29 protein-coding genes and 1 pseudogene are annotated in these 45746 nt (G+C 68.5%); 10 read left to right on the top strand and 20 right to left on the bottom strand.

The annotated features are described in order from the left end of the window. Window positions 1–650 (top strand): annotated as a pseudogene (locus tag QHF89_RS43275) (hypothetical protein); the annotation flags it as partial. Between the two features lie 463 nt (window positions 651–1113). On the opposite strand, the gene QHF89_RS43270 reads toward QHF89_RS43275, so the two are convergent. Continuing rightward, window positions 1114–1596 carry a hypothetical protein gene (locus QHF89_RS43270; protein WP_284721697.1) on the bottom strand — a complete coding sequence of 161 codons (483 nt, stop codon included), beginning with the start codon at window positions 1594–1596 and terminating at the stop codon, window positions 1114–1116. A 47-nt stretch (window positions 1597–1643) separates the two neighbouring features. Between QHF89_RS43270 and QHF89_RS43265 the strand changes: the two genes are divergently transcribed. Beyond that, complete coding sequence (locus tag QHF89_RS43265) at window positions 1644–2846, top strand: PAS domain S-box protein (RefSeq protein ID WP_284721696.1); 1203 nt, start codon at window positions 1644–1646, stop codon at window positions 2844–2846. Then, window positions 2843–4033 (top strand): hypothetical protein, encoded by a 1191-nt coding sequence (locus QHF89_RS43260; protein WP_136967943.1) that lies wholly within the window; start codon window positions 2843–2845, stop codon window positions 4031–4033. Before QHF89_RS43265 ends, QHF89_RS43260 begins: the two co-directional genes overlap by 4 nt. Before the next feature lie 69 nt (window positions 4034–4102). Here QHF89_RS43260 and QHF89_RS43255 read toward each other — a convergent pair whose 3' ends face one another. The 4 genes from QHF89_RS43255 to QHF89_RS43240 all read right to left on the bottom strand — a co-directional run bounded on the left by QHF89_RS43255 (window position 4103) and on the right by QHF89_RS43240 (window position 11417). After that, on the bottom strand, window positions 4103–7252 hold the full coding sequence (locus QHF89_RS43255) for a multidrug efflux RND transporter permease subunit (protein ID WP_136967942.1): 3150 nt from the start codon (window positions 7250–7252) through the stop codon (window positions 4103–4105). 15 nt (window positions 7253–7267) lie between these two features. Beyond that, complete coding sequence (locus tag QHF89_RS43250; protein ID WP_136967941.1) at window positions 7268–8464, bottom strand: efflux RND transporter periplasmic adaptor subunit; 1197 nt, start codon at window positions 8462–8464, stop codon at window positions 7268–7270. Between the two features lie 939 nt (window positions 8465–9403). After that, the gene (locus tag QHF89_RS43245) at window positions 9404–10093 is read right to left on the bottom strand and encodes a hypothetical protein (RefSeq protein WP_136967940.1); all 690 of its coding nucleotides are present in this window, start codon (window positions 10091–10093) and stop codon (window positions 9404–9406) included. A 637-nt stretch (window positions 10094–10730) separates the two neighbouring features. Continuing rightward, complete coding sequence (locus tag QHF89_RS43240) at window positions 10731–11417, bottom strand: hypothetical protein (RefSeq protein ID WP_136967939.1); 687 nt, start codon at window positions 11415–11417, stop codon at window positions 10731–10733. Window positions 11418–11800: 383 nt separating this feature from the next. Between QHF89_RS43240 and QHF89_RS43235 the strand changes: the two genes are divergently transcribed. Further along, on the top strand, window positions 11801–12589 hold the full coding sequence (locus QHF89_RS43235; RefSeq protein WP_136967938.1) for an OmpA/MotB family protein: 789 nt from the start codon (window positions 11801–11803) through the stop codon (window positions 12587–12589). A gap of 142 nt (window positions 12590–12731) precedes the next feature. Here QHF89_RS43235 and QHF89_RS43230 read toward each other — a convergent pair whose 3' ends face one another. Further along, window positions 12732–13370, bottom strand: a complete 639-nt coding sequence (locus tag QHF89_RS43230) for a hypothetical protein (RefSeq protein ID WP_136967937.1) — start codon at window positions 13368–13370, stop codon at window positions 12732–12734. A gap of 202 nt (window positions 13371–13572) precedes the next feature. Here QHF89_RS43230 and QHF89_RS43225 point away from each other — a divergent pair, with 202 nt between their 5' ends. Beyond that, on the top strand, window positions 13573–14586 hold the full coding sequence (locus QHF89_RS43225) for a hypothetical protein (protein WP_136967936.1): 1014 nt from the start codon (window positions 13573–13575) through the stop codon (window positions 14584–14586). 76 nt (window positions 14587–14662) lie between these two features. On the opposite strand, the gene QHF89_RS43220 is transcribed toward QHF89_RS43225, so the two are convergent. After that, window positions 14663–15958: a hypothetical protein gene (locus QHF89_RS43220; protein WP_136967935.1), complete on the bottom strand. Its 1296-nt coding sequence runs from the start codon at window positions 15956–15958 to the stop codon at window positions 14663–14665. 503 nt (window positions 15959–16461) lie between these two features. Here QHF89_RS43220 and QHF89_RS43215 point away from each other — a divergent pair. Together QHF89_RS43215 and QHF89_RS43210 are read left to right on the top strand one after the other, a co-directional pair. Then, the gene (locus QHF89_RS43215) at window positions 16462–17703 is read left to right on the top strand and encodes an RCC1 domain-containing protein (RefSeq protein ID WP_284721695.1); all 1242 of its coding nucleotides are present in this window, start codon (window positions 16462–16464) and stop codon (window positions 17701–17703) included. Further along, window positions 17700–18356 (top strand): hypothetical protein, encoded by a 657-nt coding sequence (locus tag QHF89_RS43210; RefSeq protein ID WP_136967933.1) that lies wholly within the window; start codon window positions 17700–17702, stop codon window positions 18354–18356. The genes QHF89_RS43215 and QHF89_RS43210 overlap by 4 nt, the downstream gene beginning before the upstream one ends. 33 nt (window positions 18357–18389) lie before the next feature. Here QHF89_RS43210 and QHF89_RS43205 read toward each other — a convergent pair whose 3' ends face one another. The 7 genes from QHF89_RS43205 to QHF89_RS43180 all read right to left on the bottom strand — a co-directional run bounded on the left by QHF89_RS43205 (window position 18390) and on the right by QHF89_RS43180 (window position 28374). Further along, the gene (locus QHF89_RS43205) at window positions 18390–20084 is read right to left on the bottom strand and encodes an AMP-binding protein (protein ID WP_136967932.1); all 1695 of its coding nucleotides are present in this window, start codon (window positions 20082–20084) and stop codon (window positions 18390–18392) included. Between the two features lie 142 nt (window positions 20085–20226). Continuing rightward, window positions 20227–20448, bottom strand: a complete 222-nt coding sequence (locus QHF89_RS50075) for a CPCC family cysteine-rich protein (RefSeq protein ID WP_136934718.1) — start codon at window positions 20446–20448, stop codon at window positions 20227–20229. A gap of 62 nt (window positions 20449–20510) precedes the next feature. Beyond that, a complete protein-coding gene (locus QHF89_RS43200) occupies window positions 20511–21497 on the bottom strand; it encodes an RCC1 domain-containing protein (protein ID WP_284721694.1) in 987 nt (328 codons plus the stop codon). 996 nt (window positions 21498–22493) lie between these two features. Continuing rightward, the gene (locus tag QHF89_RS43195; protein WP_136967930.1) at window positions 22494–26096 is read right to left on the bottom strand and encodes a peptidoglycan-binding protein; all 3603 of its coding nucleotides are present in this window, start codon (window positions 26094–26096) and stop codon (window positions 22494–22496) included. 31 nt (window positions 26097–26127) lie between these two features. Continuing rightward, a complete protein-coding gene (locus QHF89_RS43190) occupies window positions 26128–26757 on the bottom strand; it encodes a M15 family metallopeptidase (protein ID WP_284721693.1) in 630 nt (209 codons plus the stop codon). 148 nt (window positions 26758–26905) lie between these two features. Next, a complete protein-coding gene (locus QHF89_RS43185) occupies window positions 26906–27697 on the bottom strand; it encodes a S1 family peptidase (protein ID WP_136967928.1) in 792 nt (263 codons plus the stop codon). Between the two features lie 11 nt (window positions 27698–27708). Further along, the gene (locus tag QHF89_RS43180) at window positions 27709–28374 is read right to left on the bottom strand and encodes a hypothetical protein (RefSeq protein ID WP_136967927.1); all 666 of its coding nucleotides are present in this window, start codon (window positions 28372–28374) and stop codon (window positions 27709–27711) included. A gap of 144 nt (window positions 28375–28518) precedes the next feature. Between QHF89_RS43180 and QHF89_RS43175 the strand changes: the two genes are divergently transcribed. Both QHF89_RS43175 and QHF89_RS43170 read left to right on the top strand, forming a co-directional pair. After that, window positions 28519–29211 carry a zinc metalloprotease gene (locus tag QHF89_RS43175; RefSeq protein WP_136967926.1) on the top strand — a complete coding sequence of 231 codons (693 nt, stop codon included), beginning with the start codon at window positions 28519–28521 and terminating at the stop codon, window positions 29209–29211. A 28-nt stretch (window positions 29212–29239) separates the two neighbouring features. After that, window positions 29240–31585 (top strand): caspase family protein, encoded by a 2346-nt coding sequence (locus tag QHF89_RS43170; RefSeq protein ID WP_284721692.1) that lies wholly within the window; start codon window positions 29240–29242, stop codon window positions 31583–31585. A 23-nt stretch (window positions 31586–31608) separates the two neighbouring features. On the opposite strand, the gene QHF89_RS43165 is transcribed toward QHF89_RS43170, so the two are convergent. The 6 genes from QHF89_RS43165 to QHF89_RS43140 all read right to left on the bottom strand — a co-directional run bounded on the left by QHF89_RS43165 (window position 31609) and on the right by QHF89_RS43140 (window position 43154). After that, window positions 31609–33855 carry a S9 family peptidase gene (locus QHF89_RS43165; protein WP_136967924.1) on the bottom strand — a complete coding sequence of 749 codons (2247 nt, stop codon included), beginning with the start codon at window positions 33853–33855 and terminating at the stop codon, window positions 31609–31611. Further along, window positions 33852–35246 (bottom strand): aminotransferase-like domain-containing protein, encoded by a 1395-nt coding sequence (locus QHF89_RS43160; protein ID WP_136967923.1) that lies wholly within the window; start codon window positions 35244–35246, stop codon window positions 33852–33854. Before QHF89_RS43160 ends, QHF89_RS43165 begins: the two co-directional genes overlap by 4 nt. A gap of 88 nt (window positions 35247–35334) precedes the next feature. Then, the gene (locus QHF89_RS43155; protein ID WP_136967922.1) at window positions 35335–36039 is read right to left on the bottom strand and encodes a class I SAM-dependent methyltransferase; all 705 of its coding nucleotides are present in this window, start codon (window positions 36037–36039) and stop codon (window positions 35335–35337) included. A 10-nt stretch (window positions 36040–36049) separates the two neighbouring features. Continuing rightward, window positions 36050–36763, bottom strand: coding sequence for a lysoplasmalogenase (locus tag QHF89_RS43150; protein WP_136967921.1), 714 nt, complete (start codon window positions 36761–36763; stop codon window positions 36050–36052). Between the two features lie 63 nt (window positions 36764–36826). Continuing rightward, window positions 36827–39127 (bottom strand): 1,4-alpha-glucan branching protein GlgB, encoded by a 2301-nt coding sequence (glgB, locus tag QHF89_RS43145; RefSeq protein ID WP_284721691.1) that lies wholly within the window; start codon window positions 39125–39127, stop codon window positions 36827–36829. A gap of 10 nt (window positions 39128–39137) precedes the next feature. Then, window positions 39138–43154 carry a CheR family methyltransferase gene (locus QHF89_RS43140; protein WP_284721690.1) on the bottom strand — a complete coding sequence of 1339 codons (4017 nt, stop codon included), beginning with the start codon at window positions 43152–43154 and terminating at the stop codon, window positions 39138–39140. A gap of 283 nt (window positions 43155–43437) precedes the next feature. On the opposite strand from QHF89_RS43140, the gene QHF89_RS43135 reads away from it, so the two are divergent. Further along, window positions 43438–45468: a response regulator gene (locus QHF89_RS43135; RefSeq protein ID WP_284721689.1), complete on the top strand. Its 2031-nt coding sequence runs from the start codon at window positions 43438–43440 to the stop codon at window positions 45466–45468. Window positions 45469–45746: the final 278 nt, after the last annotated feature.

Here is a 45746-nt window from a genome sequence, read left to right as displayed (position 1 = left end):
CGCCGCTCGCCTTCGAGCCGCCGCCCGCGTCACGCCCCGCGCCGCCCGACCGGGTCGCGCCGGGCCTGCCCCAGGCGCCGCCGATGATCGGCCCCCTCGCGACGCTCCGCGACCCCGGGCCGCCCGAGATCGTCCCGCCGCCTGCGCCCGCGCCTGCGCCCGCGCCCCCTGCGCCCATCGAGGTCACGCCTGCACCTGCGCCCGCGCCGGAGATCGATCCGGCGACCGTCTCGATCGAGCAGTTCGCGGCGATCTCAGCCGAAATCGCGGAGGAACGCGAGGCCCGCGCCGACGTCCTCCGGCGGCACGAGCTGACAGCACGGACCTTCGCCGAGGTCGAGCGCCGGTGTTCACGTGTGCTCGCCGAGGAGGCGTCCCGCGGGGAGCATGACGAACGAACCAAGTACGACCGCTCGTACGTCGCCGTGGTGGAGGGGTTTCGGGGGCCGATCAAGCCCGACGAACATGCGCGGATCCTGGCGTCCCTCGTGCGGGGACAAGCCCATGCCGTGCTCGACGAGCTCGAGATTCAGCGGCCGGCGCTGATGCCCATCCTGCGCGCATGGGCGAAGAGCGCAGCCGGTGCCACGGGCGCCGGTGCAGGCGCGCTCGACGCGCTGAACGCCTTCCGCGGAACGAAGCGCACCTGAGCACGAACGTCCGTGGCCACGCGTCTCCCGCGGGTGCAGCGACGCAAAACGAACCCGAGCACCTGCGCAGTCGTCCTTGCATCGACGCGAAGGCGCCCGGGACACGTGCACGGCGTGGGATGGACGGACGCAAAGGGGGCCGTGACGCCGTGATCCGCGTGCTTGCGTCGACGCAAGAGGCGCCAGGACCCCGTCACGACGATGCTTGCGTCGACGCAAGGGCGCCCGCGCCGCGGGCACGTCGTCCCTCGCGCGCGTGCAAGGCACGCTGTGCAGGTTGTTTGGAGCGCCTTGCGCGCACGCACCCCCCACCGAGCGACCGCCCTCGGGCTTGTTGCGCGCGTGCAAGGCGCGTCGCGCACGCGCGCTGGAGGCTGCTGCGTCCGCGCACGCGTCCGCGCCCGAACCCGTTACGGGTTCCTGCGCCGCCGCTCCGGCGGGGAGCGCGGGGGCGCAGGCGCCGTCAGAGCACCCAGCCGCAGGCCTTCAACGCGTCACAGTCGCCGGCGCACACCGCGTCGACGAGGCATTTCACGTCGGCTTCCTTGTAACACTTGATGGTGGTGCCCATCACGCAGTTGATGTTGCACTGCCCGACATCGGTCGAGGCCATGCAGCTCACGGAGAGCTCGCAGGTGTCCCCATCGGACGCGCTCCCGCAGACCGCGCCCGCGCCCTGGTACGTGAGGCACCCCTCGGCGTTGTATTCGATGCCGGCCGGCAGGGCGCAGCCGCCGCCGCTGCCCCCGGCGGCCGACCCGCCGCCCGTCGACGCCCCGCCGCCCTGGCCCCCTGCGCCGCCGCCACCGTCACTGCCGCCCCCCGAGCCGCCGCCCCCCGGCCCCGACGCACCCGGGCCCGCACCACCGTCGCCACCCGTCCCCTCGCTGCTGCAAGCAACCAACGAGACGACCGACACCATGAAGATCAAGAGGAATGTACGCATTCCGCCCCCATCGCATGAAGGGCGGACACGTCCAAGTTCCTCGCAGCGTGCAAGCGCTCGTGTCGTCAGGGCGCGCACGGCGAGCGCCTTCGGCCGGGGACGCGGGACGCGGCGAGGCCGCTCCTGGAACCGAGTACGCCGGGTCCTTCCGTCGCCGTGACGTTCATGGTGGACCTTTCCACCCTCACGCGCGACAGTCGTGCCATCGCGTGTTCGCTACGATCGAATGGCGCCAAACGCTTGACGTGCACTTCCGTCTCGGGCGACATTTCCTCCTGGCATCAAGCTCCGCGCTCCATCCTCCTGGTCGTCGCGAGAAGGAAGGCAGAGTCGTAAGCATGGACAGGCCCTTCACTCACCAACCGGTTTCCGTCGAAACGAACGTCGATTCGCTCCGCCAACGCCTTGCCGATCTGAAGAAACAAGTCGACGTGCAAGCCGAGGAGATCACACGGGTCCGCGCGGACGCCCTGCGATATCGTCGGTATTTCAACCTCGCGCAGGTAGGGATGGCCATCACGTCCCCCGACACCGGTTGGATCGAGTTCAATGGCCGGCTCTGCGAGCAGCTCGGCTATGCACCGGAGGAGCTGAGGACGACGACGTGGGTCTCCCTCACGCATCCCGAAGACGTCTCGCTCGACATGGACCTGTTCGCCAGCCTCGTCAAAGGCGAGATTCAGCGATACAGCCTCGACAAACGTTTCGTGCGCAAAAACGGGAGCATCATGTATGGGAACATTCTCCTGCAAGGTGTCTACCGCGACGACGGGTCCTTCGACCACCTCTTTGGCTTTCTGCACGACATCACCGAACGCTGGGAGGGCGAACGGGAGAGGTTGGCGCTCAAGCAGGAGATCATCGACGCACAAAAGAGGGCGCTGCGCGAGCTGTCGACCCCATTGATCCCCGTCGCAGAGCACGTCCTCGTGATGCCGCTCGTGGGCACGATCGACAACGTCCGCGCCCAGGCGGTGCTCGAGGTGCTGCTCGACGGCGTCATGCGGCACAATGCAAGAATGACCATCCTCGACGTCACCGGCGTGGAGGTCGTGGACATGGAGGTCATGAACGCGCTCGTTCAAGCCGCCCGCGCCGTCAATCTGCTGGGCGCGCAAGCCATCCTGACGGGGATCCAGCCGCGCATCGCCAAGACGCTCGTGGACCTTCAAGCCGATCTGAGCACCATCATGACCCTCAGCACCGTCCGAGAGGGCATTTCCTACGCCCTGGGGAGGCAAAAAACATGACGCACCTCTTCCATGGACTCGAGGAATGGTTCGACTACTCCACCACGAGCTTCCAAGCCGCCGGCGCGAACGCCGAGCTCGACCCGCGCCACATCCCCACGACCCCGACCGCATACAACAGCGAGACCTATCGATGGCTCGCGACGCGGTACCGTGACATCTACCTCGATCTCTATCAGGCCATCCAGGCCGACGGGACGCTGATCCGAAAGCAGCCCCCTCACTTCACGCAGGAGTGGGCCAAGCACTTCGAACCCATCACGATCTGGAAGCAGGTCTGCCCGCTCTTCGTGTTCGGTCAAGCGCTCGGCGGTCTCGACACACGTCATCGAGACCTCGCCCGTGCCTACGCACTCGGATACGGCGTCCCGGTGATGGCCATCGATCGAATGATGGACGCGCTGCCAGGAGCACAAGCCACGAAGCACACCTGGCTCTTCGTGCTGGCCTCCTACGCGCTCGGGCTCGAGCAGCTCCAGAAGGTCGACGCGCCGCCCGCCGCCGAGCGCTGCTTCCTGCGCCACACCCAGGAAATGTATCACTTCTTCTGGGGCGAAGAGCGAGCGCGGTATCAACTGCCGGAGGTCGTCTCGGAGGCCACGCTCACGAAGTACCTGGAGGGCGACAGCCGTCTCCTGTCGTCCATCTTCTTCCCCGTGACAATCGAGTGGGCCTTCCTGCTCGCCCAAGGGTCCTTGCCGCCCGCCTTCGCGCCGGCCCTCGTAGCCTTGCGAAGAATGCGCCAGCTCAACGACGAGGTGGTGGACGCCGACGAGGACATTCGTTTCGGAATCGTGACGTTCCCCTATCTGCACGGCCTGGCGTCCCCTCAGGGCGCAGCGCTCGCCGAGAATGTCCACGCAACCTGGAAGCTCGATCGCGAGGAGCCCGGCTCGCCAAAGATGGCCGAGCTGACCGCGCAGCGTCGTCTCCTCTTGCAAAAAGCTGGGAGCTTCGAAGCCGCCGCGCATTTCTCGATGGGCTGCCTACGCACGGTCATGCAAGCCGTGATGGGTCACCTCCCCGCGAAGAACGCATTCGACGTGACCCTGCTGGTCAACCAGCGGGTGTCGCACCTGTACCGGCTGGCCCAGCACGATTGGAACGAAATCCCCGGCGTCTACCAGCCGGAGCCCTTCGCGCCGTCGAGCCACGCGGCCCTTCCCTTGTCCATTCCCTGGACGTGAACGGGCTGCCCGCCCTCCGCGGGTCGTCCGTGCTCCCCCCTCGGCATGACGCCGCCCGACGATGGGCGTTCACTCGGACGGCTGCATGGACGGCGCGGCCTCCGCGTGGTCCGCGCGGCCAGCGGGCGCGGGCGAGAGCCGCTTCACGACGCTCCGCACGACCACGTAAAACCCGGGGACGAGCAGGAGCGCGAGTACGGTCGCGCTGATCATCCCGCCGAGGACGCCGGTGCCGATCGCGCGCTGGGTTTCTGCGCTCGCGCCGCTCGCGATGGCGAGGGGGACGACGCCGAGGGTGAATGCGAGGGACGTCATCAGGATGGGACGTAGGCGCAATCGTGCGGCCTCGATGGCTGCGCTTGCCGTCGAGCGCCCTTCGTCTTCGAGCTGCTTGGCGAACTCCACGATGAGAATGGCGTTCTTCGCGGACAGACCGATCAGCGTGATCAGACCGACCTTGAAGAAAACATCGTTTGGCATCCCGCGCAGCTTCACGGCCAAGAGCGCACCGAGCAGACCGAGGGGAACCACGAGCAGGACGGACACGGGGATCGACCAGCTCTCGTAGAGCGCGGCGAGCACGAGGAACACGACGAGCAGGGAGAGCGCCAGGAGCGCGGGGGCTTCGTTGCCCGAGAGACGCTCTTGGTATGAGAGCCCCGTCCATTCGACGCCGTAGCCTGGGGGGAGTTGCGCGACGAGACGCTCCATCTCGGCCATCGCTTCTCCGCTGCTGAAGCCGCTCGCGGCCGTGCCGGAGAGACGCACGGCGGGATATCCATTGTAACGAACGAGCTGGAGCGGGCTCCGCTCCCACCGCGGCGTGGCCACGGCCGAGAGCGGCACCATGCGACCTTCTTGGTTGCGCACCGGCAACGCGAACACGTCGTCGAGCTGCATGCGCACGTCCGGCTCTGCTTGCAGGATCACCTGCTGCAGACGCCCCGCGTTGGGAAAGTCGTTGACGTACATCGAGCCGAGCGCCGCCGAGAGCGTCGCGTTGATCGACGCGAACGACACGCCGAAGGCCTCTGCGCTCTGCCGATCGATCTCCACGCGCACCGACGCACCGTCGGGCAAGCCCTCCGGATACACCCCCTGCACCACGTGGCTTTTGGCCGCGGCGGCGAGGAGCTGGTTCTGGGCGGCGAGCAGACGCGTTTGCCCCTGGTTGCGTCGATCGACGAGGCGCATCGCGAACCCCGAGCTCGTGCCGAGCGAATCGATCGAAGGCGGCAGGACGTGGAACATCCTTCCGTCGCGAATGCTCGCAAAACGCTCGTTCGCGGCTTGCACCTCTCCCTGGGCCGTCGCGCCTTTGCGCGCGTCCCAGTCTTTCAGCGTCGTGAACATCAGCGCTGCGTTCGGGCCCGAGCCCGAGAAGCCGAAGCCTTGAATCGCCACCACCGCCTGCACGCCCGGCCGCTCGCGGGCGTAGGCCTCGTACGAGCGGATCACCTGATCGGTACGCTCCGCCGTCGCATCCGAAGGCAACGCCACGCTCGAGATCCAGTAGCCCTGATCCTCTTGCGGCAGGAACGAGCCTGGCAATGCGCGGAACAGCCATGCCGCTCCGACGCCGATGGCGGCGAGCGAGACGAGCGCGGTCCAGCTCCGCTTCACCACGCGCCCGACGCCGTTGCCATACCGATCGGTGAGCCACGCGAAGCCACGATTGAAGGGCCCGAACACGCCGCGGTTCGCGTCGTGGTGCGCGGGCACCGGCTTCAACAGAGTCGCGCAAAGCGCGGGCGTCAGCGAGAGCGCGAGGAACGCCGAGAGCAGGATCGACACCGCCATCGACAGGCTGAATTGCCGGTAGATCGTCCCGACCGAGCCCGACGCGAACGCCATGGGAATGAACACGGCCGAGAGCACCAGCGTGATTCCGACGACCGCGCCGGTGATCTCCTTCATCGCCTTCTTCGTCGCTTCTTTCGGCGACAGGCGCTCGGTCGCCATGATGCGCTCGACGTTCTCGACCACGACGATCGCGTCGTCGACGATGATGCCGATCGCGAGCACCATCCCGAACATCGTCAGGACGTTGATCGAATACCCCGTCGCATACATCACGGCGAACGTGCCGAGCAGCGCGATCGGCGCGACGATCGCGGGCACAAGCGTGTAACGCAGGTTCTGCAGGAACACGAACATCACCACGAACACGAGCGCCATCGCCTCGAAGAACGTCTTGAAGACCTTCTCGATCGAAATGCGAACGAAGGGCGCCGTGTCGTAAGGAACGCCGACCTCGATTCCCTCCGGGAACCCCTCGGCGAGCTCGGCCACGCGCGCGCGGACGAGCGCGGCCGTCTCCACCGCGTTTGCCCCGGGCGAGAGCATCACGCCCGCGCCGGCCGAGGGGGAGCCGTCCGTTCGTGTCGAGGTGCGGTAGCTCTGCGCGCCGAGCTCGATGCGGGCCACGTCCGAGAGCAGGACACGCGAGCCGTCTGCGCGTGCGCGCAGCACGATCGCGCCGAACGCCTCGGGCGTCTCCAGCTCGCCTTGCACCACGAGGGGGATCGTCACGCGTTGCCCCGGCACCGTCGGCGCGTCGCCCACCCGGCCCGGCGAGACCTGCGCGTTCTGCGCGCGGATGGCGTTCGCCACCTCCTCGACCGACACTTCGAGCGCCGTGAGCTGCGCGGGGTCGAGCCACACGCGCAAGGCGCGCGGGGCGGCGAAGACCTGCACGCTGCCCACGCCGCGGATGCGCTTCAGCTCTTCGACGAGGCCCCGCGAGAGGAAGTCGCCGAGCGTCTGTTCGTCGTAGCGCCCGCTCGGCGAGCGTAGATCGACGATGCAGAGGAAGTTCGAGGTCGAGGACTCGACGGCGAGGCCGATCTGCCGGACCATCTGCGGCAGCCGCGGCTCCACCGTGCGCAGGCGGTTCTGGACCGCGACCTGGGCCAGCTCGGGATCGGTCCCCGGCTCGAACGTGACGGAAATCTGCGCGACGCCTGACGTGTCCGAGGACGACTCGAAGTAGAGCAGGTGCGGCACGCCCGAGATTTCACGCTCGATGGGCGCGAGCACGCTCTCGCTCATCGTGGAGGGCGTCGCGCCGGGGTACACGGCCGTCACGTTCACGCTCGGGGGCGCGACGGTTGGGTAACGCTCGACGGGCAGGCGCTGGAGCGCGAGCGCGCCGAACAGGACGATGAAGAGGGAGACGACCCACGCGAAGACCGGGCGCTCGATGAAGAAACGCGGCATGATCTCGTTATTCGCTCAGGGGTTGGGGGCCGATGCGCTTGGCGCGGCCGTCGCCGCCGGCGCTGCGGAGGGCGCGCTCGACGGGGTCGGCGGCGGTTTCCAGGGGGAGGGACGCACCGCCATCGCGGGCTGGAGCTGATCCTGCCCTTCGACGACGACGCGGTCGCCTGCTGCGAGCCCGGTGCGCACGATCTGCTGCCCCTCGACGATGCGACCCGTCGTGACGGAGCGCACCACGACGCGGTCGCCGGGGTCGACCACGAGCACGCTCTCGCCGAGGGCGGGGTCGTGGAGCACCGCCTGCTGCGGCACCGTGATCGCTTGGGGCTCGCGGCCGACGGGGATCCGCGCGCGGACGAACATCCCCGGCAGGAGGTGGAGATCCTTGTTCTCGACGAGCACGCGGAGCGTCAGCTCGCTCGTCGACGGGTCGACGTTCACGTCGGTCGAGAGCAGCCGACCTTGCTCGGCGTAGGGCTCGCCGCGCATCGAGAGCAGCGTGACCGGCAGGCCCTGGCTCGTCTCGAGCTCTCCCCGCGCGAGGCGCTTGCGTAGCTCCTCGTAGCGCATCACTGGCTGCCGGATGTCCACGTACACGGCGTCGAGCTGCTGGATCGTGACCATCGGCGTCGGATCGGCGGTCCCCACGAGCGCGCCTTCGGTGACGCGGGACAGGCCGATCCGCCCGCTGATGGGGGCCGTCACGGTGGCGTAACGCAGGCTGACCCGGCTCCGCGCGAGCGAGGCTTCGGCGATGGCGAGGTCGGCCCGCGCGATGTCCATCGTGCTGCGCGCGTTGTCGGCGGCCTGGCCCGCGATGGCGCCGCCCGATTCGAGGCGCTCGGCGCGCTCGGCTTCCCGTGTCGCGACCGCGAGGGCCGCGCGTTGCCGCGCTGTCGTCGCGGAGGCGCTCGCGACCTCGGCCCGGAAGATCGTGGGGTCGATACGATAGAGGGCCTGCCCTGCCTTCACGGTGTCGCCCTCGTTGAAGAGCCGCTCGAGCACGATGCCGGACACGAGCGGCCGGACGTCGGCGACCCGCACCGGCGCGACGCGCCCAGGGAGCACGTCCTCGATCACCAGGGCGTGTGGCGCCACGGACACGACCGAGACCTCGGGGGGCGGCGGCGGGGCTGGCGGCGCGCTCGTCTCGGCGGACGCGCAGGCCGGGAGGAGCGTCGCGCAGACGAGGAGGAGGCGAAGGTGTCGCATGTCGTTTTCTATCGATCTTTCGCGGAGTTTGTCCGAAATGGCCCGCTCGACGGACGCCCTGGACGCGCCGTGGTGGCTCCTCGACCGATCGCGGAGCCTCTCTTTGGTGTTCGCGCGTGGAGGAGGCAATGGCGAAATGCCCGTGAGCGCCCCGACGCCTCTCGCCTACGTCGGTCGCGTCAGGAGGGGGATTCGCCCATCTGCACGTCAAAGCGCAACGGTGGCGCAGCGATGTCGTTCCCTGGTTTGCCGCCGTGGTGAAGGGAGGGGAGCCTCACGCCAGAACGAAAGACATGCACGGCTCTGCCATCGTGGCGCCCTGCACGCGCCTTCCTTGGGTTACGGATCCATCTCGTTCAAAACGGAACGTGTTTACCACGGAGCAATGGAGGTGCAAGGGTTCCGGGCGAAGATGGATCCGACCAAGTTATGGGGTCGATCTCCGCAAGCTCGGATTCGAATCCAAAGAGCAGGTTTCGAACATCCTTGACATACACCATGGCATGTGGACCGCGCCGGTCAGGACGAAAGCGGTCCCGATGCTGCCCCTGTTGTACACGCGTATAGGCCGAGCGGAGGCATCAGGTAGGCGAAACCCACCGAGGAAGCACGTTTCCCACGGCAACGGACGCGCGCAGCGACGAGAAGGGTATTGGAGAAACGAGCGAGCGCGACGCCGCTATGCTCCAAGAGGCCTCCTCGCTTCCGGAGTTTGGCCACGTCGACACGGCCCCTCCCCCTGGCAACGTTGTCCCAGGTCTTGCCACCGGCCCGTGGGAAGAACTGCGCAATGCGCAGTTCTTCCCCCTTCGGTCCAGGCCGTGCCTGGTCCGGGGTGAAGGGGGCGGACAGCCCCCTTCCGGGGTGCGGGGCAGAGCCCCGGCGCGGCGCCCCGACCCTCCTCGGCTGCGCGTCAGACGACTGGCATCGGGGCGGCTGTCATCCGTTGCCGACCGTGTCGCCTTCGTTCGTGTCTGCGGTCGCGAGGGTGGACCGTGTGCGGACCTCGTCGAAAAAGAGCGCTTGGGAGACTCTGTCGCGCGGGAGTTCGGCTTCGACGCGGGCCATCACCTCGACGTACGTCGTGAGGAACTTGTCCTTCACTGCGTTCCGAGCCACGCGGAGATCCCGCGCATCTTGGGCGGCGATCTGACGGTTCAAGAGGGCGGCTTGGTACCGCTGCCGGAGCACGCTGAGCTCGATCTTCTCGGCTTCGGCCTCTGGCCATGACGCCTGGGCGGCGGCGAGACGCCCTTCGAGATCGATCATGGCTTCGACCTGTGAGGCGCCGAAGAGCCGGAGGATCGGGGCGGATCCTGCGGGAAAAACCAGGCTTGCGATTCGCCCTTTTCGTTTGCCGTCGGCGATCTCGGCCTTCTGCTGCGAGAGCCGGATGCGCCGATCGGAGACGTACTTCTCGTACTTGATGTCGACGCGGGCGGGGAGAATGGCCTTGACGGCCTTCTCGTACTCCGCCTGCGCCGCGGCGAGCTCGTCGGCGCCTGCGCGCATCTTCTCTTCGAGCGCGACGAATGCGGCCTGGCAAGAGAACTTGCTGAGCATACATGTGGAGTGGGCGGCGAGATCGAGGCACTTCGAGACGGGGGTGCTCCGCGTGGGCGATTGCATCGAGGCATCCTCCTTGGAAGGGGATACGCGCCGGGGAGCGCGAGGGCGCTCGGGGCGCGTGGGTTTCGTGCGTGCGCGTGGTCATCACCGCGCGGGCCGTTCGACGTTGTGGCCGAACGATTCTTGGGCGACTGATGTTTGCTCTTGCAACGTGGGCTGGAGCGGGCGAAGGCCGCCTGCGGCGCGCGCGCGAGGGCGTCGCACCACGTGCCTCGCCCGCGCTTGTGCGGACGCAAATCGAGCGCGAGCGCCTGCACGGTCGTCCTTGCATCGGCGCGAAGGCGGCCGGGACATGGGCTCGGCGTGGAATGCACCGGCGCAACGGTGGCTGGGACGCCGTGATCCGCGTGCTTGCGTCGACGCAAACGGGGGCGGGACCACGTCACGGCGACGCTTGCACGCGCGCGAGCACGCCTGCGCCGCGGGCGCGACGCCTCTCGCGCGCGTGCAAGGCACGCCGCGCAGATCACTCGGGGTGCCTTGCACGCATGCAACACCTACCGAGCGATCGGCATCGGACCCTTTGCGCGCGTGCATGGCGCGTCGCGCTCCTGCCGGACGGGCTGTCGCGCCGGCACAGGCTTCCTCGTGACCCCGTGCGCGGGCGCGTGGCGCGCGCGCAGCACCGCTCGCCGCCTCAGCGCGGAGCGCGCAGCGAAAGGTCACGCGCGAGCTTGTCGACGAGCGCCGCCGCCATCGCCGGCACGTGCGTCTCCGCCCACCGCTCCAGCAGCGCCGCGAACCCTGCGACCTCCGCCTCGACCTCCGCGAGTGCCGCGCGCAGGACCGCCGGTGCGACCTCGATCGCCGCTTCTTTTTTCTCGTGGTAGCCGAGCGCCAGCGACCCCCCGTCGAGACGCGTGATGTAGGGCGTCGGATCGTGCCCGCCCCAGGGCGGCGGCCCGCCTTCGGCGAACGTGATCCACTCGCGCCAGTTTTCGAGCCCCGTGCAGCACTCCGGCGCCAGCACCAGCGCGCCGCCGCACGTGATCTCGAGCCCGCCGGCCACCACCACCTTCTCCTCCGAAAGCAGCCGCTGCGCCACCACCTCCGCCGTGTCTCCGCGCTCGTCGTCGCTCCCGAGCCCGTACAACGCGATCGCCGCCATCACCGTCCCGACCTCGAGGGGATCCATCGCCCCGGTCAGCGTGATCGTACGAAGCCCTTCTTCGCGGCGGTACGGGTGTGTCGGGGACGACGGCGGCACGAAGTCGGCCCGCGCCTCCTCGCTGAACAGCGCTCCGCGCCAATGCGGCCACGGCAGCACCTCCCCTACCCCGTGCGACCGCACGACGACGGCATGGCAACACAATACGCTCGCCATCCCTGGGAGAATAGGCCTGGGGTCGACGCGCCGTAAAGCCCCCTCCGGCGGGCATTGCAATGACGTCCGGTCCCACCGGTCCCGGCGCGCCCCTGCCCCGGCGTGGTCGTCCACCGGCCCATTCCAGATCCTCTTGCCCTTCCGTCTGGAACGTGGACCTGGAAAAACCAGGGGCCATAGGACTCGAATTTTTTGACGGAGGTGCCGCGCCGCCGTCAGCGAGGCGACGTACGGCCACCTTTTCGCCGTCCGGAGCATGCTGGAGGGCGTCAAGGCTCTGGATTCCGTCGCCGACCTGAGGGAGTCTGTCTTCCAGACACACCTACGGCCGGCCTTTTGGCGCCGGCCCTTCCGCCTCCTCACGAGGCATGGAGACCGTGCTCATGAACCGATGCCTTCTGGCTGTCCCCGTCCTTCTGGCCTCGCTCGTGGGTGGCTGTGGTCACTCCGAAGACGAGTGGAGAGCGCAGCTCGCCAAGTACAACGAGCTCCAGGACTCCAGCGAAGCAAAAAAGGCCGAGCTGGAGAAGCAGCTCGCCGAAGCCAAGCAGCACGTCGCCGACCTCGAGAAGCAGCTTCAGGACGCCGGCGCGGACGTGAAGAAGATGAGCTCGACGCTCGAGGACCAGGAGAAGGCCCTCGCCGAGTACAAGGCCCGCGCCAAGCAGCTCGAGGCCATCAAGGCGCGCTTCGACCTCCTGCGCAAGAAGCTCGACGAGCTGACCAAGCTCGGCCTCGCCGTCAGCATCCGCCGAAACCGCATGGTCATCTCGCTCCCGGGCGACGTGCTCTTCGATACGGGCAAGGTCGAGCTGAAGAAGGAAGGCGAGGACATCCTCAAAAAGGTCGCCCAGGTCATCAAGGCCGACAAATCCCTGGCCGATCGTGATTATCAGGTCGCGGGTCACACCGACAACCAGCCCCTCAACGGCGGCACGTACCAGGACAACTGGGGCCTCTCGCTGATGCGCGCCCGCTCGGTGTTGATCTTCCTCGTGGGCAAGGGCGGGGCGCTGCCGCGCGCGCACTGGAGCGCCGCAGGCTTCGCGGACACCGACCCGGTGGCGAACAACGGCAACAAGGACGGGCAGCAGAAGAATCGGCGCTGCGATCTCATCGTCGTGCCCGACGTCGACGAGATGATCGATTTGACGAAGCTCACCAAGGAGTGAGAGCGCCCGGAGCCGCGCCGCGGCTCCCTTGGCTCGGCCCTTCGGATGGGGGGCGCCCGCAATACGAGGCGCCCCGGGCCGATTGCAGATGCAGCTCCCGTGCGTGGGCGCGCTGGCCGGAGGGCCGCGCGCCCGACGTTTTTCAGGAGCCGGACAAGGGAATCAGGCCGTTGTACGCGCGGAACTTGTACAACGAGAGCGTGGCGCCGTTCGTCCCGAGGCCGAGCGCCGTGTTGACGGCGGCGGAGAGGCCATTGCACGCCCCGCTGCCCGAGCCGCTCATCGCGGGGATGGTGAAGGTGCTCGACGTCGTGTTTCCCCAGTCGCCGGAGACATAGATGGTGAACATGCCTGTCTGGCAGTTGAGCGTCGTGATGCCCTGCCCGGCTTCCGAGACCTGCACCCTCGCGGTCATTTCCCAATTGATGTCGGGGGCGGCACCCGAAAGATCCGTGGTACCTGCGACACCGGTAAGAAGGAGCCGCACGTAGACGGGAACGCCATTGACGGTCGCGTCCGTGAGCTCGAGCTGCATCGTCGACCCGGCGAAGCCCATGTTGCCCGCGTTGTCGGTGTCCGCCGTGAAGGAGTTGTTCCCGGCGAGGCCGGTCGTGGACTTGCCGTTCGAGAAGTCCAGGAACGGCGTGCCGCCATTTTTGTAAAACTCGAACTTGCAGCCGGAGCCAGCGTTGTCGATGGGGAGGGCGTGGGCGCTTCCGCTGAGCGTGACACACGCAATCGTCGCCATGCTGGCCATCCACCACGATGCACTTCGGTTCATGCAACCTTCCTTTGTCCCCCTCCGCACGGCTACACCGCCCTGTCCGTCTGAGTCAACGTGGAAAAAGTATTGCGCACGAGTACGACGCCTCTCTACCTGTGCCGGTGGAAAGACGCATCAACAACGTAAAATCAACCACTTGCACGCGTGGTGGGTACCGTGTACGCGTGCTGGTTCCGCAATGACGCCTCCCACCGCTGCGATGTCGCATTCCCGCCGAATCCTCTCGGGGCCTCTCTCGGCCCTCGCCGTGGTCGTGCTCGTCGCGTGCGGCGGAAGCGCGCCTCCGGGAGGAGCCTCGACGCCCGCCGAGGCGAGCGTCGCCTCGCCGTTTGGCCTTCATTCGATGGCGCGTTTCCACCTCAGCGGCGCGTCGTCCGGACCGCTCGACGGGCTTTCGCTCGGCATGAGGCTCGAAGACGCCTGGGCGCGCGCGCCGGCATTACGCAGTGCATTCCGCGTCGAGATGGAGGCGAGCGCCTACGAGGCCTTGCGGCGTCGTGTGCCCGAGCTCGGCGAGGGAAGTGGAGGTGGCAATCGCTTCTGGACGACGCGCGGTCGGTCCGCGACGCGGACGATCGTGGACGGCGTCGGCTACGAGCTCCGCTTCGATCACACGGCTCGTCTGTGGGCCGTCCATCTTCGTCTGCTCAATGAGAGCGCGCGGGACGCGGCGGTCGCGGGCTGGGGACCGCCCGCCATCGACGAGCGTTATCGCGTGTGGCTCGACGAAGCGACGGGGACCCAAGCCGCCGCCGTCGATTGCTACAAGGACGACGTGCCTGCGGGCTGCGTGATCGAACTCTCGCCGTTCCAGTCCGTCGAGAAGACCCTCGCGGAGATCTTCCCCGACGAGGCAACCCTCGTCGGGCGGACCGAGGAGAGCTTGCCGTTCGGCGAAGGGATCCACTGGGATTTCGTTCGTTATTACCTCGTGCCGAACCCCGCTGAATTGTGGCGGCCTCTCGAGGTGCAGTTCGACAAGGCGGCACCACGACGCGTCGTCGCGTACCGAACGATCTTCTCCTACGTCTACGCGGTGTCCAGACGCGACGCGATCCTGGCCTCGATCCAGGCCGCAGTGCCCGACCTCGCCCGGATCGAGGCGCCCACGATGGCTGGCACTTGCTGGGCCGGGAGCCGCAAGGGAACACGCGTCGAGGTCTGCGAGAACCACACGAATTTCCTCGTGACGGTGGGCGCCTGGACGTTGTGATGGGGCCGGCTCGCCCGCGCCGTGGCAGGGGGGCGAGCCGGTCAAAACGAACGGACTCCGTGGGGGGAGCGGAGGCTCAGGGAGGCGGGAGGCAGAAGAGCGTCGAGAGGTCTTTGCCGTCCTTGTAGGCGATGTATCCCGCCGTCTTCGGCGCGACGCATTGCGACGGCGCGGAGGCGAACGGGATGCACTTCGCCTCCAGCGGGCCGTCGGCATCGTCGTCCCAGCACGTCCCCGGCTGCCCGGACCCGCCGCAATAGAGCGCGCTGATGGTGCAGGTCTCTCCGAGCTTCGCGTCATCGATGCCGCTGTTCTGCAGGATCGCCTCGTCCAGGCACAGGTTGTAGCCGCCGCCGCAATGCGTGCCCATCGGGCACTCCGGCGCCGCCGAATGGATGTCGCACACCTTCATGCAGATGGGGTCCGCGCCGTCGGCCACACACCGCAGCCCGAGCGCGCAGTCCGAGTCCCACTGCGTGGCGCTCACCTTCGTGCATGCCTCGCCGGGCCCCTTGGCACCCCCGGTGACGCACTCTCCGTCGGTCCCGATCGCATTGGTCGGCATGCAGAACTGGTCGGCGGGGCAAGCGCCGCTCACGTAGGGCTTGCACCCGTTCGGCCGGCGGACGTCATAGGCGGCCTCCTGGATCCAATAACATTTGCCTCCCTCGACCCAGTCATAGGCCTTGGTCTCTGCGTTCTTTACGATCTCGCGCAGCTCGAGGTAGCGGGCATTTCCCACGGTCTGGTGCGGCGTGAGGATCTCGCTGATTTCGAGCTCGCCCGCCTTGGCCGCGTAGGTCTTGAGGTACACGCCGTCCTGGAGATCCTCCTGGAACACGGCGCAGGCCGCGCAGGTGGTGACGAACGTGGTGGTGTAGTCCGGCAGCGCGTGGTTCGGATCGCCGTCGATCGCATGGGTGCCGACGCCGAGGTCGCCATCGAAAAAGAGCCGGAGCCTGTCGAAGAGCGTGGCGTCGCCCGAGATGTTCGGCAGCGAGCCCGCCGTCCGGATCACGGGCCCGGTGTCCGCCGCGTCGAAGGAGTTTTCTTGCAGGCTGAGGAGCTCGATATCCGCAAAGGAGATCTCCTCGCAATCGGCAGGCTTCACGGGGGACTGGCCGCCCATCCCCCCGGCGCCGCCCATTCCGCCGTCGCCGCCCATTCCGCCGTCGCCGCCCATCCCCCCGGCGCCGCCCATGCCGCCGGTCCCCGTGGTGCTGCTCGATGTCGTGGAGGAGCTCGACGAGGACCCGCTGGTCGGGTTTCCGGGGTCTCCATCCGAGCAACTGGCCGCCAGCGCCGTCACAACGAGCGTGAGACCCACGAGCGTGGTGAAGCGAAGGCGTGCCTGAATCGTTCGTATTTTCATGGCCTTGCGCCTACCAGCCAGAACGCGCATCGTAAAGGGCTCTCCCGCGACGGAACCGTGCAGCAGGCGCAGCCAGGGGCGCGTAGCTTCATGGTTGATGTATTTGTTCAAGATGGGTGGCCGCAGGCGAGGCGGGCGCGGCGAGACGCGGAGTGACCTGTCGATATTTCGACGCGGCGCTCCAAGCGAACCGGACGCCTCGCGCCTCCTCTGTTCAGGCGACGATCGGCCCGTCCCGCGCGCGAGGGCGCGTTTGTCGTCGGAGAGGCCCGCAGCGGCGTCGCGAAGGCTCCTGCGCGCGTCTGGAAGCGCCTTTCGCGCGACCACCGCGTAAATCGTCTCCCCCTCGAACCGGATCGTTCGGCCTGCCGCCACGTTCCTCCCGGGCGCCTCGCGCGCCCTCCCGTCAAAGCCGCGGTTTCCCGAGGATCGAGCGCTGTGGACCGGTCCTTGCAATCGCACCTCGCTCCTTGCCACTGGACCCCCACTTCAGGATGACATTCATGCGGGAACCCCCCTCTACCGTTTGGCTCGGCTTGGCTTCGCTCGTATTCGCGGCGAGCACCGTTGCCTGTACCTCCACCGATGGTTCCTCCGCCCCGACGCGCATCGACGTGGCCCCGGCGGCGCAGCTCAGCGCGGGACTTTCGCATACCTGCGCGACCCTCCGAAATGGCAACTTGGCGTGTTGGGGCAAGGGCGACCGGGGTGAACTCGGCAAAGCCCTGGCGGACGGCGCCGCATTTTCCGCGGCGCCCCAACCGGTGCCCATCCTCGCCAAGGTGATCCACGTCGGGGCCGGGGCCTCGGGTTCGTGTGCGGTGCTCGAAGACCACACGGTCCGCTGCTGGGGCAACAACGGCGACGGTCAGCTCGGCGTGACGGCGGCCTGTAGCTCAGGCGACTCGTTCTGCGTGACGGAGCCAGCGAGCGTCAAAGGGCTCGAACCCACCACGACCGTCGTCGCGGGGAGATCCGTCGACGACAGTGAGTTCCCCGCCAAACGCAGCCATGTCGCCTGCGCGCTGGACGAGGGCGGCCTGGTGCGCTGCTGGGGAGGCGTCGACCAGCAAATGCTCGGGCGCGGGAGCAATGTAGCGTTGAGCAAGACCCCCGTGGTGGTGGTGGACGCCCAGAGCTTTCCTTTGCGGGACATCACGCAAATGGCGGCGGGCGCGAACCGGGTCTGCGCGCTCGACGTCGAGGGCGCCGTCTGGTGCTGGGGCGCCGATGCCACGTATGATCAGCCCGGGGGTCTGTCCGCCGAGCGGGTCGAGCTGCCCATGCCCGCGAAGGCCATCGCGGTGGGCGAGGCGCATGCCTGCGCGGTCCTCGACGACAGGAGCGTCTGGTGCTGGGGCCGCAATCAAAACGGCGAGTGTGGTGTCTCTGCAGGCAGCAACGAATGCTGTAACGGAGAGGATCTATCGTGCCCGCGCGATTGTCGTCGCAAGCCGGTGACGGTCCCGGGCGTGATCGGCGCCGTGGGTGTCGCCGCAGGCGGCTATCACACCTGCGCGTGGCAGGCCAACGGGAGCGCCATCTGCTGGGGCAGCAACCAATCTCTCCAGCTCGGGAGCGACGTCCGGTCCCTGGAGAGGCCACCGAGCGCCGTCACGCAGGTCCCCGGGCGTATCGTCGAAATGGTCTGCGGCAGCGCGCACACCTGCGCGCGGAACCAGGACGACGAGATTTATTGCTGGGGAACCAACAACCACGGGGCATCGGGGGGGCTCGAGCCATGAGCAGACCCATGGGCCTCGCGCTCGCGCTCTTGCTGCTCTCCGCGCCGGCCGCGGCGCAAACCGCGCAGGAGCTCCCTCCGCCCGAAGCGCCGACCAAGCTGGGCTTCCGCTATTGGCACGGCGACGTCGCCTTTGGCGTGCGGAAAGGCGGCGGGACGTTCACGTTGGATGGGCAGCTTTATGCGGGTGTCTTTCTCGCGCGCACCATCAAGGTCCCGGGCTGGTCGCCCTTCCTGGGCACCGGCATGCACCTGAGCGGCGGAAAGGTGACCGTCGACGATCCTCGCGGCGTTTTTGGGGAGGTCGAGGTCCCACGTTTCGCCGTCGGCCCCGAGCTTCGCCTGGGCGTCGCGCGAGGCGAAAAGGTCGAGCTCTTCTCGCGCGCCTGGCCCCACGTTCAGTTTTACGTGAGCTCGGCCTTGACGATGGTCTTCGCAGATGGATTGAGCGATCGGTTGCCGGAGGCAGGACACGGCTGGGACTATAAGTTCGGTCTTGGAGTGTCCCTCCCCGCGGTCTGGTCGATCTTCGAAAGAGATCCGGTCTCGTGGCTCATGATCATGTTTCCCAACACGATCGCGTTCGATATGGAGGTACCGCTGGACGAACCGTCCAGGCGCCGGTACGGGGTACGTATGGGCTACGGTTTCTAGCGCCGACGAGTCTAGCGCCGACGAGGAAGGTGCTCAGCCCCGGCCCTCGCCGAAGTCCTCGGTCGTCCATTCCAGCGCGCCGCGCTCGTTTCGCGCGCGGCGCGCGGCTTCGAGCTTGCGCAGCTCGACGCGGCGGATCTTGCCCGAGATGGTCTTGGGCAGCTCGGTGAACTCGATCCGCCGCACGCGCTTGTACGGGGCGAGCCGCTCGCGCGCGAACTGCAAGATGGCCTGCGCGGTGCCCTGCGTGGGCGCAATGCCGGGCGCGAGCACCACGAAGGCCTTGGGCACGCTCGTGCGCACGGGGTCGGGGCTCGGCACCACCGCGGCTTCCGCCACGGCCGGGTGCTCGAGGAGCGCGCTCTCCAGCTCGAACGGGCTGATGCGGTAGTCGGAGCTCTTGAACACGTCGTCGCCGCGGCCGACGAAGGTGTAGAGCCCCGCCGCGTCACGCACGGCTTCGTCACCCGTGCGGTAGTATCCGCCTGCGGTGACGTCTGCGGTGCGCGCCTCGTCGTCGAGGTAACCCGCCATGAGCCCCATCGGCCGCGGATCGAGCGCGAGCGCGATCTCGCCCTCGGCGCCGGCGCGGCCCTCGGCGTCGAGCAAGGCGACGGTATAACCTGGCAGCGGCCGGCCCATCGTTCCGGGCACGACGGTCATTCCGGGCGTATTGCCGATCTGCGCCGTCGTCTCCGTCTGCCCGTAGCCGTCGCGCACCGTGAGGTTCCACGCGCGCCGTACGGCGTCGATGATCTCGGGGTTGAGCGGCTCGCCGGCGCTCACGGCCTCGCGCAGCACCACGGAGTGCGCCGCGAGGTTTTCGAGGATGAGCATCCGCCACACGGTCGGCGGCGCGCATAACGTGTCCACCTTGCACCGCGCGAGCAGGTCGAGCGTGGCGGTGGGCACGAAGCGCTTGTACGCGTGGACGAGCACCGTGGCACCGGCGTTCCACGGCGCGAACACGCTCGACCATGCGTGCTTGGCCCAGCCGGGCGAGCTGATGTTGAGGTGCGTGTCCCCTTCGCGCAGCCCCACCCAGTACATCGTGGACAGGTGCCCGACGGGATAACTCTGGTGGGTGTGCAGCACGAGCTTGGGTTTCGCCGTGGTGCCCGAGGTGAAATAGAGCAGCAGCGGGTCGGTCGCGCCCGTGGGCGTGGCGCTCGTGGGCAAGGTGGCGGGCGCGGCGTAGGCGTCGTCGTAACGCGTCCAGCCCTCGACGGGCTCGCCCACGGCGATGCGCACCACGCGCGGGTCGACGGCGCCGAAGCGGTCGGCGACGGCCGACTCGGCGACCACGCAGCGCACGTCACCACGCGTGAGCCGGTCGGCCACGTCCTCCGCGGTGAGCTGCGTCGTGGCCGGGATGATCACCGCGCCGATCTTCGCGGCGCCGAGCAGCACCTCCCACAGCGGCAGCACGTTGGGGAGCATGACCAGGACACGCGCGCCGCGTTCGACGCCGAGCCCGTGGAGGAAATGCGCCACGCGCGTGGAGCGCTCGGACAGCTCGGCAAACGTGGCGGTCGTCTCGGCGCCCGACGCGTCGACGATCCAGAGCGCGCGGCGGGTGTTGCCGCGGGCGTACACGTCGAACCAGTCGATGGCCCAGTTGAAGTGCTCGAGCGCGGGCCAGGAGAAGCCCGCGCATGCGCGGTCGTGGTCGTCGCGTGTGGCGAGCAGGTGGTCGCGGGCGCGGAGGAAGAGGTCCGTGGCGGTCATGGGGGCGGCTGTGGAGTATACGACCCACATAACGCGCGCCCAAGGAGGAAGGGATGCCCCTGCGGCCTGCGCGCGCGGGGGTCGGACCACGCGGCTCGCCCGTGGCCATTGCGTGACGACCGGGGCATCCAGCGGACCCGCGCTAGCGAGTACAATCAACAGGGTCGCTCACGCCATACTTGGCGTAGTTTTTCCTAGCTTCCTCCAAACTCACGACGTTGGCACCACCTCCGCGGTCTGGCGATGACTCTTGACTTGGGTCGTCTTCCCAGTCGCAGTTGTCACAGATGTCGTAATGGCCTCGCTCCGGCAGCGTGCGCTTACCGCAACACGGACAGGCATGGAGAGAAGCGTCAACAGCCATCTTGTTTCACCTGTTTCAGAGATCAGCCCCATCGAAGTGCCTCAGATGCGCGGTAAGACTCCTCAGCGCGGAAGCGAAACAAACGGCAGGTGGCTCCCCATCGTGTCCGAAGACCTGCCATACGATCGATTCTTCTCCCCGCTCCCGAGTTCACCGAAGATCCCCGCTCCCCAGCATTTCACCCGCCCTGCATCGGCTCCGCCGAAGAGGGCGCACGTATGCGAGGCTCCCACGGCGATCTCCTCGACGGGGCTGTTCGTCCCGAGATCGACGAACGGGAGCGCATCGCCGAGGGATTCGCTCTTGCAACGATCGAGGTCGTCCCCCACGCCGAGCGCCCCCAGTTGATTGATCCCCCAGCACTTCACCCGCGGCGCGGCGCTCTCCCCCTCGACGATCGCGCAGAACCTGCTCCCGGAGGTCGCCATCGAGACGGCGCGGAGTCCTTTCCCCAGCGAGATCGGCGCGGATAAGACGGGGCAATGGCGGTGGCCGATCGCGCCTCCGTCGAGGAAGTCCCAGCAGCGCAGAGAGCCGTCCTCACCCCGCGCGCACGAGCCGCCGGCGCCGCCGACGAGGGCCAGGGTGCGGCCGGGGAGCGGCACGAGGAGCTCCGTGCCGACGTGGGTGTTCGGTGCATCCAACACGTCCTTTCCCACGACGCCGAGGGAACGGACGTGCCCGTCCTCGAATGCGACGCTGAGCGAGAGGTTCCCCGCCGCCATCGCGAAGGGCCTCGCCTTCGTGCCGAAATCGACAGCTTGCACCGGGACGAAGTGCTCCTTGCCGCCCGGGATCTCCCCGAAACAACGCACCTCCCGCGCGGCCCCGTCCTCGACGAGCGCGCAGGTGTACTTGATCCCCGCCGCGAGGGAGAGGATGGTCCCTTCGCCCATATCGATTTTGGGCCAGGCATCCCCGAGCTCCCCCGGAGAATCGCCGCGGTTGTCGGCGAGCCCGAGGGCGTGCGCATACCCCCAGCAGGCGAGCCGCGCGTTTCGTTCGCCGGGAAGAGGGGCCAGCGCCGCGCAGGCGTGCCGCGCTCCCACGCCGAGGACCGTTGCCGTTTCACGTGCGCCCTTGCGACGACCGAAATCGATGGGCGCCGCGCGGGAGAGAGCCCCGGGCACGTCCCCCAGATCGAGCTTGTTGCCTTGTCCTGGAACGCCATCCTCTCCGCGCCCCCAGCAGAACACCTCGCCCTCGCGGAGCAAGCAGGTGATGTGATCCCCGGCGACGAGGCGGGATCGGGCGACGACGAACCCAGGCCGCGGGGGGCTCGGTGTCGCAGAAGGCAGAGCGCTCGGCGACGAAAGGGCTGCGGTTGGTTGGGTGTTCGCGGGCGGAGCGGCCGGAGCGGTCGTGCCACAAGACGAGGCCGCGAAAGACAGAAACAAGAAGACGACATCCCGGCGGCATGCCTGGCGTCCGGCGGAGGGAACGTTCTGGCGCACGCCCGTTGCTACCTCAGCGCCAAACCGCTCGTCAACCGGACACCCTCTCTGCCTTCTGGGGGAGAGTCCACGTTGGGCGAGCGTCCATGTAGAGAGCGCCCTCCCTCGTGACGACCGGGTCGTCCAACATGTGCGCGTGATCGAGTGGCCACCCCCGCGCCTCGCCCGCGACTGCATCGACGCAAATCGAGCGCAACCGCCTGCACGATCGTCCCTGCAGCGACGCAAAGGCGCCCGGGACACGGGCGCAACGTGGGGTGCATCGGCGCAACGGCGGCTGTGACGCCATGATCCGCGCGCTTGCGTCGATGCAAATACCGACAGGCCCCCGTCACGGCGACACTTGCACGCGCGCAAGTGCTCCCGCGCCGCGGGCACGACGTCTCTTGCGCACGTGCAAGGCACGCCGCGCAGATCGTTTGGAGCGCGTTGCACGCGTGCACCACCCACCGAGCAATCGGCCTCGGGCAATTCGCGTGCGTGCAAGGCACGCCGCGCACTTTCGCCGGAGGCTGCCGCCTCCGCCCTCCCGCGGTTGCCCGGCGGGACCGTGGACGGTGACACAACCATCCCGCGGGTATCCAGCCGCGTTCAGGCGAGAACCCGGAGCGCACGGCGGTAATACACCGTCCGACGCGCGAGCCCACGGTAACCGCCGTTGATGCGGTACGTGATTTTCTTGAAGTTGCCCCGGTCCGCGAGGGCATTCAGCTTGCGGGTCTTCCAGAACCAGCCTGCCACGCGGAAGCCCACGTCGATACGAGCGGCGAGCTTCGGCCTCTTTTGCAAGTCGATCCCCAGGGCCTTGCCCGCGGCGCGGTAGTTGCTGCGCCCCGTGATCTGGATCGGGCCCCGGCCCTTGTAACGTCGACCGTCCCCGGGGTGGGTGTTGCCGAGATCCTTGCGTCCCTCGTAGGCATCCCCGGACGCGAGCTCCTCGAAGTACACGAGCTCGCCGCTCTCGTGCGCGAGCTGCGCGAGGAACGCCGCCATTCGCTTCTTCGTATCGATGGCGAACTCCTTCATGGCCTTGTTGAGGTGCGGCAAGCATTTTCGCGCGCGCGCCGCCGAGAGGTTCGGCATGATGGCGCGGAGCTCGGCCAGGGTGACGCCGCCCCGCGTCGGGCCCTTCTTCCCGGGCGCGGGCTTGGCCGGGCCCATCTTGGCGCCGAGCTTCACGAATGCGGCGCGCGTCTTCGGCCCATAGGTGCCCGTGCTCGGCACGCCGTGCTTGGCCTGGAACTTCTTCAGCGCCGCCTCCGTCTTCGGGCCGAACCTTCCCGCGCCCGTGTTCATCTCGGCCTGTGTCATGTGGCCGAGCTTCACGAGCGCGGCTTGCAGGGCCTTCACGGCCGCGCCTTTCGCGCCGCGTTTCAGGTTCGCCGCCGGCAACGTCCTTCCGGCGAGCGGGCCTCCAGGCCTCGCCGCGCCCGCCTCGGTGGCGTTCGCCGGGATCTCGGCCTGCGGCGCGAGGACGAGCGTCACCGGGGACGCTGGCTCGTGCGTGATCCTCTTGATCGTCGTCGCATCGCCCAAGCGCGCCCTCAGGAAGTGAAGCCCGGGATGGGCCATGGGCAACGAGAAGGAGCCGTCCTGTGCGGAGGTCGTGGCAATCGCGCGCGCCCCACGGCGGGCGATCGTCACGGTGGCGCCGGCGAGCGGGCGGTTGTTCTCGTCGACCACTTTGCCCGTGATTTCCTTGCCAGGTATTGCCGGCGAGGGAGCCCGCGCGCTCTCCACCGGGAGGTCCGCCGCCGGAGCCAAGAGACCACGACGTCGGGCGCGCCGTTCGAGTGTCGCCTCCTCGGCCCAGCGCCGCAGGCTCGCGAGCACGGCCGTCGTGATGCGCAGGCCCGAGTTCCACGGGATACCGGCGCGCGGGCCGCTCGTGTGAATCGCGACCACGACGCGCTCGCCGTTCGGGCGTGTCAACCAAACCGGAGCCCCGCTCTGCCCGCCGAAGGTGTCGATGTCGTACTGGACGATGCGGCCCCCGACGTCCTTCAGCGCGCGCGCGTGATAGTACAACCGGGTGGCGGAATCGGGCTCCTGCGGATATCCCGCGATGTTGACCAGGGCCCCCTCGAGCTCCGCGGGGGGCAGGGCCTCGGGCATGAAAAAGCCCTCGTTCATCTGGACCGGCTCGTCGAGCAGGATCGCGGCGTAATCGTATTCCGGCGACCGGTCTTCGAGCCACCCGGACACCAGGCGAAAGCGCTTCGCCACGACGGAGCCGAAGGGCTGCCGGGTGCCGTCGAGCGCCGGAATCACCTCGATCGAGGTCGCCCACCCGCCCATTGCTTGGCAATCGTAGACGCAATGCCCCGCCGTGACGACGGTACGGGGATTGATGAGCCATCCGGTGCCGACGTACCGCTCGCCATTGGCGCCCGTGATCCGGAGCGCGCAGATCGCTCGGTAAGGAGCGGCCTCGGTCCGCGGGACCCGGACCCGATCATCCGGGCCGAACACGATGAACGCGGCGCTCCTGGCCACACGCATGCGTGAAGCCTCCGTCGCCTCCCGCGGAGCGTCGAGCGACCGCGCGAGCCGCGGCGCGCTCGCCTTGAGGTGTGAGGGAAGGAGAACCCTGTCGGACGGCTCCGGGGCCACGGCGCCGGGGGCCCGCGGCCGCTCGTACCCCGGCACGTATTCGAGGAGGCTCGCGGGTCTCGTGATGGCGGCCGCCTCGGTCGTGCTCGCGCACGAAGCGGGCTCCTGCTCGCTCGCGTGGGATTCGTAGCCGCCGGTCACGCGGCCCGCCTCGTTCGACAATGCTCCCCTGTCGTTCATGCCCCTCTCCCCTTCCTGCATCGACATGCTCTCTTCTCCCCGGGCCGGCGCGGCGCAGGGACCCGAAGGGATGGGTGCTCCGCGCGAGCGCCGGACCAATGCCGCCTCCGTGGAGGCCGGCCTCCGCCGGCGCGCAGGCCCGCGCGGCGGGCTCGCGTCATTGATATGGCCGCAGGAGACGGCCACGGTCGGCTCGTCCCCGTCGAACGTGATGGTGCTGAGCCCATTGACGTCGGTCCGCGCCCACCTCCCGTGCTGCTCCGCGGCCATGGTTTTCATGAGCTCGAGCGTCGCCGGGTTCGGGTGCCGCATGCTGGTCTCGCCGGCGCAGACGCCGAGCAGCCGCGGATGGCCCATGATCTCGAGGAGCTCGGCGTTGATCCCGTTGTGGCTCCCGTGGTGCGAGAGCTTGACGAAATCGTAGGGACCATGCTCCCCGATGGCCTTCGTGAGCGCGCGCATCCCGGCGAGGACCGTCCGATCGTTCGTCTGTGGATCCGCGAGCTGCATGTCCCCCGTGAGAAGGAGCTTTTTCCCGCTGTATTCGAGGAGCAACACCGAGCTCTGGAGGTTCACGAAATTCGAGACCCGCGGCGTCCCGGCCGCCTCCGCCCCCTCGCGCTCGGCCCCGAAAGCGGCGGCATACCTCCGATAGACGGAGCGCTCGTGCACCTCCCCCGATTCCTCGCTCGCGCCCGGCACGGCGGCGGCCTCGAGCGCCCTTTGAATCTCGATGCGCAGCGCCTCGAGGTTCTTCGCCATGCCCTCGGCGCAGGTGGTCACGTGCCGCCGGGTCGGGCCGAGGATCTTCAAGGTGACGCCGCCCTCCGCGAGCGCCGCCATGAGCGGCCGCAGCGCAGGGTCGTCGCTCCCCTTGAAAGAGAGGACCCGCGTCCCGTTCCGGGAGAGCGTCTCCAGCATCTCGCGGTATTCGGCTTCGAGGCTCTGCGCGGACTCGATGAACGCGCTCTCCTCGGCCGCCGACTCGCCCTCCAGGGGCTCCTCGCGCAGCGCCTCCGCAATACGCCGCGCTGCCGGCGACGCCTCGGTCGTGGTCTCTCGGCCGGTCTTCCCCCAGGCGAGGTCCGCATCGGGCACGAGCGCCCATTCGGCGACGATGTGCCCGTCGCGCACGAGCCGCGGCAGGCACCCGATGTGGTCCTGATGCGCATGCGAAATGAGGAGGAGGGTCACCACGGACGCGCCCCCCCGCGTGGGCAGGAGCGGCCGGAGCTGCTCCTGGATCGCGAGGTGCCCGCCTTTGCGGCGGGCATTGCCCGGGTGCGCCCCGTCGATCAGCACGGAGGTCGTGCCGAACCGGCAGAGCACGGCGTCGCCGTACTGCTCGGCGCCGACGTCGAGCAATGTGACCGTGAACGGATTACGCGCGCCTCTTTGCATGGCCGACCCTCCCTCCGTATTCGCCTCGGGGCTACCGGGCCCCGCCCTTCTGGATCCGCTTCGCCAGCGCCACCGCCTTCGCGCGGGGCAAGATCACCTCGAAGTGCATCTCGTCCTTGCGGCGGCGGTAGTTGCCTCCCCAGCGAAGGCCGTATTTCTTGCAAAGCGCGTTGATCGTTTTGCGCTGGGCCGCGCTGAACGTGCCCTTGCGCCCGAGCGGGTGCTTCGGGGCGTTCAGATCGATGGCGATGCCGGCCGCGTGGAACGAGGGCCGCTTCGAGCCGCGGATGTTGCGATTCGCGTGCCCCCAGCACCAGCCCTTGCGGAGCCGCTCCACCTTCTGGTGGAATTCCTTGGCGAAGCCGATGAGCAGCGGGGCGATGATCGCGCGGACCGGCAAGGATACCTTCGTGCCCGGGACGCGGTACGTCTTGACGCCGATACGTTTCGCGGGCCCCACGCTGAATCCATTGATGGATCGCGCCTTCCCCCGTGCGGCTTCGAAGCTCGACTTGCTCGCCGCGGCGCTCGTCTCCACGCCCTCCCAGACGTCTTCGTCGTCCTCGTGGGCATGATCGTCCCAGTCCTCGGGCGGCGACGTGCCCTCGGAGGGATCGACCTCCTCCAGCACGACGGGCTCGTCTTCGATCCTTTCGTCCACGTGCGCGGCGACGAAGCGTTCTGCGCTCCGAAGAGCGGACGGTCCCTTTTGACCTCTCACGGCCATATGGCACCCCCTTTCCCCATTCTCGAATGTTGTGTCCGGGCATCACAGCGCAATAGGTGCTCTCCGAAAATCCAGCGCGTCTTCATGGAGGCCGAGCGGCGCGGGGGCAGCGCTCCTCCTCGAAAGGCGTGAGATCGATCCCAGAGCTTTCCTCGATCCACACGAGATGCGCGGCGATCGACGTGTAGATGGCCTTCCCCGCACAGGGATCGGCCGGGCCGAGGTCCGTGCTCGGGGCCATGCGGCTCGAAACGCCGAACACGCGCCACGCGCCGTCCGGAAGCTCGAGGAAGGCCGGGCCACCCGAGTCGCCTGTGCAGGCGCCCTTTTCGCGTGTGCCGACGAGGACCTCCCGCGCCCCGGCCTGCGTCCCGTGCACGGGCACCTCGACCCACCGCTTCAGGCCGCCGCCGGGCTCCTCTTCGCCGGCGGCCCCGAATCCGACCAGAATGGCCGTGGCCCCGGGGGTGAGGTGTTCGGCAGCCTCGCACGCGGAAAGAACGGGCACGATCGGGACATCGTCCACGGCCTCGCGGAGGAGACAAAAAGCCACGTCGGCGCCTTTCCTCCGTTCATGATCCGGGTGGCCCACGCAGCGGTCGACGGCCACCGTGCGAACGGCGTGATCACGCGCCTCCCCGAAGGCAAACGAGCCGGGCCCGCCGCGGGCGAGGCAATGCGCTGCCGTGGTCACGAGCCGCGGATGCACGAGCGTGCCGTCGCATCGCCCCGACGAGACCGCCGTCGGCCATTCTCCCGGCGCCGCGACCTGCCCGCCGACGATGGCCGTAGGGGCTTCACGCGCCCCGTCCTCGGGGCCCGGCGTGCACGCGCAGACGAAGACCAGGCACGCGGGGGCGAAGCGCCGGGCCATGTTTCGTCACGTCATCGAGGATCGCCGCAGTTTCCACGCGCGCAACATTCGCTCGGGCCGGGGTTGAAGATGCTGCTCGAAAAGCAGGCGACGGCCGGGACATTGCAGAGAAGATGGCACTGGGTCCAGGGCCGGAGCCAGCTCCCGGCCCCGCACTCGTGCTTCTTGTAACACGCGTCGTGGATGTCGCAGCAACGCCCCTTCGGACCGCAGCTCGTAGGCCCGCGGATCGCCGAGGGCAAGTCACAACCCCAGTTGTCGTAGTAATAATGGATCGCGCGGGACACCTGGGCCTGGATGAGGGCGGCCCCGACGATCGCGCGGTCGACCGTCGGCAGCTCGACGTCCATTTGCGCGGACGCGGTCAGCGGCTGCGCCGACATGTCCCCGTCCGTGCCCGCCGGGAACGACGTGTACGTGATCAGGGTCCTCTGCGGACCGACCGCCTGGAAATCGGCTCGGAGCTGCAACACCCCGGTCTGGCTGCGGATGTCGACGCGCACCTGGGTCGCATCCATCTGGGTGCCTTGCGCCACGCTGCCCTCGTCGAGCGTGACGGTCACCGTTTGTCGGGATTCCCCTGGATTCGAGCTCTTTTCACACCCCGCCGCGATGGCTGCGAGCGTGATGAGCATGGCGGCCCCTGTCCTCGCGTACTTCATTCCTCGTCGGGTCATCGCCCTTCCTCCTCGCGTCCGAGCGACTTCGGTTGCGATGGAAACATAATGGTCCGCCCCGCGAGGCCCAAGAGGGCGCCTTGCCGCGCGCGCCCCCGGCTCCAATTTCATGGTGACGATGACGCTCGCGCGAGGAGGGGCATCATGAGCGACCGTACAAAGAACGATTTTTGTGGAGCCTTGCTGGTCGGCGAGGTGATTGCTGGGAAACCCAGGGCGGCGCTCGTCCGAGGGGCGAAATGGAACCCCGGGGACCGCATCGAGGTGTGTTTTCTGGACGGTGTCCCCTCGGTCCAGGAAAAGGTGAAGACCTTCGCCAAAGAATGGACGGCGCCCGGCCTCGCGGACCTCCGGTTCGTCTTTCGCCGCAAACCCGCCGCGACCCCGATCCGGATCTCCTTCAAGTACCCAGGGAACTGGTCGGCCATCGGAAAGGAGTGTTTTTCTCCGCCGTACACCGACGCGACGCAGCCGACGATGAACTTCGGGGGCTTCGGGGAGGATACGCCCGACGAAAGGATACGCGCCGTCGTCCTCCACGAATTCGGCCACGCCCTCGGCCTCACGCACGAGCACATGAGCCCTGCGGCGGGCATCCACTGGAACGAGGAGCAGGTCTACGCCGACCTCTCCGGCCCGCCCAACCATTGGAGCCGGGAGATCATCCGGAAGAACATCTTCGAGGTGCGTGAGGATACGAATTATACGACGTTCGATCCCTCCTCGATCATGCTCTACCGGATCAAGAAGAGCTGGAACTTCGACGGGCTCGAAATCGGCTGGAACAACGACCTCTCGCCGACGGACAAGGCGTTCATCCGGCAGCAGTATCCGTGATTCGATGCATCGAGGGAGGGCGTTCGTCATGGCGAAGGACGATTGGGCCGTCGTGGTGGGCATCTCGCGTTACCCCGGGCTGCACCTGGATCTGCGGGGCCCCGAGAACGACGCGAAGGCGTTTTACGCGTGGGTGACCGATCCGGACGGCGGCGACGTCCCGGCCTCGCAAGCCCGGCTGATCCTCTCCTCCGAGTTCATTCCCCCCGAGCCGAAGAGCGCCGCCGACGCCCAGCCGAACGAGGTCACCGTCGCCGCCGCCCTCACGAAGATCCTCGACGAGGTGCATGCGGAGGACGAGGGAGTGCAGGCGAGGCGGCTTTACCTGTACGTCTCGGGTCATGGTTGCCAGATGCTCGAGTACGGGAGCATCGACGCGAACGTCCTCGTGACGGCGAACGCGACGACGCGCAAATTCAAACACGCGAACATCCCCAGGCTCGCGCGGACGTGCGTCGTCCACCCCGCGTTTTTCAAGCAGGTCGTCGTTTTCATGGACTGCTGCGCGACGCCGGGCCCGCAAACACCTTCGGACCCATCCCGTTGCAAGAAGGAGCAACCCACGGGCGGCGCGGAGGCGCAGTTCGTGTTCATGCACGCGGCCAAATCCGACCGGGAGGCGCGCGAGCTCGACTTCGACGGCAAGCCGATGGGCGTGTTCACCCGGGCGCTCCTCATGGGCCTTCGCGGCGGCGCCAGCGACGCGCAGGGGAACATCACGGCCGGAGCGCTCGCCAATTACCTGCAGGCCAACATGAGGAAGCTCCTCCCCGTGGAGATGCGGGCGAACCCCAATCCGAGCATCGGCAAGGAGCCGTATACACCTTTCGAAGATCCCCAGGTGACGAAGCTTCTCCTCGCGCACGCGCCGCAGGCGAAGTTCAAGCTCGTGATCCACGTCTGGCCGGAGCATGTCGGCGAGCCGCTCCTCGTGCTCGACGGCGACCTTCGACAGGTCGTCCGGCAGACGGCCCGGAGCGAGCGCGTCGAGCTCGAGCTCCCCGCGGGGCTCTACCTGGCGCGGATCCATATTCTCTCGCAGGTGCTGGAGTTGCCCGGGTATAGCCAGAGCGGGACGGCCGAAATCAACTTGGGGACCAGCTACACGGAAGCGCGCGTCCATGACCGGCTGGCCTTCGTGTTTGCGAATCCCGGAATCGACTATTTTCTCGTCGACGGGTCGTTCGAGATCCGTCCCATCGAGCCGACCGGAGGCGGAGAGCACCTGGAGGAGATGAAACGCGCCGGGATTTTCAAGATCCAGGCGCGCACGGGATCGCTCCTCAATTACGTTTACCTCGTGGTGTCGGGCGACGCCGGCGCCGAGCCCAAGACCCTCCGCGTCACGTGGGACGACGGCACGCTCCAGGGGGAGCCAGCCATTGGTGGACCGAACCTGAGGATGCCGCTCGTCGAGCTCGTCAACCTGGCGGACGAGAGGTTCTTCATGTCGCCCGCGCCGCTCGAAAACACGGCCTCTCCGGAGGCATACCGCGCGCAGGCGAGGCGCGAGAGCCGCGTCCCCGGTGTGAAGATAGGAAAAGGCAGCGAGCTTTTCCTCGGCGTGCGCGACGCTCCCCCCCCGGGGCCCTTCCCGATGCCCGCCGTCACGCATCCTGCGGCCGGGCTCTCGCTGCGCGACGCCAAAGGGCGCGTGCTCGTCGATTTCGAGCGCCAATCGAAGCGAGGCCCAGGGACCGATGGGCCGTGGGCGACGTGCAACGTGGAGCTCGATCCCGGCGTGTATTGCCTCTCCGTCGAGACGCCCCATGGCACGTTGAGCCAGACCGTCGTCACGACACGCGAGCGTCAAACCCAGGTCTTCCTCCTGCTCCGGAATTACAGCGACGGCCCCGGCGGTCGGCGCGCCGATCTGCAGAGCGCGGCCGTCTTCCTTGGTCGGAGATCCTTCGACCCCAAACGCTCCGCGCTGCGCACGACGGAGCTGCTCCGCCTCGCCTTGCAGGAGCGCCGAGCCGCGGGCGACGCCGCGTTGCTGGCGAATGCGATCCAGACGAGCCGCGAAGACCCGATGCTCCGCCTCCTCGGCGCGTATCTGCTGCTCGCCCTGGGTGAGCCGAGCGAGGAGCACATGTCGATCTTGAAGAAGGCGCTCGCCGCTCTGCGCAGACAGCTCGGCGCGCATCCCGACGTGGAGGCCCTCGCATTACGAATCGAAGGAGCGCGGGCCCGACGGCGGCGATTCTCGGTGCCGCCGATGCTGGTCGAGAGCTGGCTTGCGATTCGTGACGCGAGCCGCGCGCGCGCGGGCCTGATCTCCACCCCGTCGCTGCTCGCGCGCGTCGAGAAACGGCTATGGGGCTTCGGGCCGGCGCTCGTGTGGCAGGAGCCCGCGCGCGCACGCAGGAGGTGATGCGCGGACCTTGGGGTCCCCGTTCAGCGCGGGCCGCCCAGCTCCTTGACGAAGAACCGGTGCACGTCGTCCTTGTAATACTGGAACGCCTTCCCCTCGGGGCTATGCGGCTGTCCCGGCATGATGAGCAATTCGAAGGGCTTGCCTTCGCGGATGAGGGCCTCGGCCATGCGCATCGTCGTGGAGACCGTCGCGTTCACGTCGCTCGTGCCATGCATCATCTTGAGGGCACCCCGAAGGTTTCGCGCGAGCGACACGTTGGACCCAGCCTCGTAGCCAGCTCGATTTTCGCTCACGAGCCCCAGGTTCGGCTCCATGATGACCGCCTCCTCCTCCAGGGCCCCGGGCGCCCCCGCATAACCCGCCTTGAACAGCTCCGGGGCGGTCAGCATACCGCGAAGCGCGAAGTAGCCGCCCCAGGAGTGGCCATAGATCCCGACGCGGCTCATATCCATGTAAGGCCGCGTGGCGGCCGCCTGCCGCAGCGCGGCCACGTGATCGGGGATCTCGGTCTGACCCACGCGCCCATAGTTCGCGTCTTGAAACGCCTTGCTTCGCCCCGGCGTGCCGCGCGCGTCGAGCACCATGGCGACGAACCCCATCTGCGAAAGCGAATTCGCCCACCGCGATTCCTCGGTCCCCACGAAGCTCCAGGGCACGACCGACATCCACGGACCGGCGTAGATGACGTCGAGGACCGGGTAATGCTTCTTCGGATCGAAGTCCCACGGCTTGTACAGCACGCCATGGAGCTCCGTCGCGCCATCGGCCGCCAGGACCGTGAGGGGCTCCGGCGGCGAGAGATGCAATTCCGCGAGCGCGGTCGTGTCCGCCTCGGCGTAGCGGAACGGAGCACCGCCCTCGGTCGACCCCACGTCCCATACCCGCGGCTTTACGCGCGTGGAATGCCCATCGGTGTAATAACGCCCCGACGGCGCGAGGGTGATCCGGTGCATGCCGAGGTCCGGCGAGAGCCGCTTCAGGTCGCCCCCGGCGAGGCTCGCGCGATAGAGCAATCGGTCATAAGGCGCGGCGCTCTCGGCAGAGGCCAGGAGGAAGATCGCGTCGGCCTTCGGAGTGACGCCGAGCACGCGGTGCACGGGAAACGGGCCGCTCGTGACCTGGCGCTCGAGCGTCCCCGCGTAATCGTAGAGATAGACGTGCCGAAAGCCGTCGCGCTCGGACATCCACAAGAAGCGCTTGTTGTCGTCGAGCGGCGTGACCTGCAGCGACCACCCGTTCTCCGCAAAGTCGAGCGCGCCGACGAAGCTCTCCGATCGGTCCTCGCGCAGCACGAGGCGGGTCTTGCCGGCCCCAGGCTCCACTGCGGAGAGCTCCAGCCGTTTGCCATCACGGGACAGATGGAGCACGAGCGCTTCGCTGCCATCGGGGCGAAAGCCCGCAAACCAATCGTAGGTCTCCCCGGGCGCGGGCGGAACGAGCGTCACGCGGCGGGTCGCAGGCTCGACCACGTAAAGCTCCGAGCGCCGGAGCGGGGTCCCGACCTTGGAATAGGGCACCATCTTCACGCGCTCGATGCCCGTCGCATACGCGTAATCGACGATCGGCGTCTTGTGGACGCCGCGCGTGTCCTGGCGCCAGACCATGAGGAACCGACCGTCGGGAGACCACGCCCGCTCGGGGATCTGCCATTCGTAATTCTCTTCCCCGCTCCGCTCGAGCAGCGTGCCGCCCTCGCTGTCGACCACGGCGAACCCCGATCCGCGCTGGACTGCAGCCGTGCGGCCCTCGGGAGACACGTGATGGCTCGCAGACAGCATCCAAGCGGCGCGATCGGTCGGGGCGAGGGCCACGACGTGGCGATCGGAGAGCCCGAGCGCGAACGACCGGCCCTGAAGCTGGAAGACAATCCGGTGCGAATCGGGCGCGACGCCGGGCGCGAGGACGAAGTCGAGGTTCTCCGGGAGCTCCATCTTCTGCCCGACGAGCGCCGAGAGCTCCGCCTGCAATACGTCGCTCGAAAGGACGGGGACCCTCGTCCGCTGCTGCGCGTCGACGAGGACCCACGTCCCGCGATGCGGACCGACCGCGGACCAGTACACGAATTGATCACGATCGGGGAGCCATCGCGGCGCGACGAGGGTGTCACGAATGCGCTCGATGAAGCGGTAATACTTCTCGGCGACCTCGAGCCGCGCTTGCAAGGGATCGCCCTGGGCAGGGGCCGTCGTGGGAGGCCGCGTCGCCGTCGTCGGAGGCTGGCAGCCGAGCCACGCGAACATGAACACGAACACGACGCATCGTCTCATGGCATGACACTCCAGGGAGAGGTGGGCGATCCGTCGAGCAGCTTCGCCAGGATGGAGAGGCCCCGCTCGAGCTCGTTGCATGATTTCGCCGCGCCGAGCGACACCCGAAGGGCATTGGGCGCGCTGCCCGCGCGGGCAGCGAACAGGTGCGCCGGCCCCAGCAATACGTTCTGCGCGGCGGCCTGCTCGATCACCTCCATCGCCCGCCGGTGCTCCGGGATCCTCATCCAGAGGAAATACGCGGTGGGATGTGCGAGATAGGGAGTCCCCTTCAACATCGCCGCTGCGATCGTCTGGCGGGCGGCGGCCTCCCTGCGCCGCGCGTCGCGGATGGCGGCGGCCGTGCCGTCGTTGATCCATTGCGTCGCAATCTCAGCCAGCAAGGGCGAACCTGACCACACCGTCGCGGCGGCGGCGCTTTCGAGGAGGTGTCGCGCCTCGGTCGGTGAACGAAGGAAGCCGACACGGAGGGCAGGCACCGTCGCCTTCGACAGGCTCCCGATGTAATACGTCGTCTCCGGGGCGAGCGCGGCGAGCGGCGGCGGCGCGTCGGCGACGAGCGGAGCGAGCGCGCCGTTTTCGAGGATCGTGACCCCATACTCGCGGCAAATCGCCACGATCGCCCGACGCCGCTCGATCGGCATGATCGACGTGGTCGGGTTGTGGTTCGTCGGCGTGCAATAAAGCACCTTGGCCCGGCTCGATCGGCAGGCCTGCGCGAGTGCCTCGGGGACGAGCCCAGCCTCGTCGATCTCGACCGGATGGGTCGGCAGCCGGAGCCATTGCGCGGCGCTGAGCGCGCCGGGATAGGTGAGCTCCTCGACCAGCACGCCGGTCGTCGTCGCGAGCGTCGACAACAAGATCGCCGTGGCGTGCTGCGCGCCGCTGCAAACGGTGATCTCCTCGGGGGACGCGACGACGCCGGTCGTCCCGAGCCAGCGCGCGCCCGCGGCCCGTTGCGCCGCGGTCCCCCCATGCGACTGGTAGCCGCTGAGCGCGCCGAGGTCCGCGCGCGAGCTCAGGTTCGCGAGCGCGGCCGTGAGCGCGCAGTGCCCGAGATCGCCGGACAGGATCGGCGCGGCGGTCGGGCCGAGGTCGATGCGACTCCGGTCGAGCATGGGCGAGTACGCGTCTCCATCCATGAGGCCGTTCACGAACGTGCCGCTGCCGACCTGGCTACGAACGAGCCCGCGGCGCTCCGCTTCCGCGTACGCGCGGGTGATGGTCCCCAGCGACGCCCCGACCGCGTTCGCGAGGTCGCGGTGTGTCGGAAGTCGGTCTCCTCCGCGCAGCTTGCCGGCGCTGATGTCGGCCGCGAGCGCGTCGACGATCGCCGCGTAGAGCGGCGCGCTGGAGCGCCTCAGGCGTGGTTTCCACGTGTGACTGCGCATCTGGTATGTACCAGGATACGCCAAGAAGTGTACTAGTACAATCTTCTCGATGCAGGACCGTGCGGCCCGCGGGGCGATCACGCCCGGATCAGCGAGCGCTCGTGAAGATCGCGGTGCACTCCGGGACGCGCGCCCAAGCGTGCTCGCGGATCTGGGCCACGAGCGCTGGACCGAAGAACTCGCCGCAGATGTGCGCCGCAGCCTCGACGTCGGGGAACACGTAGTCGGTGCGCACCCAGCGGCGCGAAAGCCCGTGCGCCTGCTCCAGGTGCGCGAAGTACTCGTCCAGGCCTGGATGGACGCGTGGTGTCTCGTGGCCGGTGCCGAGCGTCTCGATGACCATGAGCGCGCCGCCGGGACGCACCACACGACGCATCTCCGACAGCGCCATGTCCACCTCCTCGCGCCAGCCCTCCGGCATCCAGTGACGGAAATGTCCGAACACCCACCCGGCCATCGCGACATCGACGCTCGCGTCGGGCAACGGCAACGAGCGCACATCCGCGTGATGGATGGTGAACGGCACGCCGGCCTGCGACAGATGCCTGCGCGCGATCTCCAGCATGGGCGCCGCGCGATCGACCAGGTGCAAGTGCGACGCGCGCGCGGAGGCGATGCGCGAGAGCCGCCCGGTCCCCGCGCCGACGTCGAGCGCCACGGCCCCCTCCGGCAGCCATTCACGCACCACGCGCGCGAGCACCTCGTCCGCGTCCTCCGCGTTGATCAGCGCGTCGTACGCGTCCGCCTTCTCCTGGTACACGCGCGCCTGCGCATCACTCACGGGGTCGCTCATCGGCGCGACCTTATTGCACGCGCGCGCGAAAGGGAAGGCGGGGGGTACCTTCCTCTGCCTCGCGCTGGGGCGGCGTGGAGCCTCGAAAAATCAGGTATTGCCCCACGTAGTACGTCGCAAGAATCCAGACCCGCCCGAGGGGCACGGGGTAGACCCAGCGATTCACGCCGATGAGCGCGTCCGATACCACGAAGAAGAGCGCGCCGGCACAGAGGACACGCGAAGCGTGGTCCTTCGGCTCGACGAAGGCGCGCCCGATCGCCCGGCCGAGCATGGACGAGATGACGATCGCATACGCCGTGATCGGCGCGTGCAAGGCCTCCGGCGCGCGGCCGGATCCGACGAGGACCCACCACATGAACCCGCCGAAGACAAGGGCCGGGAGCATCGGGAGCCCGGCGCCTGCCGCGCGCTTCGGCAACCCCATCCCGGCGAGATAAAAGAGGTGCGCGACGAGGAACGCCCCGAGCCCGGCCACGAATACACTATCGATGAGGGCGTCCGCGAGGAGCGACACGAAAAGCCCGAGCCCGACGAGCCCCGCGAGTCGCCCTCGCCGCGCGCGCAGACGAGCGGCGCAAAGCAAAGCCAGGGGAACAAGCTTCACGAGGCGCACCACGATCGAGCCCGGCGCGAGCGCGGCGAGCAGACACGCAGCCGCCGCGCTCGCGAAGAACGCCGCGGAAAAGAGCGCCTCGTGGCGCCGTAATGAAGCCCGATCCATGGCGCGTGAGCCTACCACCCCGCCGCGGCTCGACGCGGGTGCTCATCTCCACAACGCGCAGCGCTACGCGATTTCGCTGGCCGCCTCCGCCTCCGCCTCCACCTCCGCCTCCGCCTCCACCTCCACCGGATCCTCCGCGAGCTCCGGCACCAGAAACAGCCCGGAAAGCGGCGGCAACGTCAGCACGATCGACTGCTCGAACCCGTGCGAAGGCACGTCCTCGCAGGCCACGCTCCCCAGGTTCCCCACCCCGCTCCCACCGTACACTGGCGCGTCCGTGTTCAGCACCTCGAGGTACCGGCACCGCCGCGGCACCCCGACCCGGTACCCAAATCGCGGCAGCGGCGTGAAATTGCCGACGAACACCACGAAGATCCCCTTCTCGATCCGCTTCGGGCAGGGCTCCTCCGAGCCGTCCGGTTGCCGCGGGAATCGCACGAACGAGGCCACGCTTTGGCTCGCGTCGTTCGCGTCGATCCAGGTGAATCCCGCCGGGCTCTCGTCGAGCTCCCAGAGCGCCTCGTATTTGCGGTACACGCCGTTCAGATCCCGCACGAGCCGCGACAGACCGGCGTGATCCTCCGCGCCGACGAGCTCCCAGTCGAGCGCGCGATCGTGGTTCCACTCCCGCCATTGCCCGAACTCGCCGCCCATGAAGACGAGCTTTTTCCCCGGGTGCGCCCACATCCACGCGTAGAGCGCCCGCAGGTTCGCGTGTTGCTTCCAGCGATCGCCCGGCATCTTCGAGAGGAGCGCGCGCTTCAAATGCACGACCTCGTCGTGCGAGAGCGGCAGGAGGAACCGCTCCGAGAACGCGTACATCAATCCAAACGTGATCTTCGTGTGGTGGAAGGCGCGGAAGAGCGGGTCGAGCGCGAAGTAATCGAGCGTGTCGTGCATCCACCCCATGTTCCACTTGAAATCGAAGCCGAGACCTCCCACGGACGTCGGACGCGTGACGCCCGGCCACGTCGTCGACTCCTCCGCGCAGAGCACGGCCCCCGGGAAATCCTCGTGCACGGCGTCCGAGAGCTCGCGCAAGAACCGCACGGCGTCGAGGTTCTCCCGGCCGCCGAGCTCGTTCGGCTCCCATTCGTCCGGGTGCGTCGCGCCGTAATCGAGGTAGAGCATCGAGGCGACCGCATCGACGCGCAGCCCGTCGACGTGGAACGCGTCGAGCCAGTAGAGCGCGCTCGCGATCAGGAAATTGCGCACCTCTTGTTTGCCGTAATCGAAAACGAACGTCCGCCACTCGCGGTGCTCGCCCCGCCGCGGGTCCGCGTGCTCGTAGAGCGGCGTGCCGTCGAAGCGGCCGAGCGCGAACGCATCCTTGGGGAAATGCGCCGGCGGCCAGTCGAGCAACACGCCGAGCCCCCGCGCATGGCACCGGTCGATGAAATACCGGAGATCGTCCGGATCCCCGAAGCGCGAGGTCGCCGCGAAATACCCCGTCACCTGGTAGCCCCACGAGCCGTCGAACGGATGCTCCATGACGGGCAAGAGCTCCACGTGCGTGAAGCCGAGCGAGACCACGTACTCCACGAGCTCGTCCGCGAGCTCGCGGTACGAGAGCCACGCGCCGGGCCCGTCCCCCTTCCCGGGCGCGGGCTTGCGCCGCCACGAGCCGAGGTGGACCTCGTAAATGCTCATCGGCCGCACGTGCGGATCCGCCTCGCGCCGCGCCGCGAGCCAGGCGCCGTCCGTGAACACGTACGACCGCTGCGTGACCTTCGACGCGTGGCTCGGCCGAAGCTCCCCCGCGAACGCCACGGGATCACTCTTCATGAGCACGAGCCCGCTCGCCGTCTTGATCTCGTACTTGTACGTCGCGCCCGCGCGCACGTCGGGCACGAAGATCTCCCAGACGCCGGCCTCCGTGCGCCGCATCGCGTGGCGCTTGCCGTCCCAGCGATTGAACTCCCCGACGACGCTCACCCGCCGCGCCGAAGGCGCCCACACGGCGAACGCCGTCCCGGAGACGCCGCGCACCTCCCCCACGTGCGCCCCGAGCCGCCGGGGCCATTCGCGCGCGGCCCCCTCCCCCGCCGGATCGAAGTCGCCCTCCACGAGCGACGCCGGAAACGCATACGCGTCCCGCCCGACCGTCGTCCCGCGCGACGAGCGCACCTCGAGCCGATACGAAAACGGCCCCTCCACGCCCTCGAACACGGCCTGGAAGATGCCGCCCGGGTGCACGCGCGCCATCGCGCGGGGCGGGACGTTCGGGTCGTCGGGCCGCACGACGATCGCGAGCGCCTCCGGCCGGAACGCCCGCACGACGATCCGCCCGTCCTCGCGATGAAGCCCGAGCGAGTGGTGCGGATCGGTGGCGTCCGCCGCCGCGATGCGATCGAAATCGGTCACGCCCATCGATTCACCGACGCCCGGACCGCTGCGCGACGAGCCGCCGGATGGCCTCTAGGTTCAGCGGCTTGACCTCGTGCGCGTCGAAGCCCGCCACCTGCGAGAGCCGCCGATCCTCGTCCTGCCCGTAGCCCGTCATCGCCACGATCAGCGTCCCCGTGAGCCCTTGTTCGCGCATCACCCGGCACGCTTCGTACCCGTTTTGCCCAGGCAAGCCAATATCGAGCAGCACCACCTCCGGCTGCTCGCGCAAGGCGATCTCCACCGCCGCGACCCCGTCGTGGGCCTTCAGCACCTCGTGGCCGTCGAACTCGAGCAGCATCGCCATGCTCTCGGCCGCGTCCAGGTTGTCGTCCACCACGAGCACCCGCGCGCCCGACATCGCATGCTCCGGCAGGATCACCCCCTCCACGACGTCCACCTTCGGCTCGTCGGGCAGGGTCAAGAGCCGCACCACGAACTCGCTCCCCGTCCCCCGCCCCTCGCTGTAGGCCCGCACAGAGCCGCCGTGCATGTGGACGAGCGTGCGGACCAGGGAGAGCCCGATGCCGAGCCCGCCCTCCGACCGATCGAGGTTCCGGTCCACCTGGTAAAACAGGTCGAAGAGGTGCGGGAGCGCCGCCGGATCGATGCCACGGCCCGTGTCGCGCACCCGGATGAGCAGCCATTTCGGATCCCCCGGATCCCGCTCCACGACGAGGCGGATCGTCCCCCCCTCGTCCGTGTACTTGGCCGCGTTGTTGAGCAGGTTGCCCACCACCTGGCCGAGCCGGGTCAGATCCCCGTCCACGCGCACCGTCGAGAGCGGCAGGATCACCTGCAGATCGTGATGCCGCGCCGCGAGGATCGGCCCGCTCGTGTCGAGCGCCTGCCGCACCACCTCCGCCACGTCGATCGCCTGCGTCTGGAGCTGCACCTTGCCGAGCGTGATGCGCGAGACGTCGAGCAGATCGTCGACGAGCCGCACCATGTGCGCCACCTGCCGCTCGATCATCTCGCGCGCGGTCTGGAGCGCGGGCTCCTGCGGCCCGAGCCGCTTCAGGATCTCCACGGCGTTCAAGATGGGCGCGAGGGGGTTTCTGAGCTCGTGGGCCAGCGTGGCGAGGAACTCGTCCTTGCGCCGATCCGCCTCGCGCAGGGCCTCCTCGGCCCGCTTGCGATCGGTGATGTCCACGCCCGAGGGGATGAGGTCGGTCACGCGCCCCTCGGCGTCGCGCATCGGCGCGATCATGAAATCGATGACGAGCCGCCCGTCCCCCGCGACCTGCACCACGGCGTCGTACCGCAGGGTCTCGCCGGCCGCGGCGCGCCGCGTCGCGTCCTGGAGCCGCTCGACCTCGACCTCGTCGTGCGCCCACCACGAGCACTCCCAGAACTTCCGCCCGACGACCTCCTCCCGGGACACCCCGCCCACGTTCATCGCGGCCTCGTTCACCTCCCGCAACGTGCCGTCGAGATCGAGCACCGCGACGAACCCCAGCATGTTGTCGATCGTCCGCCGCAGCCGCTGCTCGCTCTCGCGCACGGCCGCCTCGGCCTTCTTGCGCGCCGTCACGTCGGTGAACGTCACGACCACGCCGTCGGCCTTTCCGCCCTGGTTGCGGTACGGCAGCACGCGCCGGAGGAACGTCGCGCCGCTCGCCGCCTCGATCTCGTCCTCGATCGGCGCCTCCGCGCGCCGCACCTCCTCGGCCCGGGGCAAGGGCGGCATCTCCTTCATGCGGTGCGTGAAGTGCGAAAGCGGCCGCCCCACGTCGCCGAGCGTCACGTTGTAGATGTCCGCGATCGCCGGGGTGATGCGCTGCACGTGCTCGTCGTCGTCGAGGAAAAGCGTCGCGATCCGCGTGCTCGTGAGCAGGTTCTCGAGGTCGGTGTGGGCCCGCGTGAGCGCCTCGTTCGCGTGCTGCACCTCCTCCTTCGAGGTCTCGAGCTCCTCGTTCGCCGACTGGAGCTCCTCGTTCATCGAGAGCAGCTCCTCGTTGCTCGATTTGAGCTCCTCGTTGGCGACCTCGAGCTCCTGGACCGTCTTTTCGAGGTCCGCGCGTGTCGTCGAGAGCTCCTGTTCGAGCTGCTCCAGGAGGACGGCGGCGTCCTCGACGGCCTTCGTCCTCGCCTCCTCCCGCGCGACGGGCAGGCCGACGTCCTGGAAGACCACGAGGAACAGGCCCGACTGCTCGCCCATCTGCGGCATCGGCTGCACGGTGAGCATCACGCGCTGCGTGCCGCTCGGGGTCCGCACCGAGAGCCCCTCGTGCACCACCTTTCGCCGCTCCTTGATCGCGAGCGCGAGCGACGCCCGCAGGCCCACGGTGAGCCCCTCGCGGACGAGCCGAACGAGGTTATTGTGAAACGCGCCGGCCGAGATGGTCAGGTACTTTTCGAGGTTCCCCGAGGCCGAGATGATCTGGCCCTCCTCGTCGATGACGACCGATTTCGGCGCGAACTCGTCGAGCACGATCCGCTGCATGAGCAGGTAGATGTCGGTCTCGCCGGCGGAGGGCACGTTCGGCGGCCGGACCGTGGCCGGCGGCCCGTCGCGCCCGGGCAGGAGCCCCGGGACGTGCACGGCGGTCGGCAATCGCTGCGAGATTCGGTGCCGCGCGTCGATCGGCCGGAAGAGCTCGCGGTGCGCCGAGAGGCTCTCCGAGGGCCCGAGGAAGAGATACCCGCCGGGCCGGAGCGCATAATGGAAGAGCGGGATGAGCTTCTTCTGGAGGTGCGGGCCGAGGTAGATGAGCAGGTTGCGGCAGGAGATCAGATCGAGCTTCGAGAAGGGCGGATCGTTGATCAGGTTGTGCGCCGAAAAGAGGACGAGCTCCCGGATCTCCTTCGTGATGTGGTAATGCTGCGCTTTGCGGACGAAAAAGCGCCGAAGCCGCTCGGGCGGCACCTCGTCGGCGATGCCGAGCGGATACGCGCCGAGCCGCGCCGTGGCGAGGGCCTGCTCGTCGATGTCCGTGGCGAAGATCTGGACCGCGGGCGCGGCGGGCACCGCGGCCTGCGCCTCGCGCACGAGCATGGCGATCGTGTACGCCTCCTCGCCCGTCGCGCAGCCGGGGATCCAGATACGCAAGGCCTGATCGGGCGAACGATCCCGGATGAGCCGGGCGAGGACCTCCTTGGCGAGGACCTCGAACGCCTCCGGATCCCGAAAAAACGCGGTGACCCCGATCAAGAGGTCCTTGAAGAGCTCGTCGACCTCGGCCCGATCGGCCCGGAGCCGCTGCAGGTATCCGTGGGCCGAGTCGATCCGGAGCACCTGGAGCCGCCGGAGCGTGCGTCGGGTGAGGGTGCTCGTCTTGTAATGCTTGAAGTTGTGCCCCGTGCCCTGGAGGAGGATTTCGCAGATCGCGGGCAGCGCGTCGGTGATGTCCCGCCGGAGCGTGTCCTCGTCGACCGAGGTCTTCTTCCGGTGCGCGGCGTAGGCCACGAGCTCGACGGCGAGCTCGTCGGGCGGGCGCACGCAATCGACCACGCCGGTCATCAGCGCGCTCTGGGGCATGCCGTCGTGGCGCGCGGAGGCCGGGTCCTGCACCATCGTGAAGCCGCCGCCCTCGCCCACGGCCCGGAGCCCGAGCGCCCCATCGCTGCCGTCGCCCGAGAGGATGACGGCGACCGCGGATTCGCCGTACTCGCGGGCGAGCCCGTGGAGGAGGTGATCGATCGGCGCGTGCCGCTCCGCGGGGCTCTCGGCGGGCACGACCTGCAGGAGGTCCTCGCGGAGGGTCACGAGGGAGCGGCTCGGCACGGCGTAGACGTGATCCGGCTCGAGCGTCATCCCGTCCTCGGCCTCGACGACGGGCAGGGTCGTGGCCTTGGCCAGGAGCTCCGAGAGCAGGCTGCTGGCGGAGGGTTTGACGTGGAGCAGAACGACGATCACGAGCCCCGCGCCCTCGGGAATGCCGCGCAAGAACTCTTGCACGGCCGCGAGCCCTCCCGCAGAGGCGCCCACGCCGACGACCAGGGGCTGGTCGGGCGCGGGCGATTCGTGAGAGTCGGGGGCGGAGCGCGTCACGGAGCGCGTCATGGTGGTGGTGGTGTTATCCCCTGAAATCGCCATGCGAAAGCGAAAACCAGAATCCAGAGCACCGAACGTAGGTCAGCGGTGATGGACAGCCCACGTAAGGTCCGGGCCGGACGGACGATGGGCGGAGGCTCCCTACGCGGAAAGCCGGGACGATCCGAGTTCGCCCGAGGCGGCCGTCGTGCACGTTAATGTGCTGGTATTTCGAGCGACGCAGGGAAGGATGGCGATGGGGGAGAGACGAGCAGGGCGACCGGACCCCTGGGAGCACGAGGAGGACGGTACGGTGATCCACCTCCCGACGCCCAAGGTGCTGATCGTGGACGACACGCCCGCGAACCTGCTCGCCTTCGAGGCCGCGCTCGAGCCGCTCGGCTACGAGATCGTGAAAGCAGCGTCGGGCCGCGACGCCCTGCGATACCTCCTCACGATGGAGGTCTCGCTGGTGCTCATGGACGTGCAATTGCCGGATCTGAACGGCATCGAGACCGTCAAGCTCATCAAGCAGAGCCGGCGGCACCGGTACATCCCGATTCTCTTCATCACGGCCGTGCATCGCAGCATGTCCTTCATCCTCGAAGGGTACGAGACCGGCGCCGTCGATTACGTGTTGAAGCCTTGCCAGCCGAGCATCCTCCGGTCGAAGGTGACGGTGCTCGTCGAGCTCTTCCGGCAGAAGGAAATCGTCAAGCGGCAGGCCGCGCTCCTGCGCGAGCGCGAGCGCGAGGCGATGGAGCGGCGGTGCGAGCTCCTGTACCAAGGCGTCATCGAGGCCATGCCCATCTGCGTGTGGACCACGAACGGCAAGGGATATTTTCATTATGCCAACGACGCCTGGTCCCGGTACGCGGGGCTCGGCGACCTGCAGGACGTGGGGCGGGGGCTCGTCGAAGCGCTCCACCCGGACGATCGGGGCCCCGTGATCGAGGCGTGGCGGAAGGCGCTCGGGCGGCGGCTCGGGGTGACCGTGCAGGCGCGGCTGCGGCGCTCGGACGGGGCCTACCGCTGGCACCTCGGCCGCGCGGTGCCGCAGCGAGACGAGGGCCTGGTGACGGGGTGGATCCTGACGGCGACCGACATCGACGAGCAGAAGCGCGCCGAGGAGGCAGCGCACCGGGCGCGAAAGGAGGCCGAGGCCACGAACAGCGAGATCATGAAAGACGAATTCCTCGCCACGGTCTCGCACGAGCTCAACACGCCGCTCACGGCCATCGTCGGCTGGTCGAGCCTGCTCCGCACAGGCACGCTCGACGGGCCGATCGCCGAGCGCGGGCTCGCCACGATCGCGCGGAGCGCCGAGGCGGAGCGCCGGGTCGTCGAGGACATCCTCGACGCCTCGCGCATCGCGACCGGCCGGCTGCTCTTGCACCTCGCGCCAATCGACCCGACGGTGATCATCGACGAGGCCATCGACGCCCTGCGCCCGCTCGCGCGCGCGAAAGGGATCACCTTCGAATGCGAGGTAAAATCGCGCGGCGACGCTTCGATGATGGCGGATCCCGATCGGCTCTGGCAGGTGACGTGGAAGCTCGTGCTCAATGCCATCAAGTTCACGCCGTCCGGCGGGCGTGTCGACGTGCGGTTCGAGCACCTCGGCAAACGATTCTTGCTGACGGTGTCGGACACGGGCGAAGGCATCACGCCGGGGCGGCTCCCGGAGGTGTTCGAGTATTTCAGCCAGGAGGACGGCTCGACGAAGCGAAAGCACGGCGGGCTCGGGCTCGGCCTCGCGATCGTGCGCAAGCTCGTGGAGATGCACGGCGGGTCGGTGAGCGCGACGAGCGCGGGCAAGGGGGCGGGGGCGACGTTCACGGTGTCGCTGCCCTCGCGCGAGACGCCGGAGGGCGCCGAGCTCCTCGCCGAGGTGCCGCGCGTGACGAATTACGAGCGGCGGATCCTGGAGGGGATTCGCGTGCTCCTGGTCCTCCTGGACGCCGAGGCAAAGGGCCTCGTCGCGGACGTGCTGCAAAGGCGAGGCGCGTCGGTGTTTTCGGTGGTGTCAGCGGAGGAAGCGGTAGGCTTCGTGGCGGAATCGGTGCCGGACGTGGTGGTGAGCGAGATGGGGATGCCCGGGCGGGGCGACCCGACCTTCATCGAGCGATTGCGGGCGCGGGATGGACGCGCGCTGCCGGTGATCGCGGTGCTGGAGGTAGGGGAAGCAAATCAGGCATGGGAGGCGCACTGCGCGGGGTTTCGAGGGTACGTCGCAAAGCCAATCCACCCGGCGCACCTCGTGGCAGCGATCGCGAGGCTCGGGCGGGGGCGGGGCGAGGCGCAGGGCGCGGGAGCAGACGGGGACGCGGCCCGATCGCCGTGAGGCGCAGCGCTGGGGCGTTGCCCCAGGCCCCAGGAGGGGGCTGTCCGCCCCCTCCACCCCGGACCAGCCAGGGGCTGGACCCAAGCTCGATGAACTGCGCGATGCGCAGTTCATCGAACAGGCCCGGTGAAGACCAGCAACGGCGTCGCCAACCAAGACAGCCGCGCTGCGGGTTCGGCTGGCGACCTGGGTTCTTCGTCGGCCTGTTTGAAAAACTGCGCACCGCGCAGTTTTTCAACCCTGGGTCCAGCGCCTCGCTGGTCCGGGGTCGAGGGGGC

It is taken from the genome of Polyangium sorediatum, assembly GCF_029946465.1.
Taxonomy (GTDB): Bacteria; Myxococcota_A; Polyangia; order Polyangiales; family Polyangiaceae; genus Polyangium; species Polyangium fumosum.
The sequence above is the reverse complement of the archived record's forward strand: the minus strand, read 5'-3'. Positions and strand labels throughout refer to the sequence as shown.

Coding starts and splice junctions, on each gene's coding strand:
- QHF89_RS43270 (WP_284721697.1), bottom strand. CDS start 1,596: ATGCGTACATTCCTCTTGATCTTCATGGTGTCGGTCGTCTCGTTGGTT.
- QHF89_RS43260 (WP_136967943.1), top strand. CDS start 2,843: ATGACGCACCTCTTCCATGGACTCGAGGAATGGTTCGACTACTCCACC.
- QHF89_RS43255 (WP_136967942.1), bottom strand. CDS start 7,252: ATGCCGCGTTTCTTCATCGAGCGCCCGGTCTTCGCGTGGGTCGTCTCC.
- QHF89_RS43250 (WP_136967941.1), bottom strand. CDS start 8,464: ATGCGACACCTTCGCCTCCTCCTCGTCTGCGCGACGCTCCTCCCGGCC.
- QHF89_RS43245 (WP_136967940.1), bottom strand. CDS start 10,093: ATGCAATCGCCCACGCGGAGCACCCCCGTCTCGAAGTGCCTCGATCTC.
- QHF89_RS43240 (WP_136967939.1), bottom strand. CDS start 11,417: ATGGCGAGCGTATTGTGTTGCCATGCCGTCGTCGTGCGGTCGCACGGG.
- QHF89_RS43235 (WP_136967938.1), top strand. CDS start 11,801: ATGAACCGATGCCTTCTGGCTGTCCCCGTCCTTCTGGCCTCGCTCGTG.
- QHF89_RS43230 (WP_136967937.1), bottom strand. CDS start 13,370: ATGAACCGAAGTGCATCGTGGTGGATGGCCAGCATGGCGACGATTGCG.
- QHF89_RS43225 (WP_136967936.1), top strand. CDS start 13,573: ATGTCGCATTCCCGCCGAATCCTCTCGGGGCCTCTCTCGGCCCTCGCC.
- QHF89_RS43220 (WP_136967935.1), bottom strand. CDS start 15,958: ATGAAAATACGAACGATTCAGGCACGCCTTCGCTTCACCACGCTCGTG.
- QHF89_RS43215 (WP_284721695.1), top strand. CDS start 16,462: ATGCGGGAACCCCCCTCTACCGTTTGGCTCGGCTTGGCTTCGCTCGTA.
- QHF89_RS43210 (WP_136967933.1), top strand. CDS start 17,700: ATGAGCAGACCCATGGGCCTCGCGCTCGCGCTCTTGCTGCTCTCCGCG.
- QHF89_RS43205 (WP_136967932.1), bottom strand. CDS start 20,084: ATGACCGCCACGGACCTCTTCCTCCGCGCCCGCGACCACCTGCTCGCC.
- QHF89_RS50075 (WP_136934718.1), bottom strand. CDS start 20,448: ATGGCTGTTGACGCTTCTCTCCATGCCTGTCCGTGTTGCGGTAAGCGC.
- QHF89_RS43195 (WP_136967930.1), bottom strand. CDS start 26,096: ATGCAAAGAGGCGCGCGTAATCCGTTCACGGTCACATTGCTCGACGTC.
- QHF89_RS43185 (WP_136967928.1), bottom strand. CDS start 27,697: ATGGCCCGGCGCTTCGCCCCCGCGTGCCTGGTCTTCGTCTGCGCGTGC.
- QHF89_RS43180 (WP_136967927.1), bottom strand. CDS start 28,374: ATGACCCGACGAGGAATGAAGTACGCGAGGACAGGGGCCGCCATGCTC.
- QHF89_RS43175 (WP_136967926.1), top strand. CDS start 28,519: ATGAGCGACCGTACAAAGAACGATTTTTGTGGAGCCTTGCTGGTCGGC.
- QHF89_RS43170 (WP_284721692.1), top strand. CDS start 29,240: ATGGCGAAGGACGATTGGGCCGTCGTGGTGGGCATCTCGCGTTACCCC.
- QHF89_RS43165 (WP_136967924.1), bottom strand. CDS start 33,855: ATGAGACGATGCGTCGTGTTCGTGTTCATGTTCGCGTGGCTCGGCTGC.
- QHF89_RS43160 (WP_136967923.1), bottom strand. CDS start 35,246: ATGCGCAGTCACACGTGGAAACCACGCCTGAGGCGCTCCAGCGCGCCG.
- QHF89_RS43155 (WP_136967922.1), bottom strand. CDS start 36,039: ATGAGCGACCCCGTGAGTGATGCGCAGGCGCGCGTGTACCAGGAGAAG.
- QHF89_RS43150 (WP_136967921.1), bottom strand. CDS start 36,763: ATGGATCGGGCTTCATTACGGCGCCACGAGGCGCTCTTTTCCGCGGCG.
- QHF89_RS43140 (WP_284721690.1), bottom strand. CDS start 43,154: ATGACGCGCTCCGTGACGCGCTCCGCCCCCGACTCTCACGAATCGCCC.